We start from the raw sequence: 57,183 nt of genomic DNA on the forward strand, positions 1-57,183 counted from the left end.
GGTGCCGGTCCGTCGCCGAATGCGCACACGCAGCGACGGGGCGCCGCACATGCTTCCGGTGTGTGACCAATAACGGATCTCTAATTTCCGTTTCCACTCGCTCTCCTGGCGGTCGATCAGTAGCCTCTGGTCAACACTGACCATGAACATGGCCGGATCGCCGTGGCGACTTGTTGGAGACATCGATGGAGCGTCCCGCCTGGGCACCGCAAGGCATAGACATCTCGGTGCCGAGCGTGTCTCGCATGTACGACTTCTATCTGGGCGGTTCGCACAATTTCGAGGTGGACAGGGAAGCGGCCCGGAAGGCCATGGAGTTCATGCCGGGCCTGCCCAAGGTCATGCAGGCCAATCGTGCCTTTATGCGGCGGGCCGTGCACTACGCCACTGATTCAGGCGTCAACCAGTTTCTGGACATAGGGTCCGGTATACCGACCTTCGGTAATGTTCATGAAGTCGCCCAGGCCGCCGACCCCGAGGCCCGGATCGCCTATGTCGACCACGACTCGGTCGCGGTCGCACACAGCCAGGCGGTGCTCGAGGGCAACGAGCGGGCCGTCATCGCCGCCGCGGATCTGCGTAAACCCCAGGAGATCCTGGCGGACCCGCAGATCAACGGCCTCCTCGACCTGGACAAGCCGGTGGCGCTGCTCCTGGTGGCGGTGCTCCACTTCATCGAGGACTCCGACGAGCCCTATGCGGCGGTCGCGGAGCTGCGTGACGCGCTGGCCCCCGGCAGCCTGCTGGTCCTGACCCACGCGGCGTACGAGGGGATCCCGCTCACCGAGGAGGAGGCGGGCGGGACGGTCGGTGTCTACCGCACCATCCGCAATCCGCTGATCATGCGTTCGCGCGCGGAGATCAGCCGGTTCTTCGAGGGGTACGACATGGTCGAGCCCGGGCTCGTCTCCATGCCTGAGTGGCGTCCCGAGTCCGCGGAGACACTCGCGCACGAAGACCCGTTCGCCTTCTCGGGCTTCGGCGGAGTCGGGCGCAAGGCGTGAGCATTCCCGCCCAGTCGTCGGGCGTGCCCGACGCGGAACCCGACGGCCCCGAGGGCCGGCTCCGAAGATTCGCCACCATCTGGAGCCGGGCGATCTTCCCGTCCACGGCCACCTCCCTGTCCCGCCCCGAGTTCGAGGAACACCTGCTGCCGCTCGCCCGGCAGCTGAGCGAGATCCTGCACACCCGGGTCTTCGACGCGGCGCCCGCGCACGGCGTCGGAGCCTCCCTGGTCGCCGCGCACTGCACGGACCCGGACGCCCTGAGCTCCACCCTCGGCGTCGTCGACTCCTATTTGGTCCTGTACTGCGGGGGCAACGGACCGGTGGAGCTGTCGACCGAGGAGAGCCGGGCCCGGTGTGCGCGGATCCAGCACGCGCTGGCCGGCGGGTTCACCCAGGCGCTCCGCGAGCGGACACTCGCCGAGCAGGAGGCGATCGCCCGCTCGGCGCTCACCGCGCGCTCGGACGCCGAACAGGCGCTGCACGCCACCGAGGCGCGCTTCCGCGCCGTGTTCAAGGACGCCGCCATCGGGATCGGCATCGCCGACCTCGACGGGAACATCCTGGAGATCAACGACACCCTCACCAAGATGTTCGGCGGCCTGGAGAACCACGTGCGCAGCCACAAGGTGAACGAGTGGGTGCACCCCGAGGACTCGCCGTACGTCTGGAAGTACTACGACGAGCTGGTGCGGGGCGAGCGCGAGCACTACAGCGTCGAGAAGCCGTACTACCGCAACGACGGCACCGTCCTGTGGACCAACCTCACCGTGTCGCTGCTGCGGGACTCGGAGGGCCGGCCGGAGTACCAGCTGGCGCTCATGGAGGACACCACCGAGCGGCGGCTGCTCAATCTGCGGCTGCGCTACGAAGCCACCCACGACGCGCTCACCGGTCTGCCGAACCGGACGCTGTTCTTCGAGCGCCTGGAGAAGGCCCTCGCGCCCAGGGAAGGCATGCGCTTCGGGCTCTGCTATCTGGACCTGGACGGCTTCAAGGCGATCAACGACAGCCTGGGACACGCGGCGGGGGACCGGCTCCTCGTCGAGGTCGCCGACCGGCTGCAGAGCTGTGCGACCGCCCCCGGCGAGATGGTCGCGCGGCTCGGCGGTGACGAGTTCGTGGCCCTCACGACCGGGCCGCGGACCCAGGACGAGGTCCACGAACTGGCCGGACGCATCCTCTCCGCGCTCGCCACACCCATCCGTCTCGACGGCCGGGAGCTGACCGTACGGGGATCCATCGGCATCGTCGAAGGGCCGTCGGGCGAACGCACCGCCGCCGAGGTGCTCCGCAGCGCCGACATCACCATGTACCGGGCCAAGGCTGCGGGCGGGAACCGCTTCGCGCTCGCCGACGCCGACGCCGACGCCCGCGCCATCACCCGTCACGGGCTGACCACGGCACTGCCCGCGGCACTGGACCGGGGCGAGTTCTTCATCGAGTACCAGCCGCTGGTGCACCTCGGCGACGGCAGCGTGCACGGAGCCGAGGCGCTGGTGCGCTGGTGTCATCCGCAGCACGGGGTACTCGGCCCGGACCGGTTCATCCCGCTCGCGGAGCACACCGGACTGATCGTGCCGCTCGGCCGCTGGGTCCTGGAGGAGTCCGTCCGGCAGGCGAACTTCTGGCAGGAGCGTCACACCGACGGCGGGCCCCTGCGGATCAACGTCAACCTCTCGCCGGCCCAGCTGCACCACCCGGGGCTGGTCGCCGAGACCGTCGACGTGCTGGAGCGCTCCGGTCTGGAGCCCGGCGCCCTCTGTCTGGAGGTCACCGAGTCCGCGCTGATCGGCGCGGAGGACGATCTGCTCAAGCCGCTCCGCCAGCTGGCGGAGATGGGCGTCGACATCGCGCTGGACGACTTCGGCACCGGCTACTCGAACCTGGCGAACCTGCGCCGGCTGCCGGTGAGCATCCTGAAGCTGGATCGTTCCTTCACCCAGGGCATGCAGCACCATCCGGCCGACCCGGTCGACCTGAAGATCGTCGAGGGCATCGTCTCGCTCGCCCACAGTCTGGACCTCGCGGTCACCGTCGAGGGTGTCGAGACCGGCGCCCAGGCCGAGCAGCTGCGACAGCTCGGCTGCGACACCGCCCAGGGCTGGTACTACGCGCGCCCCGGCGCCCCGGACCGGATCCACGCGCTGCTGCTGGCGGACGCGGTCTGACGACTCCGTCCTCAGCCGCCGCCCGGGCCCGGTCCACCGGCGGCTGAGGACGCGGCGGGCGGCCCCGCCCCCAGGAGCATCCGCTGGAGCTCCCGTGCCGCTCGCGGCGGTTCGACGTCGCTGCGGTGCGCCAGCGCGATAGTGCGCCGCAGTCCGGGCGAGGCCAGCGGTGTCGTCCGGAGGTCCTGGCCGGCCCGCACGGCGACCATGCGGGGCACCACGGCGATCCCGAGCCCCGCCCGTACGAAGCCGAGTACGGCGTCCATCTCGCCGCCCTCCACCGTGAACGAGGGCTCGAAGCCCTCCGCCCGGCACGCCGCGACGGTCAGCTCCCGGAGGTCGTAGCCGTGCCGGAACATCACCAGCGGCTCGTTCTCGAGATCGGCGATGTGCACGGACCCCTTCCGCCCGGGTGCGGGCCGGGACGCCGGTGACACCACCACCAGGTCCTCGTGCAGCAGCTCCACCGTGGTGAGCGCGGGCGAGCCCGCCGGCAGGGGCAGCACGAGCAGCGCGAGGTCCAGGGCGCCCCGGGCCAACTGCCGCACGAGGTCGTGGGAGCCGCCCTCCTCGATCAGGAGCCGGATCCCCGGGTGCGCACCGTGGAAGGCGCGCAGCACGTCGGGCAGCAGGCCCGTGCAGACGCTCGGGGTGGCGCCGAGCCTGATCCGCCCCCGGCGCAGCTGTACGAGCTCCTGCACCTCGTGCCGCGCGGTGTCCGCGTCCGCCAGGATCCTCCGGGCGAGCGGCAGCAGCGCCTCGCCCGCGTCGGTCAGCGCGATGTTGCCGCGAGCGCGGCTGAAGAGCTCGGCGCCCAGCTCGTTCTCCAGGGCCTTGATCTGCTGCGAGAGGGAGGGCTGTGACACGTGCACCTCCTCGGCGGCCCGGGTGAAGTGTCTGGCCTCGGCCACGGCCACGAAGTAGGCGAGCTGCTGGAAGTGCATGGGGCCGACGATAGCGAACTCCATAGCCTATGCCTATGGAGATGAGTCATTTCATGTCTTGGACTGATGATGGCCTTCGGCTCTAGCGTCGTGTCCATGGCACTGGCAACGCGGACGGACCGACGGCCGTCCATGACGCGTACGCTCTGGGACTCGTCCGTCGGCAAGAAAACGATCATGGCTGTGAGCGGCCTGATCATGCTCGGTTATCTGGTGGTCCACATGCTGGGCAACCTGAAGATCTTCTTCGGATCCGGCGAGTTCAATCACTACGCGCACTGGCTCCGGACCCTCGGCGAGCCCTTCCTGCACTACGAGTGGGCGCTGTGGATCATCCGCGTGGTGCTCGTCGCGGCCGTCGTGCTGCACGCCGTCTGCGCCTACCAGCTGAGCCGCCGTGATCTCAGGGCGCGCCCGACGGCCTACGTCCACAGGAAGGCGCGTGCGAGCTATGCCACGCGCACCATGCGCTACGGCGGCGTCATCCTCGCGCTGTTCATCGTCTGGCACATCCTGGACCTCACGACCGGCACCGTGCACACCGGCGGATTCCAGGCCGGACACCCCTACCAGAACGTGCTCGACACCTTCTCGACCTGGTACGGCAACGTCATCTACATCGTCGCCGTGCTCGCGCTGGGCCTGCACGTCCAGCACGGTTTCTGGAGTGCGGCGCAGACCCTCGGCGTGGGCAGCGCGACCCGGGACCGCGTCTGCAAGACCCTCGCCAATGTCCTCGCAGTGGTGCTGACGGCCGGCTTCGTCTCCGTGCCCGTCGCCGTGATGACCGGAGTGGTGAGCTGACATGAGCGACTACACGAACTACCGCACAGGCGACCCCGTCGTCGACGCCAAGGCGCCCCAGGGCCCCGTCACCGAGCGCTGGGACACCCGACGCTTCGAGGCGAAGCTCGTCAACCCGGCCAACCGCCGCAAGCACACCGTCATCGTCGTCGGCACCGGCCTGGCAGGCGGATCGGCCGGTGCCACGCTCGCCGAACAGGGCTACCACGTCGTCCAGTTCTGCTTCCAGGACTCGCCCCGGCGCGCCCACTCCGTCGCCGCCCAGGGCGGCATCAACGCGGCCAAGAACTACCGCAACGACGGCGACTCGGTGCACCGGCTGTTCTACGACACCGTCAAGGGCGGCGACTTCCGCGCCCGCGAGTCCAACGTCCACCGCCTGGCCGAGATCTCGGTCGAGATCATCGACCAGTGCGTCGCCCAGGGCGTCCCCTTCGCCCGCGAGTACGGCGGCCTCCTCGATAACCGCTCCTTCGGCGGGGTCCAGGTCTCCCGCACCTTCTACGCCCGCGGACAGACGGGGCAGCAACTCCTCCTCGGCGCGTACCAGGCGCTCTCCCGGCAGATCGCCGCGGGCAACGTCGAGCTGCACTCCCGCACCGAGATGCTCGACCTGATCGTCGTCGACGGCAAGGCCCGCGGCATCGTGGCGCGCGACCTCGTCACGGGGCGGATCGACACGTACTTCGCCGACGCGGTGGTCCTGGCGAGCGGTGGCTACGGCAACGTCTTCTACCTGTCCACCAACGCCATGAACAGCAACGCCACCGCGATCTGGCGTGCCCACCGGCGCGGCGCCTACTTCGCGAACCCCTGCTTCACCCAGATCCACCCCACCTGCATCCCCCGCACCGGCGACCACCAGTCGAAGCTGACGCTGATGAGTGAGTCGCTGCGCAACGACGGACGCATCTGGGTCCCGAAGGCCAAGGGCGACGACCGTCCCGCGAACCGGATCCCCGAGGACGAGCGGGACTACTACCTGGAGCGGATCTACCCCGCCTTCGGCAACCTCGTGCCCCGCGACATCGCCTCCCGTGCCGCGAAGAACGTCTGCGACGAGGGCCGCGGGGTCGGACCCGGCGGCCAGGGTGTCTACCTCGACTTCGCCGACGCGATCGCCCGCATGGGCCGTAAGAAGGTCGAGGAGAAGTACGGCAACCTCTTCGACATGTACGCGCGGATCACCGCGGAGAATCCGTACGAGACGCCGATGCGCATCTACCCCGCCGTCCACTACACGATGGGCGGCCTCTGGGTCGACTACGACCTCCAGACCACGATCCCCGGCCTCTTCGCCATCGGTGAGGCCAACTTCTCCGACCACGGTGCCAACCGCCTCGGCGCCTCCGCGCTGATGCAGGGCCTCGCCGACGGCTACTTCGTGCTGCCGTCGACCATCAACGACTACCTGGCCCGCAACCCGCACACCGAGGAGATCGACGCCGGCCACCCGGCCGTCACCGAGGCCGTCGCCGAGACCGAGGACCGGCTCAACCTCCTCCTCGCCGTCGACGGGGACCGCACCCCGGACTCCTTCCACCGCGAGATCGGCGAACTCATGTGGGAGTTCTGCGGGATGGCCCGCACCGAGGAAGGGCTGCGCAAGGCCCTCGACCGGATCCCGCAGATCCGAGAGGAGTTCTGGCGCCGCATCAAGGTGCCCGGCACCGGCGAACAGTTCAACCAGTCGCTGGAGAAGGCCAACCGCGTCGTCGACTACCTGGAGCTCGCCGAGCTCATGTGCCTCGACGCCCTGCACCGCGCCGAATCCTGCGGCGGCCACTTCCGCGAGGAGTCGCAGACCCCGGACGGCGAAGCCGCCCGCCGGGATGACGAGTTCTCCTACGCCGCGGCCTGGGAGTTCAGCGCCACCGGCGACGCGCCCGTCCTGCACAAGGAAGACCTCGTCTTCGAGTACGTCCACCCCACCCAGCGGAGCTACGCATGAAGCTCACCCTGCGCGTCTGGCGCCAGCAGAACGCCGAGGCGCCCGGCGCCATGGCCACCTACGAAATCGACGGCATCTCGCGGGACATGTCGTTCCTGGAGATGCTCGACACCCTCAACGAGGAGCTCATCCTCGGCGGGGACGAGCCCGTCGCCTTTGACCACGACTGCCGCGAAGGCATCTGCGGCGCGTGCAGCCTCGTCATCAACGGCGACGCCCACGGCCCCGAGCGGACCACCACCTGCCAGCTCCACATGCGGTCCTTCGACGACGGCGACACCATCGACATCGAACCGTGGCGGGCCTCTGCCTTCCCGGTCGTCAAGGACCTCGTCGTCGACCGCTCGTCCTTCGACCGGATCATCCAGGCCGGCGGATACATCTCCGCGCCCACCGGCACGGCGCCCGACGCACACGCCACCCCCGTCCCCAAGCCGGACGCCGACTCGGCCTTCGAACACGCCGAGTGCATCGGCTGCGGCGCCTGCGTCGCGGCCTGCCCGAACGGCTCGGCGATGCTCTTCACCTCCGCCAAGGTCAACCACCTCAACGTGCTCCCGCAGGGCGCGCCCGAGCGGGAGACCCGGGTGCTCGACATGGTCGCCACCATGGACGACGAGGGCTTCGGCGGATGCACCCTGACCGGCGAGTGCGCGACGGCCTGCCCCAAGGGCATCCCGCTGCCGTCGATCACCGCGATGAACAAGGAGTGGCTGCGAGCCAACCGCAAGGTGCGCCGCTGACCCTCTCCCCGCCGCGGGGAGTCAGTCCGTCCGCAGTGCCTTCGCGAGGTAGGCGGCCGTACGGCTCCCCGCCGCCCGGGCGACCTCCCGCGGCGTCCCGGTGGCGACGATCCGGCCGCCCCGGTCCCCGCCGCCGGGCCCCAGATCGACCACCCGGTCCGCACCGGCCACCACCGCCATGTCGTGCTCCACGACCACCACGGTGTTCCCCGCGTCCACCAGCCCGTGCAACTGCCGCATCAGCACCTCCACATCGGCCGGATGCAGCCCTGTCGTCGGCTCGTCCAGCAGATAGAGCGTGTGACCCCGCCGGGCACGCTGGAGCTCCGTGGCGAGCTTGATCCGCTGCGCCTCACCGCCCGACAGCTCCGTCGCGGGCTGCCCCAGCCGCAGATAGCCGAGCCCCACGTCGAGCAGAGCCCGCAGGCTGCGCCCGGCCGCCGGAGTCCCGGCGAGGAACTCCGCCGCCGCTTCCACCGTCAGGTCCAGCACCTCGGCGATCGTGAGCCCACGCAGCGTCACCTCCAGCGTCCGCGGGTTGTAGCGCGCGCCGTGACAGTCCGGGCAGGGAGCGTACGTACTGGGCAGGAAGAGCAGCTCGACCGAGACGAATCCCTCGCCCTGGCAGGTCTCGCACCGCCCGCCCGCCACGTTGAACGAGAACCTGCCCGCCCGGTACTTCCGGTCCCGCGCGGTCTCCGTCTCCGTGAACAGCTTCCGCACGACGTCGAACAGCCCGGTGTACGTGGCCAGGTTGGACCGCGGCGTACGGCCGATGGGCCGTTGGTCCACCTGCACGAGCCGGTCCACCGCCTCCAGGCCCTCCGCCGACGCCCAGCCCCGTGCCTGCGGCGCCGCAGGATCCTCCGAGGCCTCCGCCGGCCGCCGGTCGGACAGCGCCCCGGCCAGGACCTGACCGACGAGGGTCGACTTGCCCGACCCCGACACCCCGGTGACCGCCGTCAGCACACCCAGCGGGAACGCGGCGTCGACGCCGCGCACGTTGTGCAGGTCGACCCCGCGCAGCGTGATCCACCCCGAGGGCGTCCGTGGTTCGCGCTCCGGCGCCGGGTCCTCGTCGAAGAGGAACCGCCGGGTCGCCGACCCGGTCACCCCCGCGAGGTCCGCCGGAGGTCCGCTGTGCAGGACCCGGCCCCCGTGCTCACCCGCCAGCGGGCCCACGTCCACCAGCCAGTCGGCCTGCCGCACCACGTCCATCTGGTGCTCCACCACGAACACCGAGTTGCCCGCCTCCTTGAGCCTGCCGAGCACGCCGAGCAGGGACTCCGTGTCGGCCGGGTGGAGGCCCGCCGACGGCTCGTCCAGCACATAGACGACTCCGAAGAGCCCTGAGCGCAGCTGGGTGGCCAGCCTCAGCCGCTGCAGTTCGCCCGACGACAGGGTCGGGGCCGTACGGTCGAGGCTGAGATAGCCGAGCCCCAGTTCGGTGACCGGTCCGATCCCGGCCAGCAGATCGGCCGTCAGCACCCGTGCCGTGTCACTCGCGCCGCCCGCCTCGAGCAGCACCTCGGTGAGGGCGGTCAGGGGGAGCGCGACGAGGTCGGCGATCGAGCGGCCGGCGAACGTGACCGCCATGGCCTCCGGCCGCAGCCGGCCGCCCCCGCACACCGGACACGGCGCGCTCGTCAGGAAGCGCTCCGCCTTGGCCCGCAACGTCCGGCTCCTGGAATCCGCGAACGTGTGCATCACATAGCGGCGCGCGCTCATGTACGTGCCTTGGTACGGACGCTGGATGCGGCCCGCTTCGCGGACCGGATGGACCGTCACCACCGGCTGCTCGTCGGTGAACAGGATCCACTCGCGGTCAGCGGGGTCCAGCTCACGCCACGGGCGATCGACGTCGTAGCCCAGGGCGTCCAGCACATCACGCAGGTTCTTGCCCTGCCAGGCCCCCGGCCAGGCCGCGATCGCTCCGTCGCGGATCGACAACGCGGTATCCGGGACGAGCAGATCCTCCGTGGTGCGGTGGACACGCCCCAGGCCGTGGCACTCGGGGCACGCCCCGGCCGCAGTGTTGGGGGAGAAGGAGTCCGAGTCGAGCCGTTCGGCACCGGGCGGATAGTCACCGGCGCGTGAGAAGAGCATGCGCAGGGAGTTGGAGAGCGTGGTGACCGTGCCCACCGAGGAACGTGACCCGGGCGCGGACCGGCGTTGTTCCAGGGACACGGCGGGCGGCAGACCGGTGATCTCACCGACGTCGGGCGCCCCGACCTGGTGGATCAGCCGGCGGGCGTACGGGGCGACGGACTCGAAGTACCGGCGCTGGGCCTCCGCGTAGACCGTCCCGAACGCCAGGGACGACTTCCCCGAGCCCGAGACACCGGTGAAGACCACGAGGGTATCGCGCGGGATGTCGACATCCACGTCACGGAGGTTGTGTTCACGCGCGCCGCGTACCCGGACGTACGGATCATGGGGGGTGGACATCGGTGGTGCGGCTCCGTGGGGGATCGGCGGGGCGGACATGCTTCTGCCGGTGATCCTCCCGCACGCGGACGGACCACCGGCAGCGCGGGGTGTCCGCTCTACACCATGGGGTCCATGCCACGGTCCGTCATGGAGCTCTCCTGCTCGCTCTGCTCCCGCAGGCGGCGGGCCTTGTCCTGGAGCCGCTGCCGCTGCTCCGGGTCGGTGGCGCGTTCCGCGGCCTCGTTCAGTTCCTGGGCCTTGGCACGCAGCTGCTTGGCACGGCCGCCGGACTCACCTGCAACGCTCATGATCACTCCTGGATCTGTGGGGGAGCGGACATCACCAGGGAAGCAGCGCCCGGCCCCCCCTGCATCTCGAGCGGCACGCTCCGCCGGACACCGCGGCAGGCGCGGCAATACCGGCCGGCGGCCGGCCTGTCGTGCCGGGTTCACGGCCGTCCGTGCCCGGTCCGCCGTACCGGGTCAGGCGTTCTCGTCGAGACGGAAACCGACCTTGAGCCCCACCTGGTAGTGGGCGATGCGGCCGTCCTCGATATGGCCGCGGACCTGCGTCATCTCGAACCAGTCGAGATTGTGCAACGTTTCGGAGGCTCTTGCGACGCCGTTCCTGATCGCCGCGTCGAGACCCTCCTCGGAGGTTCCTACGATCTCGGTGACCCGGTAGGTGTGATTAGTCATCTAATGTCTCCTTTCGTGGTTCCACGGTGCCTCACTCCGGGTCCGAGCGCGAGGCATCGCGCGAGGCGCCCGCCCTGTGATCCACGACGGGGCGGGGCTTGACCTGCCCATTGGTCCATACCAAACTCCGGTCCATACGCCCGTGCGAGCGCCGCCCGCAGTCCCCCCATCCGGGTCCTGTCATTCGTCGTGCCGTTTCGCAGAAGGTGACCCCCGTGAAGATCCGCATACTGGCCGGAGCCGTCGCGCTCGTTTCCACCGTCACCCTGAGCGGTTGCGGCTACCTTCCCGGTGCGGGCGCCGACAGCAGCACCGTCACGGTGTGGCTGATGAAGGGCAGCGCCTCCCAGGGCTTCCTGGACAGCTTCAAGGAGTCGTACGAGGCCGAGCATCCCTCGGTCGAACTGGAGTTCGTCCTCCAGGAGTGGGGCGGCATCGGCCCCAAAGTCCTGAAGGCGCTCAAGGGTGACGACGCACCGGACGTCATCGAGGTCGGCAACACGCAGGTCGCCCAGTACGCGGAGAGCGGCGAACTGCGCGATCTCACCCTGGAGTCGATGCGCGACCTGGGCGGCGAGGACTGGCTGCCGGGACTCGCGGAACCGGGCAAGGTCAACGGCGGGCAGTACGGAATCCCCTGGTACGCGGCCAATCGCGTCGTGATCTACAACAAGGACCTTTTCGAGCAGGCGGGAATCACCGAACTCCCCAGGACCCGCGAGGAGTGGGTGGAGACCACCGAGCGGCTGAACACGGACGGCAAGCAGGGCATCTACCTCGCCGGACAGAACTGGTACGTACTCGCCGGCTTCATCTGGGACGAGGGCGGCGAACTGGCGGACGACCGCGGCGGCGACTGGGAGGGCACCCTCGACTCACCCGCCGCCCTGCGGGGCATGGACTTCTACAAGACGCTTCAGGCGCTCGGCGACGGCCCCAAGGACGCCGACGAGCAGACGCCTCCGGAGACCGATGTGTTCGCCGAGGGCGACGTCGCCCAGATCATCTCCGTGCCCGGGAGCGCCGCACTCATCGAGCAGCGGAACCCCGAACTCAAGGGCAAGCTGGGCTACTTCCCCATCCCCGGGAAGAGCGCGAAGAAGCCGGGCGCCGTCTTCACCGGAGGCTCCGACCTGATCGTGCCCGAAGACGCCGACCAGCGCAGCGAGGGCATCGAGGTCGTCAAGGCCCTCGCGGGGGAGCAGTGGCAGACGGAACTCGCCCGGGCCATGAGCTACGTGCCGAACAAGCCCGCCCTGGCGAGGGTCGTCGAAGGCCAGGAAGGGACCTCCGCGATGGCGGAGGGCGCCACCGAGGGCCGCGCCACCCCCAATTCGCCGTACTGGCCGGCCGTCGAGGCGGACAACCCCATCAAGCCGTACATGACGGCCGTGCTGGAGGGCGGCGACCCGGCGGAAGAGGCGAAGAAGGCGTCCGAGAGCATCACCTCCAAGCTGATCACCGGCTGACGGGTACCACGAGGGACCGGGCCGCCCAGGAGGACGGCGGCCCGGCCGCGAGCCGGGGATTCAGCCGTCGCACATCCCCTCGCTTCGCAGCGGTCACGTCGAATCCAGCCGGTCACGGAAGAAGTAGGGAGCCGGGCCGTCGCACTCCCGCGACAGCCGCAGTCCGCCCCGCCGATCCGTCCCCGGAGACCGCCATGACCGTGCTGCCGCTCACCTCCCCCGCCTCCTCGCCCCTCACCTCCGTCGCCCCCGTCGGCGTACCCGCACCGCGCCCGGCCGCCGCCGGTGCTCCCTCGGCGTACCGCGTCTCCCTGGCCACCGGAGCGGAGGACGTACGGGCCGCTCAGCGCCTGCGCCACCTCGTGTTCGCCGGAGAGCTGGGCGCCAGGCTCGACAGCGCCGAACCCGGCCTGGACAGCGACGCCTTCGACGCCCATTGCGACCATCTGCTCGTGCGCGAGGTGACCACCGGAGAGGTCGTCGCCACCTACCGGCTGCTGCCGCCCGAGGGGGCCCGGCTCGCGGGCGGCCTCTACGCGGAGGGCGAGTTCGACCTCGCGCGCCTCTGCCCGATCCGCGACGACCTCGTCGAGGTGGGGAGGTCCTGCGTCCACCCGGCCCACCGGGACGGTGCCGTCATCGCCCTCATCTGGGCCGGCCTCGCCCGCTACATGGAGCGCACCGGCTACACCTGGCTGGCCGGCTGCTGCTCCGTGCCCCTCGCCGACGGAGGGGCACTGGCCGCCAGGAGCTGGGACACCGTACGGGCCCACCACCTGGCTCCCGAGGAGTACTGGGTCACCCCTCACCGCCTCTGGGACACCACGGGCCACCCCGGCGGGGGCGCGGGCGGCCGTTCCGGACTGCCTCCGCTGCTGCGCGGCTACCTGCGCCTCGGCGCCTGGGTCTGCGGAGCCCCGGCCCACGACCCGGACTTCGGAGTCGCGGACCTCTACGTCCTGCTTTCGATGCGTCGCACCGACCCGCGCTACCTGCGGCACTTCCTCTCGCTGGCCCCGCTGCGATGAGCGCCTGGCTGCCCGTCGCGCCCTGCACCCCGCGCGACTGCGCGCACCACGAGGGCGCCAGGCGCCCGCCACCGCGCGCCGTCGCCCTGTTGCTCGCCGGGTGCGCCCTCACCCTGCTGGGAGTGCTCTGCGTGCCCGCGGTGCTGCTCCTGGGGCCGTCGTACCGTGACCGGCTGACCCGCCGGTGGGCCCACGCGGTGGTGCGGTCCTTCGGCGTCCGCGTACGGATCACCGGCCACCCGGTGGGCGGGGCCCGGCCACCGGCGGGCGAGCTCGTGGTCGCCAATCACGTCTCGTGGCTGGACATCCCGCTCGTGGCCGCCGCGTTCCCCGCCCGGATGGTCGCCAAGAGCGAGATACGGCACTGGCCGCTGCTCGGACCGCTCGCCGCGCTCGGCGGCACCCTGTTCATCGAGCGGGACCGGCTGCGGGCCCTCCCGCACGCCGTGCGGGCCGTCGCCGGGGCGCTGGCCTCCGGCTCACGGGTCGCGGTGTTCCCGCAGGGCAGCACCTGGTGCGGCCGGAGCGGCGGCGGCCGTTTCCGGCCCGCCGCCTTCCAGGCCGCGATCGACGCAGGCTCCGCCGTCCGCCCGGTCCGCATCAGTTACCGGACGGCGAAGACGGACACGGCGGGAGCCGCCGCGTTCGTCGGGGACGACCCGCTCGCCGCATCGCTGTGGCGTGTGGTGACGGCCGCGGGGCTCACCGCCGAGATCCGGATCCTGCCGCCGCTCCGCGCGGACGGCGAAACCGGCCGGCGGGCACTGGCGCGGGCGGCTCAGTCCGCCGTGGCCAGCGACAGCGCGAACCTGCCCGCGGTGTCCGTCCACCACTGATCCAGCCGCAGGCCCGCCGCGGCCAGCTCGTCCCGCACCTTCTCCTCACGGAACTTCGCCGAGATCTCCGTGCGCAGTTCCTCGCCCTCCTCGAACTGCACCACGAGATCAAGCTCCCGGATCTTGACCGTCAGCGCCCGGCGGGCGCGCAGCCGCATCTCGATCCACTCGTGGTCCGGGTCCCAGAGGGCCACATGGGTGAAGTCGTCAGGCGGGAAGTCCGCCTCCAGCTCACGGTTCACCACGGCCAGCACGTTCTTGTTGAACGCGGCCGTCACCCCGGCCGCGTCGTCGTACGCCGCGACGAGGGTCGCCTCGTCCTTCACCAGGTCCGTGCCGAGCAGCAGCCCGTCCCCGGGAGCGAGCCGCGCCCGTACGGAGCTGAGGAACTCCGCGCGCTCCTCCGGGAGCAGATTGCCGAGCGTCCCGCCGAGGAACACGACCAGCCGGGGGCCGGGGCTCTCCGGCAGCTCCAGGTCGTGCGTGAAGTCGGCGACGAGCGCGTGCACGGACAGCCCGGGCCGTTCGGCCAGCAGCGCCTCGGCCGCCCCCGCGAGAGCGCTCTCGCTGACATCGACCGGCACGTACGTGTGCAGTGCCGGCAGCGCGTCCAGCAGGTGCCGCGTCTTCTCCGACGAGCCGGACCCCAGCTCGATCAGGGTCCGCGCCCCGGACGCCGCGGCGATCTCCCCGGCGCGGGCGATCAGGATCTCCCGCTCCGCACGCGTCGGGTAGTACTCGTCCAGCCGGGTGATCTCCTCGAACAGGTCGCTGCCGCGCGCGTCGTAGAACCACTTGGGCGGCAGCGTCTTCGGCTGCCGCGTCAGACCGCTCAGCACATCGGCGCGCAGCGCCGCGTCCGTCGCGTCCGCGGGCAGGGTGCGGGTCAGCAGGAAGGGACTCACGCGGTGGGCTCCTTGAGCGGGGTGAGAAGGACATCGGTGCGCGTCGCGGCCAGCAGGGTGCGGTCCGGGACCTCGCGCCAGTACGGATCGTCGTCGTACGGTTCGGAGGCCACCACCGTGCGGCGGCCCGGTTCGTGGAGATACCAGAGGGAGTCGCCCCAGGTGGTCGCCACGATGACGGAACCGTCGGTGAGCAGCAGATTGAGGCGTGAACCGGGGGCGGCCGCGCCGACATCGCGGACCGTGTCGGCGACCGCCTGGGCTATCTCGTCCCCCTGCGCCACCCGGTGCAGCACCAGGGCCCAGATCAGCGCCGAGTCGCTCCGCGCCGCCAGGGAGAGCAGCCGCTCGGGGGGCAGACCCGCGGCCAGCGGTGCCAGGGAGCCGGGCCAGCCCCGTACCGCACCGTTGTGGCTGAACAGCAGGCGTCCCTCGGCGAAGGGAGCCGCGGCGGCCTCCCCGTCCGCCCCGGCGAACGTCGCGTCACGGACCGCGGCGAGCAGCGCCGTGCTGCGCACCACGCGGGCCAGATCGGCGAAGGTCTCGTCACCCCAGACGGGCCCGGTACGGCGGTAGCGGCCGGGCGCGGGGTCCCCCTCCGCGTACCAGCCGACCCCGAACCCGTCGGCGTTGACCGTGCCGTACCGCTGACGGCGCGGCTCCCAGGACTGGCGCACGAGCCCGTGAACGGGGGAGTCGAGCACTTCCCCCAGCGGCACAGCAGGCCCCAAGTAGGCGATATGACGGCACATCAGGCATCCCTCGCAGTGCGGAAGCCGGAGAAGATCTGGCGCCGGACGGGGAGGTCCCAATTACGGAACGTGCCCCGGCACGCCACCGGGTCCACGGCGAACGAGCCGCCGCGCAGCACCTTGTGCCCGGGGCCGAAGAACACCTCCGAGTACTCGCGGTACGGGAACGCGACGAAGCCGGGATAGGGCAGGAAGTCGCTCGACGTCCACTCCCACACGTCCCCGATCAGCTGGCCCGCGCCCGACGGGGACCGGCCGGCCGCGTAGGCGCCGGCTGCGGCGGGCCGCAGATGGCGCTGGCCCAGATTGGCCCGCTCGGGGGTCGGGTCCTCGTCGCCCCAGGGATAGCGCAGCGAACGCCCCGAGACGGGGTCGTGGCGGGCGGCCTTCTCCCACTCCGGCTCGGTCGGCAGGCGACGGCCCGCCCAGCGGGCGTACGCGTCCGCCTCGTACCAGCTGACGTGGAGCACCGGCTCGTCCGCCCGTACGAGCTCGGTCACACCGAAGCGCCGGCGCAGCCACCGGCCCGCGTCCCGCTGCCAGAAGAGCGGTGCGCCGAGATCGTGTTCGCGGACCATCGCCCAGCCCTCGGGGGCCCACCAGCGCGCGTCGGTGTAGCCGCCGTCCTCGATGAAGCGCTCGTACGCACCGCAGGTGACCGGCGCGGTGTCGATGTGGAACGCGGCCACCTCGCGCCGGTGCGCCGGGCGTTCGTTGTCCAGCGCCCAGGGCTCGGTGGAGGTCCCCATGGTGAAGGGGCCACCGGGGACCAGGACCTCGGACGGCAGCGCGACGGCACCGGTGGGCTCCGGAGGACCGGGCGCGTCGAGTACCGCAGGTCCCGAGCGGAGCTGATGGGTGATCAGCATCGTCTCGTCGTGCTGCTGTTCGTGCTGGGCGACCATGCCGAAGGCGAAGCCCGCCTGCTCCAGCGGGCGTCCCCCGCCGTCCAGCGGAGCGCCGCCGAGGATGTCCAGGGCCCTGCCCCGTACGTCCGCGGCGTACGTCCGTGCCTCCGCCGGTGCCAGCAGCGGCAGGGAGGGCCGGCTGGCCCTGGAGTGCTCGAAGGCGTCGTACAGTCCGTCGATCTCGGGGCGCATCGCCTCACGGCCGCCGACGGCCCGAAGCAGCCACAGCTCCTCCTGGTTCCCGATGTGCGCCAGGTCCCAGACCAGCGGCGACATCAGGGGGGAGTGCTGCGCGGTGAGCTCGTGGTCGTCGACGCTGTCGGTGAGGAGAGCGGTGCGCTCGCGGGCGGTGAGGAGCGCCGCCAGGGCACGCTCGCGCAGCACCTCCGCGTCGAACTCCTGGCCGGTGTGCGGAGCAGAGGTGTCAGTCATCGGACCAAGTCCTTTCCGTGCGGCGCCTGTGACGGGTCGGGAAAATCGTCGGCCGGACATCGGCCCCGGGCCACATAGCGGTCATGGAAGGCGGCGACCGTCCCGAGGACGTGGTCACTCGCCCCGATCCTGGGCAGCGCCTCCAGTGCCGCCGTGAAGCAGGCCGCGGCCGCCACCGCCAGCTCCGGATCCCTCAGCCCGTCGCGGGCGGCGGCGGTCCAGAGAGGGTTGCGGGGCGCGGCCGGCAGGCCCGCGGTCTCGGCCAGGGGCTTCACGGTGCGGTACACGGTCTCGGCTGCCTCCGGGTCGTCGAAGAGAGCGGTGGTGACGGCCAGGGGCACGAGCCAGCCATCGGTGCCGGACTGGGCGTCGATCATGCGCAGTTCCAGGTGTCCGCGCGGGCGCACCGGCGGGAACAGTGTGGTGAGGTGATAGTCGAGATCAGCCCGCACCGGCGGCCTCGGCCCACCGCCGCGGATCCAGTCACGGAACGTCAGTCCCTGCGGTACGGCCCAGGGCCCGTCATCGCTCCGGACACACATCACCGGTGTGGCGAGCACATGCTCGGCCCACGCCTCCCGGGGCGCGAGACGGCTCTGCGGCGCGAGCGCCCTGGCCGGATCGAGGCCGGCCCACAGCGCCTGCCGGGTCGACTGCCAGCCGGTGCGCCGGCCCTGCCGGAACGGCGAATTGGCGAACGCGGCCACCAGGACCGCGCCCAGCAGGTTCCCGAGCTGCCAGCGCCGTCCGTAACCCAGTGGGCCCGGCTCCTCCTCACCGGCGTCCAGACAGACCTGCACGGATGCCGAGGTGCACATCATCGCGCGGCCGTCGGAGCCCGACCGGTCCAGCGCGGCTTCCATGGCGTCGTAACGTGGCTCCCGCAGCAGACGGCGCGGCGGATGCCACGGGTCCACACCCATGCCGGCCAGGGACAGCCCCGCCCGGCCGAGGGTGTCGCGTACGGAGACGAGATCGGCGGCCGTGGCGTCGACACAGGCCATCAGGGAGCCCGCCGGCTGGGAGCTGAGCTCCAGCTGACCGCCGGGTTCGAAGGTCAGCGCGGCGTCCAGCGGGGTGGCGCGTACGGCGTCGGCCGCGGCGCGGAGGCGGTCGTGGGACACGGCGACCTCGGGATGTTCACGGTCGTGAATGAGCCATTCCAGCTCCACACCGACCGTCCGGGGCGGCCCCGTCTTGAAACATATGCCGCGGAGCAGTTCCGCCGCTTCTTCCTCGCCGAGCGGCGCCGCGCCGAGGGGCGGGCCGTGCTGGCCGAGAGTGTCCGGGGGCATGCTGGGCCTCCTCTTCGGGTGCTTGCTTCCCACCCAAACCCTTACCGGGAGTTCGCACAAGGGTGCCCCTGGGCGACGGAAAACCGGTTGCGTCCATGCCGCCACGGCGCCCAGCATGCCCCGTATGCACCACACGGGGGCGCGCCCATGAGCGCACGACTGCGCGGCATCGCGCGAGAGACCGAGTCCATCGTCCTGGCCGGCCGGTACCGCACGCCCGAGGGGCGCGAGGTGTCGATCGAGCGTGCCCTGGCCGCCGCGCTCTCAGGAACCCGGCTGTACGGTCCCGAGCCCGTCCACGTGGCCGTCCTGGACACCGACCGCAGCCCGGTCGTCGAGGTGACGGGCGAGACGAGCCTGCGGGCGGCACGCCGGATGGCGGACGAGTCGGCGGCCAAGGTGGTGGTGCTGAACTACGCCTCCGCCCGCAATCCCGGCGGCGGCTACCTGAACGGCGCGCAGGCCCAGGAGGAGTCCCTGTGCCGCGGCTCCGCGCTCCACGCGACGCTGCTGCGGGCCCCTGATTTCTACGCGCACCACCGCGCCGAACGCAGCGCCTTCTACACCGACAGGGTCATCCACTCACCCGGTGTGCCGGTCTTCCGCGACGACCGGGGAAGGCTCCTGGAAACCCCGTACTCCGCCGGATTCCTCACCTCTCCCGCGCCCAACGCCGGAGTGATCCGCAGCAGGGACCCCGGCCTGGCCCCCCGCATCCCCGCCGCGCTGGCGAGCCGCGCCGAACGTGTGCTCGAGGTCGCCGCGGTCCGTGGGTACCGACGGCTGGTCCTCGGCGCGTGGGGCTGCGGCGTCTTCATGAACGACCCGGCCGAGGTGGCCGGCGCGTTCCGTGCCCTGCTCACCGGCGGCGGGCGGTTCGCCGGTCACTTCGAGCAGATCGTGTTCGGCGTCCCGGACCGCGATCCCGACTCCGCCGTCCGGGCGGCCTTCACCCGCGCGTTCGGCGGTCAGCTCCAGCCGTAGCGCTCCCGAAGCCGCCCCACGACCAGGTCGTACCTTCCCCGGTCCAGCTCACACGCCTCGCGCCGCATCCCGTCCTCGTGCACCCGCAGGACCCGGTCCAGATCCGCCCAGGACGGCCGCCCCGAGCTGTCCCAGGGCCCCGCCCCCAGGGAGACCCACTCGTGGTCACCGTCGTGCTGCTTGCTGGACAGCTGCACGGCGAGAAGCGTCCCCCGCTCCTCCCGGGCCACGACGAGAACCGGCCTGTCCTTGCCGCGCCCGTCGTTCTCCTCGAACGGCACCCAGGTCCAGACGATCTCGCCGGGATCAGGGTCACCGTCGCGATCGGGGGCGTACGAGGTGCGGACGGGTCCCGCGTCGCGTGGCTCGGCCTCCGTGGTCGCGGCCGGCCCGCTGCGGCCGGGGAAGTCGGTCGTACTGTCGCTGCTGTGGTTGGTCTGCTGGAACGTCATCGCAACACCGTAGAACCTGTACGGCCCGGTCCGGGGAGGGGGTCGGCGAAACGGGCCGCGGACTCGACCCCATGATCACCCCCGCACGCGGGCGGCCGACGAGCCGCTACGGAGCCCCGGCCCACCGGCGGGCCCGAGCGGTCTGGAAGACGTCCCGCACGCGGCGGCACGCAGCCTCCGGGCCTGGCACACCGGCATGGTGCTGCTGCCCGCCGCGCAGGCGTGGCGGGCCCCCTTCACCCTCCTCACCGGGCGCGAGGCCGGTCTGCGACATGCGCGGGTGGCCGGGGATGTCTAGCGTCGACGGCATGAGCCATCCGCAGAGCTACGAGATCCTGCTGTTCCCGGAACCGGAGGAGCCCGTCACCGGGGCACCCGCGTCCGGCACCGCCATCCGTTCCGCGGTCGTGGCGGCCACCGGCGACACCGGGGCGTCCGGCTATCCGCGATATGCGGGAGGCGGCATGGAGGCGGACATCGACCCGGCCTCGCACACGGTGGAGGCCCTCCTGGTGGACGGCGCGGAACTGGACTACGGGCTCACGGCCAGGATCGCGGAACGCATCCTCGGCACGGAGGCGGCGGAGCCGGAGCAGGCCGGCACGGAGGAAGCCGGGGCGGGGCAGGGCGGCACGGAGCAGACCCGGACGGACAGCTGAACCGTCACCGGTACCCGTGACGAAGGCCCGGCCGCCAGGCCGGGCCTTCATCACGTCTGCCGCACGTCGCCAGGGACTACTGCTGCTCCTGCTGTGCCTGCTTCTGCTCCTCGACGGACTTGCGTACCTCGTCCATGTCCAGGTTGCGCGCCTGGCCGATGACGTCCTCCAGCGCCGACTCCGGGAGCGCCCCGGGCTGTGAGAAGACCGCCACGTTGTCACGGACGATCATCAGCGTCGGAATGGACTGGATCTCGAAGGCGGCCGCCAGCTCCTGCTGCGCCTCCGTGTCGACCTTGGCGAAGACCAGGTCGGGGTGGCGCTCGGACGCCGAGTCGTAGACCGGGGCGAACTGCCGGCACGGACCGCACCAGGAAGCCCAGAAGTCGATCAGCAGGAATTCGTTGTCGCTCACGACCTGATCGAAGTTTTCCTTGGTGAGCTCTACGGTGCTCATACTCTGTTACCTCTTCCTGGGACCGTTCGGACGTGTCCGGCACAACGGTGACGTCACTTGCGCTATTCCGCCTGCCCATGTGGCCGCCGCGCACACCCACGAGGAGACTGTTCGCATGACTGTTGATGAGGGTGCGAGGAACAGCGAATACGACGTCGTGGTCATCGGGGCCGGCCCGGTGGGGGAGAACGTCGCGGACCGGGCCAGAGCGGCCGGACTGAGCACCGCGGTGATCGAGTCCGAGCTGATCGGAGGTGAGTGCTCGTACTGGGCGTGCATGCCCAGCAAGGCACTGCTGCGCCCGGTCGTCGCGCGGGCCGACGCGCGCCGTGTTCCCGGGCTGAGCGGCGCGGTGCGGGGGCCGCTCGACGTGGACGCCGTCCTCGCCCACCGTGACGAGGAGGCCTCGCACTGGAAGGACGACGGGCAGGTCGCCTGGCTGGAGAGCGTCGGTGCCGACATCTACCGGGGCGTGGGACGGCTGACGGGGGTACGGCAGGTCTCCGTCACGGCCGCCGACGGGTCCGAGCAGCACCTGACCGCGCGGCACGCCGTCGCCGTGTGCACCGGAAGCCGGGCCGTCGTCCCCGCTCTCCCCGGCATCGCGGACGTCCGGCCGTGGACCAGCCGCGAGGCGACCAGTGCCAAGGAGGTCCCGGGCCGGCTCGTCGTGGTGGGCGGGGGAGTGGTCGGAGTGGAGATGGCCACCGTCTGGCAGGGGCTCGGTGCCGAGGTGACCATACTGATCCGCGGCAAGCGCCTGCTCCCCAAGATGGAGCCCTTCGCGGGCGAACTGATCGCCGAGGCCCTGACCGACGCCGGCGCCCGGATCCTGACGGGAGTCTCCGCGAAGGAGGTACGCAGGGCGGGCCACGACGGTCCGGTCACCGTCGAGCTCGACAACGGGGAACGGCTGGACACCGACGAGATCCTCTTCGCGACCGGCCGCGCCCCGCGCACCGATGACCTCGGCCTCGACACCGTGGGCCTCCGGCCGGGGTCCTGGCTCTCCGTCGACGACAGCTGTCTCGTGGAGGGCAGCGACTGGCTGTACGCCGTCGGAGACGTCAACCACCGCGCGCTCCTCACCCACCAGGGCAAGTACCAGGCCCGCATCGCGGGAGCCGCGATCGCGGCCCGCGCGCGGCAGTCACCTCAGCTGGAGACGGACCGCTGGGGTGCACACGCGGCCACCGCCGATCACGCGGCCGTGCCCCAGGTCGTGTTCACGGACCCGGAGGCGGCGTCGGTCGGCCTCACGCTCGCCGAGGCGGAGGAGGCGGGCCACCGGGTCCGCGCCGTCGACTACGACCTGGCCTCGGTCGCCGGTTCCGGCCTGTACGCGCAGGGGTACAAGGGGCGGGCCAGGATGGTCGTCGACCTGGACCGCGAGATCCTGCTCGGCGTCACCTTCGTCGGACCGGGCATCGGAGAACTCCTGCACTCGGCGACCGTCGCCGTCGTCGGCGAGGTGCCGATCGAGCGGCTGTGGCACGCGGTCCCCGCCTACCCGACGATCAGCGAGGTGTGGCTGCGGCTGCTGGAGTCGTTCAGGGGCTAGGAGGCGCGGCAGGAGGGCGGAGACGGCGATCGAGCCTTGTCCTGACGAGAACGGCGGCAGGGCGCTTCGGCGTCACGCCCCGCCGCCGTCACCGGCCCGGTGGTGCGGCCGGCCCCGGTGTCACCGCCTCCCGCGGTGACACCGGAGTCAAGGTGTCGTTCAGCCGGGCAGGACCCATCTCTGGTTGGCGCCGGTGTTGCACGTCCAGAGCTGGAGCTTGGTGCCGTCGGCCGAGGAATTGCCCGAGGCGTCGAGACACTTGCCCGACTGAGGGTTTCTCAGCGTGCCGTTGGCCTGCTGGCCCCACTTCTGGGCGCCGGAGTTGTTGCACGTCCAGAGCTGGACCTTCGTGCCGTCGGCCGATCCGCCACCGCTGACATCCAGACACTTGCCCAGGGCCCGCAGCGTGTCGTCCGTACCGACCGTCCACCTCTGGGCGGCCGTTCCGTTGCAGCGGTACAGCTGGGTCTGCGTGCCGTCGGCGCTCGAGCCGTTCGCGACGTCCATGCACTTGTCGCCGATGCCCGTGACGGCGCCCTCCCGGGGACCGGTCGTCCCTCCCAGTTCCTTGATGCGGACATTGCGGAAGGAGACGTCATCGCCGTCGCCGTGGTTCTGCAGGCCGATGTGGCCCTGCCGCAGGCTGCGGAGGGGGTCGGTGTTGGTGAAGTCGTTGATCCCGCGCCCGTTGAGGAAGAGTTGCAGACGTTCGCCCTCGACCCGGATCTCGTAGGTGTTCCACTCTCCCGGCGGGTTGAGCGCCGCGTCGCGGGCGGCCAGGTCGGCCGATGCGGAGCCGTACACGGAACCGGTGGTCCTCTCCGGTGTGTCCGTCGCGTCGATCTGGATCTCGTAGCCTCTGGCGATGGCCGACTGTGGGTCGTCGGAGGCCGGGAAGCCCACGAAGACGCCGGAGTTGTCGTCGCCGGCCTGCCGCCAGTCGAGCTTGAGGGAGTACGACGTGTACTCCTTGGCCTGGTACCAGAGCAGACCGAGACCACCCTGGGAGGTGAGTGTGGAGCCGGCTTCGGTGAAGGACCCCGGACCGGCCTGCTTCCACCCGCTGGTGCCCGAGGTGCCGTAAAGGGCCGTGTAGCCCGTCTCGGGACGGCAGTCGGCCTCCGTGAGCCGCGCGGCCCAGCGGATGCCGCCGAGCAGGTGACGGCGGAAGGCGGGATCGGTGTAGGAATCCTCGGTGTGGCCCCCGCCCGTGTAGAACGCCCGACCGCCCCGGTAGTCCTTGCACCAGGCGATCGGGTGGTCCTCACCCATGGCACCGCCGCTGTACGTGGATTCGTCGAGTGAGGCCAGGACGTGTGCCGTCGTGCGCGGGTTGGTGCGGTAGTCGTACCACTCGTCGGTCCGCTGCCAGGTCGGGCCGAGGTGAGCTGTGGCGTCGTGAGCGCGGTCCTCCACCTCCACGGTGGCCGGCTGGATCGCCGGGTGGGACCGGAACAGGGCGCCGGCGAGGCCGCCGTACCAGGACCAGTCGTACTCGGTGTCGGCCGCCGCGTGGATGCCGACGTAGCCGCCGCCGCCCTCGATGTACCCCTCGAAGGCTGTCTGCTGGGAGGCGTCGAGGACGTCGCCGGTGGTGGAGAGGAAGACCACGGCCTCGTAACCGGCCAGACCGGCGGAGTTGAAGGCAGCCGCGTCCTCGGTGGCGGTGACGGTGAAGTTGTTGACGGTGCCCAGCTCCCGTAACGCGGCCACGCCTTCGTCGATCGAGGAGTGGCGGAACCCGGCGGTCTTGGAGAACACGAGCACGTCGTACGCCGGGTCGGCCGCGGCCGCTGTGGGGGAAGCGGTGCGGGCGGGTGTGCCGGGCTCGGAGCCGACTGCGGTGGAATCCGCGGTGGGCAGGGCGGCGGTGCTCAGGAGAGCGCCCGCGGCCCAGGCGGCCAGGCGTCCGTGTCGTCGGCTCATGGCAGGATCCACTTCTGGTTGGTACCGGAGGTGCAGGTCCACAGGTGGAGCTTGGTGCCATCGGCGGAAGCCGCTCCGGACGCGTCCAGGCACTTGCCCGTCACCGGATTCCTCAGCGTGCCGTCGGACTGCGGAGCCCACTTCTGGGCTCCGGTGTTGTTGCAGCCGTACAGCTGGATCTTCGTCCCGTCGGCTGCGGAGCCGCCGCTGATGTCCATGCACTTGCCGAGCGCGCGCAGGGTGCCATCCGTGCCGACCGTCCACCTCTGGGCGGCCGTCCCGTTGCAGCCGTACAGCTGGATCTGAGTTCCGTCCGCGCTGGAGGCGCCCGTGACGTCGACGCATTTGCCTCCGATGCCCGTGATCCGACCGGTCCGTGCGGTGGCCGTGCCGGTGGTGAAGGCGAAGTCGTCGATGTCGAAGAGGGATCCGCCGCCCCCCTTGAAGACGAGGTGCAGGGTCGTGGTCCCGGCCGGACGGTTGGAGAGATCCGCGGAGACGTTCTGGAAGGATTCCCAACCCCCGGTGACGGGGACCGCCGCCGAGCCGAGCAACGTTCCGGTGGGCGAGCCTGCTCGTACCTCCAGGGTCCCTCCGGCGCCGCCGGAGGCGACGCGGGCGCTCAGCTCGGTCGCGTCGGCAAGGAGGTACGGCTTGAACGATATCCAGTCGCCGTTCTCGATGTGGCCGACCGCCTTGCCTCCGTGTGCGGCCGTCTTGTCGACGAGACTGACACCGGCGGAGTCGCCGAAGTGTTCGGCCTGGCGCCGGCTGCCCTGGCTGATGTTCTCGTCGTGAGTGGTCAGAGCGGGCTGCCCGTTCGCGCCCTTGTCGGTGTACTCGGCGTCCCAGACACCGAAGATGTTGGCGTTGGGGTCGTGCTCACCGTCGGCGATGGTCTGCAGGGTGCCGGAGCAGCCGTTGGCGGATGTCTGCGGGTGGCCGTGGCTGTCGTGTCCGATGATGAAGGTGACCTTGACCTTGGAGCAGTCGATCGTGCCGTCCTCCGGGTCCGTCACGGTGACCTTGAAGGGCACGGCGGCACCCGCGTCGATGATGGCCCCGTCGGTGGGCAGTTCGAGGGTGACGCTGGGCGCGGTGTTGCCGACGGTGACACCCACCGACGCCGTCGCGCTGCGGCCGGTGCCGTCGGAGACCGTCAGCTCGGCGGTGTAGCTGCCGTTGGCGGTGTAGGTGTGGGAGGGATCCGCCGCAGTGGACGTGGAGCCGTCACCGAATTTCCAGGCGTAGGTGAGCCGGTCGCCATCGGGGTCGGAGGTGCCGGCGGAGGAGAACTTCACCGCGAGGGGAGCTGTGCCGGAGGTACGGTCGGCGGTGGCCTCGGCGAGCGGTGCCCGCCCTCCGGTGACGTACTCGATGCGGTAGACCGCGCTGTTCGCGTCCCCGTTGAAGTAGCCCGTGCCGTAGTCGAGCACGTACAGCGCGCCGTCCGGACCGAAGGCGGAATCCATGACCTGGGTGCCCTGCCAGGGGAAGGCGTTGATCGACTGAACGGTCCCGTCGGGGCCCTGTTCGATACGCTTGATCCACTTGCGGCCGAACTCGCCGGCGAAGAAGTCACCGTCGAAGCTCTGGGGAAACCTGACGGCCGAGGTCGAGTCCGCGTCGTAGCGGTAGACCGGTCCGCCCATGGGTGACTCGGAACCGCTGCCGAAGTCGGGGACCGAACCGCCGTCGTACGGGATCCAGGCGGGCTGCGCCGCAGGGAGCTCGGTCAGTCCGGTGTTGTTCGGCGAGGTGTTCCTCGGCGCGGAGCAGGAGAAGGCGGCCCCGGACGTCGAGGTGGCGAAGTTGTAGTCGACGTAGGCGTTGTTCTTGCCGGTGCAGTAGGGCCAGCCGAAGTTGCCCGCCTCGGTGATCCGGTTGAACTCGACCTGACCGGCAGGCCCACGGCTCGCGCTCGCGGTACCCGCGTCGGGGCCGTAGTCACCGAGATACACGATGCCGGTCGCCTTGTCGACGGACATCCGGAAGGGGTTGCGGAAGCCCATGGCGTAGATCTCGGGCCTGGTCTTCGCGGTTCCCGGCGCGAACAGGTTCCCCGACGGGATGGTGTAGCCGCCGTCCGCGTTCACCTTGATGCGCAGTACCTTGCCGCGCAGGTCGTTGGTGTTGCCCGAGGAACGCTGGGCGTCGTAGGCGGGGTTGCGGTCGGACCGCTCGTCGAGGGGGGAGTATCCGTCGGAGGCGAAGGGGTTGGTGTCGTCCCCGGTGGAGAGGTAAAGGTTGCCCTGCGCGTCGAAGTCGATGTCGCCGCCGACATGGCAGCACAGGCCGCGGCCGGCGGGGACGTCGAGGACCTTCTTCTCGCTGGCGGTGTCCAGCGTGCCGTCGGTCCTGAGGACGAACCGTGAGAGCCGGTTGACACCGTCGAACGGTGTGAAGTCGGCCGTCGAGCCGTTCGCGGGGGCGTCTCCGGAGGGAGTCGACAGCTTCGGGGCGTAGTAGAGGTAGATGAAGCGGTTGGTGGTGAAGCCCGGGTCGACGCCGACGCCCTGGAGTCCTTCCTCGTCGTGCGAGTAGACGTCCAGCTTGCCGGTGACCTTGGTGGTGCCGACGGCGTCGGTGAGACGCAGCGTGCCGTCCCGTGAGGTGTGCAGGACGGACCTGTCGGGCAGGACGGCGAGCGTCATCGGCTCACCGGTCTCGGCCACCCCCTTGGCGAGGGTGACCTGCTGGAACTCGTCGGCCGCCGGGGCTGCTTCAGCCGGGGTCTGCTGGGCGGTGAGGGCACCCGAAGCGGCCAGCAAGGTGCAGGCGAGCGCCGCGAGAGGCCGGGTCAATCTCCTGTGCACGCGAATCCTCCGTGTGGTGACGGGGTCGGGGTGGAGCACAGGCGCGCGCCGTCGCGCCGGGGAGCCCGGTGCCCCCGGGGGGAGGGGAGGGCACTCGGTCCTTGTTGTCCGGTTCAGGTCAGGAAGGTAATGGCTTTTCCACCCGTCAGAAACCTTTTTGACGTACGAGGTCGCAACTTTTTCCCGTAGGGAGACAAAGCGGCGGGTGGAAGCGTGGGTTGTTCGAGGGGCGCACCCCCGGCATTCACCGGGGCGCGCGCCTTCCGCGAGGTCTCGCGCGGGGCGCGAACGGGACGGGGGTGTCGTCAGTTCGAGGCGAGAGGTTACGCCTCCCGACCCCTCCGCGCACCGTTGCTGTTCGCGCGGGTGGGGGCGAGGACGGCCCCTTGCATGGAGCCGCTGGTTCCTGCTGGCCAGTCGGCCCGGGACCAGGACCGGCGAGCGCGGTGACTGGCTGTGCTGGAGGGGCGGGGGCTTGTCCTGTGCGGTGGCTTGTCCTATTCCCTTGCGCGGTTCGAGGTGTCAGCGCTGGTCGCATAGGCGGCATCGAGGATGTGGCGCAGCCGGAGGCCGTCCGGGGCGAGGGCGGTGATGAGCGCCGCGGGCCCGGCGAGTGGGGTGAGAACGGCTTGACCGTGCTCCGGGAACTCGGTGAGGGCCTGGGGCTCAAGCGGGCTCTTCTCGAAGTCAGGGTCGACGAGAAGGACCTGGCCGGTCGCTCGATGGTGGCCGAGAACAGCAGGGGAGTCCCATCCGGGTGCCCCCGGCCCGTAGTCCGCTTCCTGGTCGAGGAGCACGTGGCCGCCGCGACGGACGGTGAGACGGGTTGCCACACGGCCGGGTGGTTCGCCCATGCGTCCGAGTACCTGTTCTTCGCGCAGGACGAGCCTCGCGGTGGGGGCGAGGTCGATGGTCCACGTCTGCCGCAGATTGCTGCCGGCCGCGCTGATCAACGGTTTGGGCAGCCAGCGGAGTACCGCATGGTCCCCGACGGTCAGGTGCACGTCGTAGGTGGCGTGCGCGCTGGTGGGGCCTCTCAGGGCGAGAGTCGCAGCCGCGGAGGTGATATGCAGGGAGGCGCCCTGTCGGGCTGTGGCTTCGATGCGCAGACGGTCGCCGCCGAGGGGGGCGCTCATGGCCCCGACGACGCACACCCGCGCCTCGGTGCCCCGTGAACGTAGACGCCGGAATTCGAAAGGGCCGTCGCCGTCCAGGACGGGCAGGACGGTGACGCCGGCCCTGGCGGCGGCGGTGACACGGGCGGTGGCCCGTACGCCCGTGGCGGCCGTGCTGCAGCCGGTCGGCGGGGCAGGCGCGATGGTGGGGGTCATGCGGGGCCCGCGGACCAGTCGGTGAGGCGCTCGCGGACCCAGTCGGCGACCGGTTTGACACCGCCCTCCTCCTTGAGGGAGGTGAAGGCGACCGGGAGGTCACCGCGCTGGGTCCTGGCGTCGTGGGCCATGGCGTCCACGTCGGAACCGACGTAGGGGGCGAGGTCGGTCTTGTTGACGACGAGGAGGTCCGCAGTGGTGACGCCGGGGCCGCCCTTGCGAGGGATGTCGTCGCCGCCGGCCACATCGATGATGAAGATCTGGCTGTCCACCAGTCCCTTGGAGAAGGTGGCGGTGAGGTTGTCGCCGCCGGACTCCACCAGGATCAGGTCGAGGGAGCCGATCGTCTCCTCCAGGTCCTCGACGGCTTCGAGATTGGCGGAGATGTCGTCGCGGATGGCGGTGTGCGGGCAGGCCCCCGTTTCGACGGCCTTGATCCGCTCGGGCGGCAGGACCGCTTCCCGGAGCAGGAAGTCGGCATCCTCGCGGGTGTAGATGTCGTTGGTGACCACGGCGATGGACACTTCGGTGCGCAGTGTCCGGCACAGGGCTGCGACGGTGGCGGTCTTTCCCGATCCCACAGGTCCGCCGAGCCCGATGCGCAGGGCGCGGCGGGTTCCGTCGGGGCGCTCGGTGGCAGGGGCGCTGTAGGTGTGCCGGTGGGGGAACTTCTCGTCGAGTTCGTGGCCGAGGTGCATGCGTTTCCTCGCGTGTTTCTCGTGGTGGGTGATCAGGAGGCGAAAAGGCGGGCCGACCGGGTGGCGTGCTGCTGCGCGCTGATGTCCAGCAGCGGCGCCGAGGCTGCGGGCAGTACGTCGATCCCCTCTTCGGTGACCCGACGCGCTGTGGCCGTGGCGGTCGCAGCGACGCGGTCGAGCTCCGGGACGAGGCGGGCGAGCACCGTGGTGGCGTCGAACGGGTCGAGGCTGAGCAGCCGCACCGTCGCCGTGGCCGGCCCGCTGACGGTCTCGTACACCGCCGCATAGGCGGCGTCCAGCGGTTCGAGCCCGGCCGACCTGGCGGCCACACCCAGCACCACCGGCTGGTGAGCTCCTCGAGGCCGGGCCGCGGCGAGCGCGTCGAGCTCGGCCGAGGGCCATGTGGCACGCGCCGCCCGCATCAACTGCCGGCCCAGCTTCCGGGCGGTGTCCCGCAGGGCCGCCACCGGGGTGCGGGCGTCGGCGGCCCTGTCCAGGGCCAGTGGGTCGTGCCCGGCCGCGGCTGCGGCGGCCAGCGCCGCCGCGGCCAGCCCGGCCGTGTGCAGCCGGCCCCGGCAGAAATCCTCCAGGGACTCGGCATCCCTGATCCGGCCGGCCGCGACCGCCGGTTCGGCCCCGCCCGAATGGGCGTGACCTCCGGCGGGGAACCTCCCGTCAGCCAGCACGAGCAGCGCGGCACGGTTCATTCTCACTCCTCTGCCTGTGGCGGTTCGGCTTGCGTGGTTCAGGCGGACTCAGAAGAGGAAGTAGCGTTGGGCCATGGGGAGTTCGGAGACGTAGGCGCGGTCGACGATGTGACCGTCGACGAACGTCGTCACGTCGGTCACCTTCGCCCCTCCGACGACGACCTCGTAGGTGTCGGGGTCGATCCGGACGGCGGGAGTGGCGCTGTTCTCCTTCATGTCGGCCTTTCTGACCGGGCGCGTGTCCGTGATGGCCCTGAACCGTTTGTTCAGCTTGCGGCCCTTGGCCACCCCGTTCTTGACGGCCCGCTCGGTGACGAAGTTGTAGGAGAGGGAGCCAGGCGCCAGACCGGTGGCTCCCCACATCGGGCGGGGCAGTACCGGCTGCGGGGTGGGGATCGACGCGTTGGCGTCCCCTACCTGCGCGTACGCGATCTGCCCGCCCTTGATGACCATGTGAGGCTTGACGCCGAAGAACTTCGGCTCCCACAGCACCAGGTCGGCCAGCTTCCCGGTCTCGACCGACCCGACGACGGCGCCGATGCCCTGGGCGAGGGCCGGGTTGATGGTGTACTTCGCGACGTACCGCCGGGCGCGCCGGTTGTCGGCCAAGGGCGGCTCTGCCTGCGGGGTCGTGTCTGCCGGTGTCCCGGCCTTACCGTTCCTCGGCCCGGCATCCGGCTTGTCCCGGGTCTGGTCCTCCTCCAGGAAGCCGCGGCGGACCTTCATGACGTGTGCGGTCTGCCAGGTACGCATGATCATTTCGCCGATGCGGCCCATGGCCTGGGCGTCCGAGGACATGATCGAGATGGCGCCGAGGTCGTGGAGGATGTCCTCGGCGGCCATGGTGGAGGGCCGGATCCGCGAGTCCGCGAAGGCCAGGTCCTCCTCGACCTTCGGGTTGAGGTGATGACAGACCATCACCATGTCGAAGTGCTCCTTGACCGTGTTGACGGTCAGCGGCCGGGTGGGGTTGGTGGACGCGGGCAGCACGTTCGGCTCGCTCACCATCTTGATCATGTCCGGGGCGTGGCCGCCGCCGGCACCCTCGACATGAAAGATGTGGATGGACCGGCCGTCGATCGCGTCGATGGTGTCCTGGACGAAGCCCGCCTCGTTCAACGAGTCGGCGTGCAGGGCGAGCTGTACCCCGGTCTCCTTGCAGACCTCCAGGCAGTTCTTGATGACGGCGGGGGTCGCGCCCCAGTCCTCGTGGATCTTCAGTCCGATGACACCGGCGTCCACCTGGTCCAGCATGGACTCCTTCGACATGGTCGCGCCCTTGCCGAGCAGTCCGATGTTCACCGGGAATCCGTCCAGCGCCTCAAACATGCGGTCGATGTGCCACGAGCCCGGAGTGACAGTGGTGGCCGTGCTCCCCTCCGCCGGACCCGTCCCGCCGCCGATGAGCGTGGTGACACCGGAGGCGAGCGCCTCGTCGATCTGGTCGGGGCAGATGAAGTGGACATGGGTGTCGATGCCGCCCGCGGTGAGGATCCGGCCCTTGCCCGCGATGACCTCGGTGTCCGGACCGATGACGAAGTCGACGGGCCTGGGACCGATGCCGTTGTGACTGGTCCCCTCTTCGTGCAGAGGGTCCATCGTCTCCGGGTTGTACGCCTTGCCGAGCGCGACGATGTTCCCGTCCCGGATGGCGACGTCCGCCTTGACGACGCCCCAGTGGTCCAGGACCACCACGCCGGTGATGACCGTGTCCGGGGGCACCGTACCGACGGTGGCCGAGGACTTGCCGGGCCGGGCCTTACCCGGGTCACGCGGGACGACGGACTGGCCCATCGACTCGCGGATCACCTTTCCGCCCCCGAAGACCATCTCGTTGCCGCTGCGTCCGGGACCTCCCGACCAGTCGTCCTCGATCTTGATCCGTAGCGCGGTGTCGGCGAGGCGGATGCAGTCACGCGTCGTCGGGCCGAACCGGTCCGCGTAGGCGGCGCGGGTCAACGGGTCGGAAGGCTTCGGCTCGTCCTGGCAGCACGAACAGTCCGGGCACTGTGCCATGGGATTCACACCTCTTCCTTGTCGAACGAACCCTTGACGTTGTCGAGCGATCCCTTGACCTTCTCGGGCAGGCCCCGGACCTTGTCACGCAGGCCGTGCACCACGCGGTGACCCTCGATGGGTACGAGCTCGACCTCTTCGGTGATGCCGGGTTCGAAACGCACGGAGCTGCCGGCGGGAACGTTCAGACGCAGGCCCCACGCCTTCCTGCGGGGGAACGAGAGCCCGTCGTTGGCTTCGGCGAAGTGGTAATGGGAGCCGACCTGGATGGGGCGGTCGGTCGGGTTCTCGACGGTCAGCCTCGTGACCTGGTCGAGCTGCCTGTGGCGTTCGTTGAAGATGACCACCTCGTCCCCCTTGCGGGAGGAGAAGTCCACCCGCCCCGGCGAGACGGCCGACTCTTCGTCCTCGCCTGCTTCAGGAAACGGACCGTGGATCGTGACCAGCTTCGTCCCGTCGGGAAACGTCGCCTCCACCTGCACGTTCTCGATCATCTCCGGGACGCCCTCCATGACGTCCTCCCGTGACAGGACCTTGCGTCCGGACGACATCAGCTCGGCGACGGTCCTGCCGTCCCTGGCCCCTTCGAGCACGTGAACGATCAACAGCGCCATCGCTTCCGGGTAGTTCAGCCGCACGCCGCGGTCTCGCCGTCTCCCGGCGACGTCCGCCGCCACGTGGATCATCAGGCGTTCCTGCTCGTGTGGGGTCAGGTGCACAGTCAATTCCCTGCGTTCGCTCCCGCCCAGGACTCCTGTGCTGGGCTGTGAGTCGGGGTGTGGCCACGCACATCCACCGTCCGGGAAGACACCATGACGCTGCACCCGGTGCTCCTGGCGCAGCACGGATGTAGTCCTCGGCCGTGAAACCCCGACTCGACGTGGAACCAACATGATCACGTCGGGCGGGGTCACAACCCTGTCACCGATCACATGGAACCCGGATGAGTGATCATGAGGCTGGGGAGCTGACGGCCGGCAACTCCGGGCTCCGGCAGGCCCGTCGCGTCCGCCGTGAGCCCGACAGGGGCCCGCGAACCGTTCCTGCGGTGAACGTCTGCGTCTGTGAGGGTGAAAGGCGGTCGTCGGGCATGATCCGGCGACTTGATGGCTGGTACAACACGGGAGGATGCCGCCGTGCCGCCGCGTTCCGTGCCCGGGGGCCGTGAGATCTCTCAGTAGTCCTGACCGCTGTTCCAAGACGTTGGTGAAGGGGGCTCGTCGATGAGCCGAGGTTTGATCGTCGTAGACGTGCAGAACGACTTCTGTGAAGGAGGCAGCGTTCCCGTCGCGGGCGGAGCGCAGATCGCGACGAAGATCGCCGACTTGGTGGAACGGAGCGCGGGACGGGACTACCAGTACGTCGTGGCCACCCGTGACCACCACATCGACCCGGGAAGTCACTTCTCCGAGAACCCGGACTTCAAGGACAGCTTTCCCGTGCACTGTGTGGCAGGTGACGAGGGCGGGGAGTTCCATCCGCACTTCGCTCCCGCCGCCTCCGGCGGCAAGGTCGACGCCGTCTTCTTCAAGGGCGCCCACAGCTCCTCCAAGAGCGGCTTCGAAGGCGCCGACGAGCAGGGCACGTCCCTGGCGGACTGGCTGCGCGCCCGCGGAGTGGAGGAGGTCGATGTGGTGGGCATCGCAACTGACCACTGCGTGCGCGCCACCGCGCTGGACGCGGTGAAGGCCGGCCTGCGCGCGCACGTACGCCTGGACTACTCCGTCGGCGTCGCCCCCGACACGGTCGCCTCGACCCTGGACGACTTCCGTGAGGCGGGCATCGTCGTATCCGGAGAAGCCCCCGTACCGCAGTAGCGCTTCACGGCAGACCCGCCGGCAGCGGGCCGAATCGACGGGTGCGTCGTGTTGCCGAAAGCCGGCGGCGGGACGCACGTCGGGCGCAGCGGCATCGTCCGCAGAGCAGTCGCCGATGGCTCCGGCTGCGCCCCCGTCGAGCAGCTCACGAGCAGCATCGCGCATACCCACCGCCTCATATCCGGCGGCACCGTCTATTCGTATTGCCCATGAAGAGGCTTTTCGGCAGGTGGACCACGCCCGACGGCAGGGGGCTCCCCGGTCGGGACCGAACCGCGACGGGCTCCGGTCGTCCCACATCCTGGACAATGGTCAACCGCTCCGTGAGATGCGTGAGAGCGTTGTCGCGCCCGCACCGGTAACGCGGCCTTGCCACGAGGGGGACCTGCGCCGCCGTGCGGGACCGTCGGCCCTCTACGTCGACGGCCGCACTACGCCCTCGTGGGAAAGTCCCAGAGATGTACGCTCCCACCACCGGGCCCGCCCAGGCCCCGTCGCAGTCGCAGGAACCGCCCGTCAACTCGCGGTCACGTGTCCTGATTGCCAGCCTCATCGGCACGACGATCGAGTTCTACGACTTCTACGTCTACGCGACCGCCGCGGTTCTGATCTTCCCGAAACTCTTCTTCCCGAGCAGCGACCCGACCACAGCCCTGCTCTCCTCCTTCGCGGTCTTCGGCGCGGCGATGGTCGCCCGGCCGGTCGGGGCGATCGTCTTCGGCCACCTCGGCGACCGTCTCGGCCGCAAGGGCACCCTGGTGGCCTCCCTGCTCACGATGGGCATCGCCACCTTCCTGATCGGGGTTCTGCCGACGTACGCGCAAGTCGGCTGGGTCGCCACGGCGCTGCTGGTGCTGATGCGGCTCGCCCAGGGCTTCGCACTCGGTGGCGAGTGGAGTGGCGCGGCCCTGGTCGCCACCGAGAACGCACCCGCCGGGAAGCGCGCTCTGTGGGGCACGTTCCCGCAGCTGGGCGCCCCGCTCGGATTCATCATCGGCAACGGCCTCTTCCTGATCATCGGCGCGCTGCTTCCCTCCGCCGCGGGCGCCGACCCCTCGCAGCCCTCCGACGCCTTCCAGAGCTGGGGCTGGCGGATCCCGTTCCTGTTCTCGGCTGTCATGGTCGCGATCGGTCTGTGGGTACGCATGCGCCTGGTCGAGTCGCAGGTCTTCGCGAAGACGCAGGAGACCGGCAAGGTCCGCAAGCTGCCACTGGCCACCGTCTTCCGCCACCACTGGAAGCAGTTGATCCTCGGCAGCTTCGCGATGCTGGCGACGTACGTCCTCTTCTATCTGATGACGACGTTCTCGCTGAGCTACGGCCGGGCGGCCGAGGACGCGGACGTCCCCGGCCTCGGTTACAGCTACACCACGTTCGTCCTGATGATGATCTTCGGTGTGCTGTTCTTCGCGGCGTTCACCCTGATCTCGGGGCCGCTCGCGGACAGGTACGGACGCCGTAAGACCCTTGCCTGGGTCACCGCCGGCATCATCGTCTTCGGCCTGGTCTGGGTGCCGCTGATCAACCTGGGCACGCTCGGCGTGGTCCTCTGGCTGGTCCTCGGCTTCACCCTGATGGGCACGACGTTCGGCCCGATGGGCGCGATGCTCCCCGAGCTCTTCCCGACCAGCGTCCGCTACACCGGCTCCGGCATCGCCTACAACGTCAGTTCCATTCTCGGCGCGGCCGTCGCCCCGTTCGTCGCGGTCGCCCTCTGGGAGGCCGGCGACGGCTCCCCGTGGCTGGTCGGCGTGTACCTCTCCGTGATGGCGGTCCTCACCCTGATCGCCCTCCTCATCGGCAAGGAGACGAAGGACGTCGCCCTGGACGAGGGCGAGGTCCCCGCGACGCTTGCCAGGACCGAGGCCCCGTCCGCCTGAAACGGACCCCGGCCTGCCACGGCACCCGGCCGGACCCGGCAGGTCACCGGCGGGGCGGTCGCGCCGCCCCGCCGGCTTCAAGCACTTGCCGTCGTACGTACCGGCGAAAGCCGCTGTGGCCTCGAGACAGCCGCTCCCGTCGGGAGTCGCGATCTCCTGGTCCGGGTTTTCGACGAGAGGCGCCAGGTGTACTGACCCGAGAGGTCAGGCACGCGGCTGACGGGTGGCAGCCCGTTCAGGGCGGTGTGTCTCCGGAAAACGTGGGTGGGCTCGCGCGCCGGCGGGTGCGTGGCGCGCCCACTGCCGGCTCGGCGCTCTCGAGCGCGCAGAGTCACCAGGCGACGGCTCCCTCGTCGTCGAAGAAGCCGCCTCGGGGGCCGTCGTCGGGCAGGGTGGCGAGGCGAAGGGCGATCGCGGCGCCCTGCTCGGGTGTTCGTTCCCCGGCGAATCCGGTGAAGTCGGTTGCGACATACCCGGGGCACGCCAGGTTCACGATGATGTCCGTGTCAGCGAATTGGCGGGCGTACTGGGCTGTGACGCTGTTGAGCATCGACTTGGAGGGTGCGTAGGCGGCCATGACCGGGCCGGTCCGCAGCGTCAACGAGCCCATGTTGCTCGACATGTTGACGATCCGGGGCGAGGCGGCACGGCTGAGCAGCGGGAGCATCGTGTTCGTCACCCGTACAACCCCGAACACGTTCGTGTCCAGGACTGTGCGCAGGACGTCGAGGTCGAGGGTCGTGGGGTCCTGCGCCCCGTCCGCGAACCGGCCGGAGATGCCTGCGTTGTTGACGAGGACGTCGAGTCGCCCGGCTTCCTTCTCGATGCTCGCCGCCGCTGCGGCGACACTGGCGTCGGAGGTGACATCGAGGGCGACTCCGAACGCGTCCATGCCTGCGGCGTGCAACCGCTGCACGGCCTCCTTGCGTCGGGCGTCGTCACGCGCACCCACGGCGACGGTGAAGCCAAGGGCTCCGAGCCCCTGGGCGATGGCGAAGCCGATTCCCTTGTTCGCGCCGGTGATCAGCGCTGTCTTGGTGTTGTTCACGCTGCCCATGCTCAGCGTGCGGCATCCGTTCCGTCCAATATCGATCAAGTACGCTGTGATACCTGGCGGGTATCAAAAGGTGGATAGGGCATGCGCATGGACGACCTGGAGACTCGTGAGCTGCGGTACTTCGTCGCGGTTGCCGAGGAGCTGCACTTCGGGCGCGCGGCCCAGCGGCTCGGGATCGCGCAGCCGCCGCTGTCGCGCGCCATCCGGCAGCTGGAACGTCGGCTCGGCGTCCAGCTCCTGGACCGGGACCGACGAGGGGTGGCCCTCACCAGCGCTGGCGGAGTCCTGCTGCGCGAAGCCCGGGTGGCCCTCGATGCGGTCGCGGCTGCCGCGCGCCGGACCCGGCGGGCAGAAAATCTTCAGCGGCCACTGGTACTGGTGACGAAAGCCGGCGCATCACACGAACTGCTGGAACGACTCCTCGCCTCGTCGGCAGCCGACACCGATACGGCACCGGTCGACGTGGTCCTGTGCGAGGTCGGTGAGCAGGCACGGTTTCTGCGCAGCGGGCGCGCGGACGTGGCCCTCATGCACCGGCCGGTCGACGACCTCGCCGGGTTCGATACCGAAGACCTCTGCACCGAAGGCCAAGTCGCCCTTCTCCCGTCGGGACACCCGCTCGCCGCGCGTGCCCAGCTCACCCTCGCGGACGTCGGAAACGTGCCGGACCTGCCCATCGCCCGATGGCCCCGGCTCGACGGCTCCTACCCCGACGGCCCCGGGCCGGAGGTACACACCCAGTCGCAGCTCGCTCAGCTCGTCGCGCTCGGCAGGACCCTGCTCGTCATCCCTGCCTCCAGCCGCGCCTGGCAGTGGCCCGACCATGTGGCGGTGCCCGTCGTCGACGCCCCGGACATCACGACGGTGCTCGCATGGCCGGCAGGCCACCACTCACCGGCCCTCGCCGCGCTGGCCCGAGCCGCAGCCGGGCTACGCGGTACCCCACCGGCCGCACCCGCGCGTTGAACGCCGGCCCGCTCGTCCGACGCGACTGCTCGCCATGCCACCGGACTCCGCGAAGCCAACGGGAGACCGACCAGAGCTGCATCGTCACCAACCTCTGGGGACAGAACGGCGCCAGGTCACCTGAGGAGCAGGTGCCGCGCTCCCAGGCGGCATGTAGTGGTTCAAGTAATCCTGCAGCCCCGGCTCGAGCCGGGGCAGTTCGGCGCCGTTGACCGCATGCCAGAGGCGGTTCTCGATCCAGAACCGATGGGCGAACTCCTCGAAGGACGGCGCACACCACAGGATCGCGGCCCTCTGCTTCTCCGCGTCCTCGAGATCGGTCTGTGTCTCTTCCCCGTCCCGCCGCGCCTCGTACTCCGACTCGTAATCGACGGGGGAGTACACCACGAACGCCTCGCTCATAGGGCGGAGGTAGAGGTACCAGATGACGCAGTCCTGCTGGTCCCGGAGGAACCGCACCAGGTAGGCACCGGGCTCCACCGGACTGGGCAGCGGGTCCGAAAGATTCGTCCAGCACCCGGTCACCGAGACCTCGTCCAGCGAGCCGTACAAATTCTCGGTCGTCTGGTACGTGACGAAATCCTGGGGCAGGGTGAGGCCCCTGGCAGCCAGGTCCCTTGCCAGGCCGGTGAGCTTCACGACCTGCCGGGGGATGGGGGCGCCGACATCTCCGAGCCATCCGAAGGCACCCGTTGACCGGCTGGTATCCAACGGCGGCAGACTCGCGAGGGAGTAGTGCTCGTAGGTGTGCCGGCAGGCACGGTACGCGCCGAGGTCAGTGGCGCACCAAGCGGTGTCGAAGCCGACCGGAGACAGGTCGGGCCCTGACTGTCCAGTCATCGGAACCTCTCAATGATCACTGCGAGCGGAGTCGTCGGCGACAGCATCGCACCGGCCACCGACAACTCCTGCCGAGGAGCGGACGTGGACAGGTCCTCAGGCCCGGTCGGAGGCGCGTGTACTCCTGGACCCTCGACCGGCGTCACGGAACGCGCCCTCCGCGGTGACCTGACCTCGGCCCTCGACTCGTCGGACCGATGGGCGCACGCGGTGGCCGGCGACCCGGGCGGCTCCGGTCCTGCGGTCAGGACGGCCTGATACGGCCCTCCGGCGCTCTCGCCACCCGCGTGGAAGGAGCCCGGCGGCGCCGGCCCTCCACGGAACGGGGCCGGCGCGCCGCGGCGGGTCAGCCCGGCCAGACGCCGGTCAGGCGACGCGTGGCCACGGCGCCCGAGCGGTCGACGGCCGCCTTGACCACGGCGAAGATGGCACCCTGCAGCGCGGCGGCGAGCAGGATCTGCCGCCAGGACCGGTCTTCGTCCGTCGCATCGGGTGCGTCGCCCTCGCCCTCGATGATCTTCCACGTCTGCTTGAACGCGGCACCCGCGATCATGCCGCTCGCCGCGCCGAGGGCCATCCCGACCGGCTTGTAGGCGATCTTGGACACGTTCATCGGCGTCCCCGGCGGCGCCGCACCAGCAGGACGGCGGCGAGCAGCGCACCACCGGCGAGAAGCGGGTTGCGGTGGGCGCGTGCGAACGACGTGGCACGGCCCGCCTTGTCGAGCAGCGGGTCGGGTGCCTTGTCCGCCGCGTACTGTCCTGCCCGGGTCGCGGTCTCCCGTACGTGGGACGCGGCCTCGGCCGCCTTCTCCAGGACGGGTTCAGGTGTCTTGTCCTTGACGAGCCGCGTGGCCTGCTCCGCCTTCCCGCGGACCTGATCGGCCACCAGGGCGGCCTTCTCCGCAGCCTGTTCCTTCGCGGCGCCCGCCTTCTCCCTCGCCTGTGCCTTGACGTCGGCCTTGGCCGCCAGTGCCTCGACGGTCTGCCCGAGTTCGTCCCGGGTGCGCTCGACCTGTTCGCGCAGCTCCTCGGGGTTCGAGGCATCGGGGACGGGAGTTCCTATGTTCGTCCGGGATTCCTTGCTCATCGATGTGCCTTTCCCTTGATCTCGGCCAGATCGGCCTTGACGCTGCCGACGGTCTGCTCCGGGGCGGGGGAGCCGGCCTCGGCGATCTGCTTCTTCCCTGCCAGTGCGGCCGCACCCGCGGCCACGGCCAGCACCGCCGTGACGACGAGAGCCGACGCCCACAGCGGCAGCACCAGTGCGAGAGCCACGATGCACGTCGCCACCAGCGCCTGGGCCGCCAGGAAGCCGACGAGGCTCGCGGCGCCGAAGAGGCCGCCGCCCTTCCCGAAACGCTTGCCCTTCTGGGTCATCTCCGCCCGGGCCAGCCGCATTTCCTCGCGGACCAGCTCCGATATCTGCTGCGAGGCGCGCGAGACCAGGACACCCAACGAGTCGTCGGTGGGGTCGGTCTGCCGCTCTGCCGTGCTCATGGCCAGGTCACCTTGCCTTCCTCGGTCTGTCGGAAACATCGGCCGCCCAGGGCGCCGTCCGTCCGGTGAGGCGGGACCGGTGGGCCGCGTAGAGCCGCCATGCGGAACCTCCTCGTCGAGCCGTGTGTGCGGACGTCTCGGCTCGACTACCCCACAACCGCTCCAGCACCCGTCCCACCGGCAAGGGCGTCCGGACCGCGCCGCACGCGTTAGTCCAACACCCGCCCCTCCTTTGTCCATGGGCGCGTCAACCCCGGGCAGCGCATCTTGGCGTGCACAGATGCCGTCCAGCGCCAGGAGAACGAGCATGCACGCACAAGATCCCGGACCGAGCCGCAGGACCGTGGTGGCCACCACCGCACTGGCGGGGGCCGGACTGGCCCTCGCCGGCCCGGGCGCCGCGTTCGCGGCACAGCGGGAGACCGTGCTGCGCTCCCGCGAACTGGAGGTGCGCGTCGATCCGGACTTCCCGCGCATCGTCTCGTACACCGACCGTGCCGCGGGCGCCGTACTGCACGGTCAGGAGGACCCCGTCACCTCCGTGCTGATCGACGGCACCGCCCGTACCCCGCGGGTCACCTCACGCTCCGGCCGGGACACGGCGTCGTACACCCTCGCCTTCGACGGCGGCACCGAGATCCGGGCCGAGATCCGCGTCACCGGCCGCCGGGTCGAGTGGCGGGTCACCAGGATCACCGACACACCGGACCTGCGCGTCGGTACGCTCCAGATCCCGTCGCTGGCGTTCCTGTCCGTACGCAGCGACCAGCCGGGCGCCGCGCTCCTCGCCGCCCGGATCCAGCTCGACAAGGCCACGAGCGGCGACACCCTGGTCGCGCTCACACCGGACACCGCACCCGACGCCGCGCCGACCGGCTGCGCGTACGCGGTCGTCGCCCACGACCGGCTCGGTGGGGCCCTGGAGACCAACACGACGTACGACAAGCCCGACAGCGCGCCCGGCGCCAACTGGGAGAACGGCCGGCTGTGGCGCCGGACCGTCAGGAAGGACGGCTACGTCAAGGCCGAACTCGCCTGCGGGCAGTGGACGCACAGGGCCGCGACCGCGCCGCCGGACGCCACCGAGCCGCTCCCGTACGCCACGGTGATCATCACCGGTGACCGCAACGGCGACGGCGTCGTGGACTGGCAGGACGCCGCCATCGCCTTCCGCGACATCATGGTCGACCCGCTGGGCGCCGACGAGCAGCATCTGCGCGTCGTCCCGCACATTCCGTTCAACTTCGCCAGCCAGGCCACCAACCCGTTCCTCGTGACACTCGACAACGTCAAGCGGATCTCCCTCGCCACCGACGGCCTGCGCCAGTACACGCTCCTCAAGGGGTACCAGTCGGAGGGCCACGACTCGGCCCACCCCGACTATGCGGGCAACCACAACGAACGCGCGGGCGGCCTGAAGGACCTCAACACGCTCGTGAAAGAGGGGCGCGGTTGGGGGAGCGACTTCGGCGTCCATGTGAACGCCACCGAGTCCTACCCCGTCGCGAACGCGTTCTCCGAGACACTCGTGGACAAGAGCGACGAACAGTGGGACTGGCTCGACCAGAGCTACCGCATCGACCAGCGGCGAGATCTCGTGTCCGGCGACATCATCAAGCGCTTCCAGGACCTCAGGGACGAGACCGACCCCGCCCTGAACATGCTCTACATCGACGTGTTCCGCGAGTCCGGCTGGACCTCCGACCGGCTCCAGAGGGCCTTGCGTGAGCAGGGCTGGCAGGTGACCACCGAGTGGGGCCACGGCCTCGAACGCTCCGCCCTGTGGTCCCACTGGGCCACCGAGACCGACTACGGCGCGGACACGTCCCGGGGCATCAACTCCCAGCTGATCCGCTTCATCCGCAACCACCAGAAGGACGTCTTCGCCGACAAGTGGCCGACGCTCCTGGGGATACCGCGCACCGGTAACTTCGAGGGCTGGGTCAACAAGACCGACTGGAACACCTTCTACCGGCAGATCTGGACCGACAGCCTGCCCGCCAAGTACCTCCAGGCCTACCCGGTCAGAACCTGGGGCGCCCACGAGATCACCTTCTTCGGCCCGACGAAGACATCCGTGGACGACACCGACGGCACCCGCCGCATCATCACGGACAGCAGGGTCGTGTACGAGGGGGGACGCTATCTGCTGCCCTGGGAGCCGCGCGAAGCCACCGACCCGGACCGCCTCTACCACTACAACCCGGCGGGCGGCAGCAGCACCTGGCGGCTGCCGCGCGGCTGGGCCGGACGGTCGAAGGTCTACGTCCACCGGCTCACCGACCAGGGACGGACGTCCGTCCGCGAGGTGCCCGTCCGCTCGGGCCGCGTCACCATCGAGGCCGAGGCGGAGCAGCCGTACGTCGTCCACCGCACCCGGATGCCCGCGAACCGTGACCCGCGATGGGGGCAGGCGACACCCCTCCACGACCCCGGCTTCAACTCGGGCTCCCTGGAGGGCTGGCACGTCGACGGTCCGGCGTCGGTCGAGCTCAGCGACCTCGGCGACTACGAACTGGTCGTCGGCGCCGGCCCCGCTGCGGCCGTCGGCCAGCGGATCGCCCGCCTCGCACCGGGCACCTACGCCGCCTCCGTCCAGGTGGAGGTGGGGGAGAAGGCGGGGGAGCGGCGACGTGCCGCGCTCACCGTGCGCACCGCCGACGGCACCACGGCCGGGAACTGGACGGACTCCTCCACCGCCGTCAACCTCGTCGCGGCGGACCGCAAACACGACACCCGCTTCCAGCGCATGTTCACGTACTTCACCGTGCCGGACGGCGGCGGGCCCGTGGACCTCACCCTGCGCGTCGACGCCGGGGACGCCAGGGTCCGCTTCGACAACGTGCGGATCGTCGCGGCGCGGCGCACCACCAAGGCCGGAGCCGTGGCCTTCGAGGACTTCCAGCACGTGCCCCAGGGCTGGGGGCCGTTCGTCAAGGGCGACGCGGGCGGCTCGACGGATCCGCGCACCCACATCGCCCAGCGGCACGCCCCCTTCACCCAGCGCGGCTGGAACGGCAAGGCCATCGACGACGTCGTCGACGGAACCCGGTCGCTGAAGTCGCGCGGCGAGAACGACGGCCTCGTCTACCGGACCGTCCAGCACACCGTCCGCTTCGAGGCGGGCAGGCGCTACCGGGTCACCTTCCGGTACGAGAACGAGAAGGCCGGCCAGTACGCGTGGATCACCGGGGCCGACGCACCGGCCTCCCGCGAGCTCGACCGCAAGGACCTTCCCGTGGCCACCTCACCGGCCGTGCTGAGTTACGAGTTCACGGCGCCGTCCGAGGGGGAGACCTGGGTCGGTCTGCGCAGGACCGGTGACGACGGGACGGCGGAGTTCGTCCTCGACTCCTTCGAGGTGCGGGAGGTGTGACGGGCCGCCGCCCCGCGCCCGGCGCCCACGAGGGTGCGGGGCGGCCGGACCCCGACGACCGCGGCCGCGCAGCCGGCGGGCCGGGCCTCGTGCACGGAAATCATCCGCGTCCGCAGCCCGTGCCCAGGCCCGCGCCGGTCAGAGCAGAGCTCACGTCCCACAACCGCGCCGCGACCGAGCGGTCGGCGAGATGAGCCCACACCGCCTCACGCCGGGGCTCACCGCGCAGCCCGAAGACGCGCGGCCCCCACAGCTCGCCCCCGCACACCGCGGGATCGAGCACCGCGCGGACCGCGGGCCACGCACCGGCGTCCTTGCCCTGAAGGAGAAGGGCGGCGGGCGCCGCGCCCAGCCGCGCGCCGGTGGCCCGCACATGGACAGGGGGCCGTGAGGGGGTGAGGGAGTCGAGCGCCCCGCCGGGATGGGCCAGCACGCTCGACACCGTGCTGCCGGCGGCACGCAGACGGCGGTCGAGTTCGAGGCCGAAGTACATCTGTGCCAGCTTGGAGCGGCCGTAGGTCCGCCTGGGCCGGTAGTCCTTCCGGGACTGCAGGTCGTCGAGGTCGAGCCGTTCGGACTTCGCCGCGAAACTGCCCATGGTCACGACCCGGGCCGCCGGGGCGGCGGCCAGCAGCGGCATCAGCGCATGGGCCAGGGCGAAGTGCCCGAGGTGATTCGTGCCGAACATGAGCTCGTGACCGTCCACGGTCTCCTCGCGTGGCGGGTCGTCGAGCGCGACGCCGGCGTTGAGGACCACCGCGTCGAGGCACTCCACCCCCAGTGACTCCACCGCCGTTCCGAGCGACGACAGGTCGGCCAGGTCCAGTCGCACAGCCCGTACCCGCGCGCCGGGGACACGCATGCGGATCGTGGCCATGGCGGCCTCGGCCCTGGCCGGACTCCGGCTCCCGAGGACGACGGTGGCACCGGTCGCCGACAACTGCTCACCGACGAAGTACCCGATCCCGGCGTTGCCGCCGGTGACCAGGAAGACGCGGCCGTCGGCGCCGGGCGGCCGCCGGACGTCCCAGGGCGGGACGGAGGATGTGAACGACACGGCGACGGGCTCCCTTGTTCGCGAAGGAGACTGCGGCTGCTCCCTCGGGCAGTTCCCACCGTCCCAGGGGCCGCCGACACATCGCCTACGGATCGCCGACAGCCCCGCCTGGCGGCCTGCACTCCCCGGACGCGGTGCGGGCCCCCGTCGCACCGTTCCGCGGGCACGGCCTCAGCCGATAGTCAGCCGGCGGTCACCCGAGCGCTCCAGCTCCAGGACCCACACCTCGTTCAGCCCCTCCCGCAGCAAGGGCCCGGGAACGTACAGCGACACCTGGGGCCCCGCGCTCCAGTAGCGCCCCAGGCAGAAGCCGTTCACCCAGACGAAGCCGCGCTCCCACCCCGGCAGGGCCAGCCCCGCGTCACCCGGACCGCGCACGTCGAACGATCCCCGGAACAGGCCCGCGGCGCCCTCCTGCGGAGTCCTGAAGGGCACCTCTCCCAGTGCGTCCGCGCCCTCGAACGCGTCCAGGGCGAGCCCCCGCGCCCGCACACCGTGCAGGTACTGCCGCTCGTGCAGCACACCCCCCGTGATCCCCTTCGGCTCGGCGAGACGCGGCCCGTAGTTGACCCGCCCCAGCGACTCCACCCACAGCTCCACCTCCGCCGGACCCGCCACCGGCCCCTCCAGCGCCGTGTACGAGCCGGCCTCGGCCGCTCCGCCGCCCAGCACTCCCGCCCGCACCCCGTCGACGTACACCACCGCCCGGTCCCGGAGCCCGGTCACGCCCAGCGGGTACGGCGGACGCGGCCCGGGCACCTCCACCCGGTAGCGGACCACCCCCCGGTCCACTCCCAGCTCCTCGAACGTCGGCGGCACCGCCCATCCGGCCTCCGGACCACCGAGGGTGTCCATGACGTCCCCCAGGGGTGCCCACTCCACGAGTTCGGCGCTCACAGGGCCGGCCGGTGCGGCGGGCGGAGCGGGCACGTCGGGCAGCTGGGCACCCTCCTCGCGGTAGCGCGCGAGGATCTCCCGGAACAGCCAGAACTTCTCCGTGGGCCGGCCGTACTCGTCGACGGGGGCGCCGTAGTCGTACGACGTGACGATCGGCTGGAGCTCCCCACCGTGCATCTCGCCGGCACGGTTCGCCCCCGACCAGCCGCCGAAGTTCGTACCGCCGTGCGCCATGTAGATGTTGACGGACGCGCCGCACCCGAGGATCTCCTCCAGCGCCGAAGCCGCGTCGGCCGGCTCCCGTACCACCGGCTCCCCGCCCCAGTGCCCGAACCAGCCGCACCAGAACTCCATGCACATCAGCGGTCCGTCCGGGCGGTGCCGCCGCAGCGTCTCGAACCCCTCCCGGGCCCCCGAGCCGAAGTTCGCCGTCGCCAGCACCCCGGGCACCGAACCGCCCGTCAGCATGTGGTCCTCCGGGCCGTCGGAGGTGAACAGCGGAACCGTCACACCGAGCTCGCGCAGCAACTCCGTCAGACGGCCCAGATACACCTGGTCGGAGCCGTAACTGCCGTACTCGTTCTCGACCTGCACCATGATCACCGGGCCGCCCCGGCCGATCTCCCGCCGCACCACCTGCGGCAGCAGCCGCCGGAACCACCGCTCCACGTGCCCGAGGTACTCCGCGTCGCGGGTCCGCACCCTGCTGCCCAGCGCCCCCGTCAGCCAGTGCGGCAGACCGCCGTTCTCCCACTCCGCGCAGATGTACGGCCCCGGCCGCACGATCGCCCAGAGCCCCGCCGCGTCCGCCGCGTCCAGGAACCGGCCCAGCGCCTCCACGTCACGGTGGCGCCCCTGCTCCGGCTCGTGCAGATTCCACGGGACGTACGTCTCCACACAGTTGAGACCCATGGCACGCAGCATCGTCAGGCGGTGCTCCCACTGGCCCTCGTGCACCCGGAAATAGTGCAGAGCACCCGACAACAGCCGTACGGGCCGCCCGTCCAGCTCGAAATCCCGCTCGCCCACCGTGAACTCAGCCATGGTCCCCGCCTCTCGTTCCACCGCTTCCCACCTCACCCTCTGGCGGCGGAGCGGTCCATGGACAAAGATCAGCTCTGTTTGGACACAACGGAAGGCCGGACCGACCGGACGGGGAGGAGACGGAACCGGATGTACCACACCTGGATGCGCTATTTCACGCCGAGCCCCACCCACCACAAGCTGGGGCTGGTCTGCCTCGGAGTAGGCCTCCAACACGGCACACTGCCCGCCGTCGGGCCCCGCACCCTCGACCACCACGTCGCCGTCGTCATCAGCGCCGGCAGTGGCTGGTACCGCCGCCCGGACGGCGGACGGACCGCCGTGACGGCGCCCGCGCTGATCTGGCTCGTACCGGGCATCCCGCATCACTACGGTCCCGATCCCGCCACCGGCTGGGACGAGAGCTTCGTCGACTTCACCGGGCCGGCCACCGTCCCGTATACCGAACTCGGCTACATCGAGACCGACCGCCCGGTCGTCCCCCTCGCGGACACCGCGTCCGCCCGCGCCGCCGTGAGCCGGATCGCCCGCGCCGCCCGCCTCGGCAACCCCCTCCTGGAAGTCGAGACCGGCGCCGCCGTCCATGAACTGCTCGTCGCCCTGCGGCGCGCCCGCGCCGATGTCGGAGCCGACGGGGACCCCGTGCTCAACGCCCTCGCCCGCGACGCCTTCCAGCCCCTGTCCGTCGCCGAACACGCCTCCCGCCACGGGATGACCCCCGCCGAGCTGCGCACCGCCGTACGCCGGGGCGCCGGATGCAGCCCCAAGGACTACCTCCTCGGCATCCGGCTCGGCCGGGCCAAGGAACTCCTCGCCACCACCGAACTCCCCGTGGCCGCTGTCGCCCGCCGCGTCGGCTACGACGACCCCGCCTACTTCTCCCGCCTCTTCACCCGCCGCGTCGGCATGGCCCCCGTCCGTTTCCGCGGCCGGCAGGGCCGGGCGGTCCCCGGCGGCTGGAGCGACCGGATCCCGGATCCCGCGCACCCCCCGACCATCACCGCCCAGCACGCACCCGCCGACGGCCCGGCCGTGCTCCCTCCGTCCCGTGTGGCGGACGCAAGGGGCACGGCGCAGACTGGCGAGTGAGGACAGCAGCCCGAAGGGGCCTGGGACAATGGGTGACTACGCGGACCTTCCTGGTGTCAGGACGTGGTACGAGACCGAGGGGACCGGCAGCCCGCTGGTCCTGCTGCACGGCGGCTTCTGCACCAACGAGACCTGGGGCGAGCTCCGCACCGCCCTCGCCGGCGCCCATCGTGTCCTCCTGCCCGAGCGGCGCGCGCACGGGCACACCCCGGATGTCGAGGGGCCGCTCACCTACCAGGACATGGCCGACGACACGGTGGCATTCCTGGAGACGGTCGTGGGGGAGCCGGCGCATCTCGTGGGCTGGAGCGACGGGGGAGTCGTCGCGCTGCTCGTCGCGGCCGCCCGCCCGGACCTGGTGCGCAAGGCCGTGGTGATCGGGGCGAACTTCCGGCCCGGCCCCGAGTGCTTCGTCGAGCCGGCGATGCTCGACGCGATGACTCCGGACGGGCAGGACCTGGCGTTCTTCCGGGAGCTGTACGAGGCCGTCACACCCGACGGCGCGGGCCACTGGCCGGTGGTGGCGGCGAAGATGACCGACATGTGGCGCACCCAGCCGACGCTCACCACCGGGGACCTGGCCCGCATCGAGGCGCCCGTCCTCACCATGGTGGGAGACGACGACCTGATGACGCTGGAGCACACGGCGGCCCTGTACCGCGCGATCCCGGGGGCGCAGCTGGCTGTCCTCCCCGGCGCCTCCCACCTGGTGCCGCTGGAGAAGCCGGCCCTGGTCGGCCGGCTGGTCCTCGACCATCTCGCCCAGGACGAGGTGGCGACGATGATGCCCGTCCTGCGCGCGCCGACACCGCCGTCCCCCTGAAGAACCCGCCTGCGCGCGACCGTTGACACCCGTCACCACCCGTCACTACCGTCACGGCAGGATTTCGGACGCCCGACGAGATTTCGAACGTGACGAAGAGGCAACTTCCCCCGCAAGGAGCCGCATCGACATGACGATCAGCAGTGCCACGCGCGACGGCGGACTCGACCGCGCCGGCGAAGGCGGCCACCGGAGCAGGTCCGGACCCTGAGGTCCCGTTCGGTACGCCGACGACATCGAACGGAACTCGACACGCCTACGCGCTGTGTGCCGCACCGGCGCACAGCGGTACGGCCATTCCTAGGGGCCCACTGCATGCAGCAATCGTCTTCCCCCCACCAGCCGGCCGGCCTGCCCCGGAGCGTGAGCCGCCGCCGGCTTCTGGAGGGCGGTGCCGCCGGGTTCGGCGCGCTCGCCCTCTCCGCTCTCCCCGCGGTCCTCCCCACAGGCGCGGCCGCACGCGCCGACTCCGGTCCGCCCGCCGTGAACCCGCCGGCCAACGGCTACCCGGAGTGGAACAACAACATCGCGGTGTTCGACGTCGGTTCGGAACCGCCCCACACCACCCTCATGCCGTACGCGGACGTCTCACAGGCCTTGGCCTGCGACCGGACACGCTCCCCGTGGCGCCTCGACCTCGACGGCACGTGGAAGTTCGCCTACGCCGACCGCCCCGACGACCGCGACCCGGACTTCCACCGGACCGACCTCGACGACCGCACCTGGGACACCATCCCCGTGCCGTCCTGCTGGCAGCTGCACGGCTACGACTTCCCGATCTACTCCAACATCACCTATCCCTGGTCGGGCCCCAACGGCCTGGGGGAGGACGCCCAGCCGCCCTTCGCACCCACCCGCTACAACCCCGTCGGACAGTACCGCCGCACCTTCACCGTCCCCCGGGAGTGGGCGAAGCGGCAGGTCTTCCTGCAGTTCGAGGGGGTGAAGTCCGCACACTACGTATGGATCAACGGCAAGCCGGTGGGCTACCGCGAGGACTCCTACACCTCCGCCGAGTACGACATCACCCCGCACCTGGTGCGAGGCCGCAACCAGATCGCGGTGGAGGTCTACCGCTACTCCGACGGCGACTGGATGGAGGACCAGGACATGATCCGGCTGAGCGGGATCTTCCGCTCGGTGCACCTCTTCTCCACGCCCGCCGTCCACCTGCGGGACTTCAAGCTCGACACCCCGCTCAGCGACGGCTGCACGGCAGCCGAACTGTCCGTCACCGCCTCCGTACGCGCCTACGGCGACGCCCCCGGGAAGGGCGAGTACACCGTGGAGACCCAGCTCTACGACGCCGACGGGCACCCCGTCTGGTCCCGCCCGCTGAGGCAGCCCGCCGACCTCGGCTCCGCCCCGCCCGGACAGGACGTGACCGTGCGGTCGGCCAAGGCCGTGCCGAAGCCGGAGCTCTGGTCCGCCGAGCACCCGAACCTCTACACCGCCGTGCTGCGTTTGCGTGACCCGGCGGGCAGGGTGACCGAGACGCTGTCGCACCGGGTGGGTTTCCGGGAGTTCGCGATCGCGGACGGGCTGATGCGCGTCAACGGCAAGCCCGTCTCCCTGCGCGGCACGAACCGGCACGAGATGCACCCCGAGCGGGGCATGGCGCTGACCCGCGCGGACATGGTCACGGACATCGAGATCATCAAACGGCTGAACATGAACAGCGTCCGCACCTCCCACTACCCGAACAACCCGCTGTGGCTGGAGCTGGCCGACGAGTACGGGCTGTACCTGGTGGGCGAGACCAACCTGGAGACCCACGGCATCCGCGACACCTACCCCGGAGACCACAAGGACTGGACCGAGGCGTGTGTGGCCCGCGCCAGGAACATGGTCCACCGCGACAAGAACCACGCCTGCGCCGTCATCTGGTCCCTCGGCAACGAGGCCGGCACCGGATCGGCCTTCGTCGCGATGCACGACTGGATCCGCTCCTACGACCCCACCCGTGTCATCCAGTACGAGGGTGACGACCGGCCCGGGATCAGCGACATCCGCTCGGAGATGTACACCCGACCCGCCCAGGTCGAGCAGCGCGCCCGGGACACCACCGACACCCGGCCCTTCGTCCTGATCGAGTACTCCCACGGAATGGGCAACTCGAACGGCAACTTCAAGAAGTACTGGGACATCATCCGCAGTCACGACGTCCTGCAGGGCGGCTGGATCTGGGACTTCGCCGATCAGGCACTCACCTGGCCCACACCGGCCCGCAAACTGTTCACCGAATCCGGGCCCGGCGCCGTGCGCGGGGAGATACTCGCCGCCGGCGGCACCTTCGACCGGGACAAGGGCGTGTCCGGGGGCACGGTCTTCGCCCGGGACGCAGGCCTCGACATCACCGGCTCGCTGACCCTGGAGGCCTGGGTCACTCCGAAGGTGACCGGCTCCCATCAACCCGTCCTCGCCAAGGGCGACACCCAGTACGCGCTGAAGCAGACGGACGGCGACCTGGAGTTCTTCATCCACTCCGGCGGCCGGTGGACCACCGCGAGCTGGACGCTGCCGAAGGACTGGACAGGCACCGAACACCACATCGCGGGTGTCTACGACGCAGGGAAGTCCACGCTGACCCTCTACGTCGACGGCGAGACCAAGGCCACCGAGGCCGCGCCCCAGCCGCCCGGCAGCAACAACGCACCACTGGCGCTCGCCACCGACGCGGAGAACCCGACCCGCGAGTTCAGCGGCACGATCGGACGGGCACGCGTCTACGCCCGTGCCCTGAGCGCTGCCGAGATCGTCTCGGGCTCCCGGCGCGCCGACGACGACGGAGTGCGCTTCTGGTTCGACGCGGCCACCGTCGCCTTCGAGCAACGCAGGCCCACCGAGCGTACGTTCCTCGCCTACGGCGGTGACTGGGGCGACAACCCCAACGACGGCAACTTCTCCGGCGACGGGATCGTCACCGCCGACCGCCGGCACACCGGCAAGGCCACGGAGATCAAGCGGATCCACCAGGCGATCCACGTGACGGCGGACGACGCTCCCGGCGGGCGTTTCACCGTGAGCAACGAGTACCTCTTCACCAACCTGCGGGAATTCGACGCCGCCTGGGCCCTGATGGCCGACGGCAAGACCGTGCAGCGCGGAAGGCTCACCCGCGCCCAGCTGGACATCGCCCCCTCGGCCGGCAAGACCGTCACGGTCCCCTTCACCCTGCCCCGCGACCCGGTCCCGGGCACGGAGTACTTCCTCCAGCTGTCCTTCACCACCAAGGAGTCCACGAAGTGGGCGAAGGCCGGATTCGAGGTGGCCGCCCAGCAGATCGCCGTCGACGCCGGCAGCCCGGCCGTGACGCCCAGGCCACTGGATTCCGTACGCCCGCTGAGCCACCGGGACGGCGACGGCTCGGTGACGGTGACCGGTGAGGGCTTCTCCGTCACTGTCGACAAGAGCAGCGGTGTCATCACCACCTACGAGGCGGGCGGCGACCGGCTGATCGCCTCGGGGCCGGCCCCGAACTTCTGGCGTGCCCCGACCGACAACGACGTCGGCAACGGCCAGCCCGCCCGGAACGGCACCTGGCGCTACGCGGGCAGTGGCCGGAAGGTGACGGACGTCCAGGTGCGCGAGGTGGACGACCGGGCCGTCGAGATCACCGTCCGCGGCACCCTGCCCACCTCGACGGAGTCCACCTGCACCACGACGTACACGGTCTTCGGCAACGGCGAGATCAAGGTCGACAACACCCTGCACCCGGGCGCGGCCGGCCTCCCGTACATCCCCGAGGTGGGCACCCTGCTCCTCCTGCCCGGCAGGCTCAAGCACGTGCGCTACTACGGCCGCGGCCCGGACGAGAACTACTGGGACCGCGACAACGGCACCGACGTGGGGTTCCACGCCTTCACCGTCCCGGCGAAGCGGACCCCCTACCTCCGCCCGCAGGAGAACGGCAACAGGACGGACGTGCGGTGGGTGGCGCTGACCGACGGCAGCGGCAAGGGGCTGCTCGCGTCCGGCGAGCCGCTGATCGAGTTCAACGCCTCGCACTTCACCCCGGAGGACCTGTCTGCCGGTATCCGCCACGACTACCAGCTGACGGCCCGGGAGGAGGTCGTCCTGCGCCTGAACCACCGGCAGATGGGGGTCGGCGGCGACGACAGCTGGGGCGCGCACACGCACGACGAGTTCAAGCTGTTCGCCGACCGGGACTACGCGTACACCTACCGGCTGCGCCCGCTCAGTGACCCGGACGACGCCATGGCGGCTTCGCGCCGGCCCACGGCGACGGAGCCCGGCGCGTAGCCCGGTGACGATCCGGACGCGTCGTCACCGCGAACGGGACGGCTGAACCGTACCCGGCACGACGGCCCGCCAGGTCTGCCTGGCGGGCCGTCGGCCATGTGCCGTCCCGGACCGGTCTCAGACCCGCCCCAGCTGCCAGATCTGCGGCGCCAGGCCGTTGCAGGTCCACTGCCGGACGTCGGCGCCCGGTGCCCGGGAGCCCCCGGCCACGTCGAGACACTGGCCGCTGGACCGGGAGACGAGCCGGTAGTACCCGCGGCCGACGCTCTCCGGACGCCAGTCCTGGGCCGCCTGGGCGTTGCAGTACCACTGCCGGACATTCGCGCCGGGCGTCGCGGAACCGTTCTCCACATCCAGGCAGTGCCCGCTGTTGCGGCCGGTCAGGGTGAAGTGGCCACCGTCATGTGCGCGGAGCGTCCAGTTCTGCGGCCCCAGTCCGTTGCAGGTCCACTGCTGGACGTTGCCGCCAGGCGCCCGGGAGTCCGCCGCCACGTCGAGGCAGTGGCCGCTGTTGACGTTCCTCAGACGGTAGAGCGCGCCGTCCGCCACACCGGCCTGGTCGCCGCCGCCGGTGAGGGAGCCGGTCGCGAAGTACGGCCGGCACACCGATCCGTCCCAGTCGGTGGCGAGCTGCAGCAGCCGGGTGCCGTCGGCCGAAGGAAGCAGCGGGGAGCTGTAGTTCTGGCAGTAGTTCACCTCGGGTGCGGCCACCCGCACGGGCGAGTCGATCTCGTACCAGGGGCCGCTGCCGTTCTCCGTGTTGACGAGTACCGTACGGCCGCTGTCCGCCGAAGGGGTGCCGTCCCGGTTGAGCAGCCGTTGGCCCACCAGCAGGATCCGGCCGTTCGGCCCGCCGTCGGGTGACGGAGCCCATGCGATGGTCGGCGCCGCCCTGAAGTACTTGCCGTCGACCGTCTCCGGACGGCTGCCCAGGGCCGTCGGGTCACCCCAGTTCCAGCCGTCGGCCGACGTCCGCAAGTGCACCACGCACTGGTACTGGCCGCCGGGGTTGCAGATCTCGAAGCTCATGAAATAGGTGCCGTTCGGCAGCTTGCGCACCACGGGCATGCCCGGCCGGTCGGGAGTCCAGCCGCTGGCCACGGTGTCGTGGTGCCCCTGCCAGGTGACGCCGTCGTAACTGCGTGACGCCACCAGCTTCTGACTGTGGGCGGGGTCCGTCTCGTCGGCGTAATGGCAGACGAGCGCGCCGTCGGCGGCGACGGAGAACTCCGGTTCCCACAGGCCGCCCGTGCCGTTCGCGGTGGCACAGGCGGAGAGGTAGGACCAGCTGCGTCCCACGTCGTCGCTGCGCCAGATGCGCAGCGCCATCCGCCGGTCCTGTTCGTCCTGGCCCGCGGACGAGGCCCAGAGCAGCGTGCCGGGCGCCAGGGCGCCCACCTGGCGCGGCAGTTCGAACAGGGTCGCGCAGCACAGCCCCTGACCTGCCGCGGACTCGGGGTCGGCGACCCGGCCGACCTCGCGGAAGGTGGTGCCCCCGTCGGTGCTCTCGTGGATGGCGCCGATGCCGTTGTCGCCGTCGAAGGTGACGACGCTCGCGAGCACACGCCCGTCAGCCGCTCCGCTGTGGGCCAGCCGGATCGCACGGGGGTACAGGCCCGTACCGTCGCGCAGGGGTGTGCCCGTGGCGGTGGGCGAGGCGGTGGCCGCGGGCGGGGCGCCGGATGAGGCGCTGTCGGCCGCGGCCGGCACCGCGAGGGCCAGCAGGCTCAGCACCGAGGTCACGCAGAGCAGGAGCCGCCGTGCCCCGGTGGGCCGGCGGGAAGCGGTCGCACCGGAGGGCCGGCTGCTCCCCGGCCCGGTGCGGGGGTGAGGTGGTGGTCGGCGCTTACGCATCAGGGATTCCTCTTCTCGGTGACGGGCCGCGGCGGACCGGGGAGGCGGCCGCGGCGAGGTGTCGGGCGAGTCGGGCGACGCGGGGCGGCTGGGCATGCCCCTGACATTCCTGCACGGCGATGCCGGAGTGCCGGTGGGAAATGTACATCGATGTAAATGCGGGCCGGAAGAGTGCGGACGGGCCGAGTCCGCGGCACACGCCCGCTGAGGCCGGAAGAGGCCGGGCCCTCCTCTACCGCGGGCGGTGCGCTCCCGCCCGGTTCACCAGATCGAAGAACGTGTCCCCGCGGACGACTTCGAAGGGCTCGCCGAGCAGGTCGCGAAGTTCGGCGATGTCACTCGGTGTCCAGCTCCAGGCGTTGACGGCGCCGGCGACGAACAGGGGCGCGGTGCGGTCCCAGCCCTCGATGTGCCGAAGCAGCGCGTCCCGGTACTCCCCGGCCTTCCCCTGCGGAAAGAAGTTGCCTAGCACGGGGATCCCGGCGGGGCGGCTCTGCAGGTCTCCCGTCTCCCAGGACTGGATGATGCCGCGCACCGGGGTGTTCTCCCGGTAGGAACGGACGACGCGTTCGTCGAACGGGATCCAGCCGTCGCCTGACGCGTTCCGCGGGTTGTACGCGTAGACCAGGTCCATGCCGGTCCGGCGCAGGAAGCGGCCGGTGAGCTCGGTGTACGCGTCCAGGGCGCTCTCGGGCCACGAGTCGGGGTAGGTGTATCCGGCGCCGGAGGGGCCCGCGATCAGCAGATCGTTGCCGGTGGCGGTGCCCTGGTAATACGCCAGCAGTGCGGGCCCGATGTCCGCGAGCAGCGGGCTGACGGTCCAGTTGACGGGCACACGGCCCCTCATCGGATCCTCCCAGATGGTGCGCATCCGGCGCTGGCAGTACTGGATGTTGTCGCCCTCGCCGACGGTGAGGGTGAGGTAGACGCGGTTGCGGAGGGTGGCCGTCGGCCTCGGCGGGACCCTGCCGGAGACCTTGGCGGGGACGCCGGCGTGCACGGTGGCGTTCATGTAGTAGTCGGCGGGCACCACTTCGATGCCGTGCCGGGACGCACGGTCGACGCCGCCCCACTCTCCCGCGACGTCGTCGGAGAACCAGCCGGCGTAGGGGGTGGTGGGCGCGACCCGGCTGAAGATCTCGTCGAGGAGCGCGCCCGTCTCGCCGGAAGGGGGCAGCCAGAGGACCATCGCCCGGCTCGCGACGGCGTAGTCCCGGAAGTAGGGGAACGGCTCGACCCTGGTGGGCGCGGTCGTGGTGGCGGAGACGAGGTACTGGTTCCACAGCTCGACCTCGACCAGGAGCCGCTGTGTGCCGGCAGGCGGCGTGAAGTGGTAGATGAAGTACCCGTCACCGTCGCAGAACCGGTTGGCGTCCCCGCCGACGGAGGAGTGGGAGCCGTCGAAGAGGTGCGGCACCTCGGCGGCCGTGCCCGGGGTGAACGGGGCGACCAGCTCGTTGCCGTCGGCCGTCACTCCGACCGACCCCACCGAAGCGCCCCAGCCGTCGTCGCCGTACGCGTCCTGGAAGCGCAGGTAGACGCCGTCCCCGCCTGCGGTCTCCGCGCTCAGATCGAAGGTGCGGACCTGCCGGTTCGACGAGTCGCGCACGCGCTCGGTCTCCCGTGCGATCTCACGCCACCGCACACCGTCCGGCCGTACCGTCCGGGTGGGGGGCAGCCCGGCCAGCAGGGTGTGGGTGCAGCGCGGGAACAGATGGTCCAGCTGCCAGCGGTAGGTGGCGAGCACGTCGTCCGTGTCGAAGCGGCCCCGCAGATCCACGACGGTCTTCAGGCGGTACTCACGGGCCTGTTCGGCCGTGGCGACGACGGCGTTCTCCAGGCCGGCCAGTGTGGTCGCCACGTTCACCGAGTCAGGGACCTGGGGGTCATACAGGACGGCGCCGCGTGTCTCGCCGCGGTAGCGGGCGACGAGGTCCGACGCCCGGTCGTGACGGGTGACCGAGGCGCCGGTGCCGGGCAGCCAGCGGAGGTCGACACCGCTCGCGTCGAAGTTGAAGTAGAGGCGTGGACGGCTTCGGTTGACCACACCCTGAAGGGTCGTCAGCAGCAGCTGATCGTCTCCGCCGAGGGAACTGACGTCGGCGACGTCGAGCCGGGCGGGGCGGCCGAAGGACGGCAGCAGAGGGGCCGTGGTGCGGGCCTCGGCCGCGTCGGCCGGGCCGGTCCGGGAGATCCCGAGCCCCCCGGCCGTGATGACTGCTCCGCCTGCCTGCAGAAGGGTTCTTCGGGACACCATCGGCGATCACTGCTCCCTGGGAGAGGCGGCGTGACATCGTTGTCAAATACTCGGCGAAGGTAGCCGCAGAGACGGGGCGTTGTCCATGGTGCACGCAGGAACCGGTCGGCGGCGCACCGCGCGCCGGCCGCCGTCGCGGAGGCCGGACCGCCACAGGCGCCGCCGGCACGGCCCGAGGAGCAGGGAAGGCCGTGCCGGCGGGAGCATCAGGTCACCAGTCGTGGACCGTCCCGTCGTGCAGCCGGTTGACCGGGAGGTACGCCGCCTCGTACGGGTGCGCGGCCGCCAGTTCCTCGTTCATTTCCACGCCGATGCCCGGCGCCTCGCCGGGGTGCAGATGGCCGTTCACGAAGGTGTACGCGTGGGGGAACACCTCCTCGGTGAGCGCCGTGTGGCCCGAGTACTCCTGGATACCGAAGTTGTGTACGGCGAGGTCGAGGTGGACGGCGGCGGCCATGCCCACCGGGGAGATGTCCTCCGGGCCGTG

Annotated in this window: 45 protein-coding genes (1 of these 45 running past the window's edge); 18 read left to right on the forward strand and 27 right to left on the reverse strand. The window is 70.8% G+C overall.

What is annotated here, in order from left to right; genetic code table 11:
- Positions 1-185: 185 nt before the first annotated feature.
- Together ACZ32T_RS21605 and ACZ32T_RS21610 are read left to right on the forward strand one after the other, a co-directional pair.
- Positions 186-1,004 carry an SAM-dependent methyltransferase gene (locus tag ACZ32T_RS21605; RefSeq protein WP_467269436.1) on the forward strand — a complete coding sequence of 273 codons (819 nt, stop codon included), beginning with the start codon at positions 186-188 and terminating at the stop codon, positions 1,002-1,004.
- The gene (locus ACZ32T_RS21610; protein WP_467368400.1) at positions 1,001-3,175 is read left to right on the forward strand and encodes a putative bifunctional diguanylate cyclase/phosphodiesterase; all 2,175 of its coding nucleotides are present in this window, start codon (positions 1,001-1,003) and stop codon (positions 3,173-3,175) included. Before ACZ32T_RS21605 ends, ACZ32T_RS21610 begins: the two co-directional genes overlap by 4 nt.
- Before the next feature lie 11 nt (positions 3,176-3,186).
- Here ACZ32T_RS21610 and ACZ32T_RS21615 read toward each other — a convergent pair whose 3' ends face one another.
- Complete coding sequence (locus ACZ32T_RS21615) at positions 3,187-4,119, reverse strand: LysR family transcriptional regulator (RefSeq protein WP_467269558.1); 933 nt, start codon at positions 4,117-4,119, stop codon at positions 3,187-3,189.
- A 96-nt stretch (positions 4,120-4,215) separates the two neighbouring features.
- On the opposite strand from ACZ32T_RS21615, the gene ACZ32T_RS21620 reads away from it, so the two are divergent.
- From ACZ32T_RS21620 to ACZ32T_RS21630, 3 genes are read left to right on the forward strand one after another with little or no spacing between them, the layout of a single operon-like run.
- Positions 4,216-4,923 (forward strand): succinate dehydrogenase, encoded by a 708-nt coding sequence (locus tag ACZ32T_RS21620; RefSeq protein WP_467368402.1) that lies wholly within the window; start codon positions 4,216-4,218, stop codon positions 4,921-4,923.
- Position 4,924: 1 nt separating this feature from the next.
- The gene (locus ACZ32T_RS21625) at positions 4,925-6,874 is read left to right on the forward strand and encodes a fumarate reductase/succinate dehydrogenase flavoprotein subunit (RefSeq protein ID WP_467368403.1); all 1,950 of its coding nucleotides are present in this window, start codon (positions 4,925-4,927) and stop codon (positions 6,872-6,874) included.
- Entirely contained in the window at positions 6,871-7,617 is a 747-nt protein-coding gene (locus ACZ32T_RS21630; protein ID WP_467269445.1) for a succinate dehydrogenase/fumarate reductase iron-sulfur subunit, read from the forward strand. Before ACZ32T_RS21625 ends, ACZ32T_RS21630 begins: the two co-directional genes overlap by 4 nt.
- 21 nt (positions 7,618-7,638) lie before the next feature.
- Here ACZ32T_RS21630 and ACZ32T_RS21635 read toward each other — a convergent pair whose 3' ends face one another.
- From ACZ32T_RS21635 to ACZ32T_RS21645, 3 genes are all read right to left on the reverse strand, one after another.
- Positions 7,639-10,065, reverse strand: coding sequence for an excinuclease ABC subunit UvrA (locus ACZ32T_RS21635; RefSeq protein WP_467368405.1), 2,427 nt, complete (start codon positions 10,063-10,065; stop codon positions 7,639-7,641).
- Between the two features lie 98 nt (positions 10,066-10,163).
- Positions 10,164-10,355, reverse strand: coding sequence for a DUF6381 family protein (locus ACZ32T_RS21640; protein ID WP_104782993.1), 192 nt, complete (start codon positions 10,353-10,355; stop codon positions 10,164-10,166).
- Positions 10,356-10,529: 174 nt separating this feature from the next.
- A complete protein-coding gene (locus tag ACZ32T_RS21645) occupies positions 10,530-10,745 on the reverse strand; it encodes a dodecin (RefSeq protein ID WP_403997307.1) in 216 nt (71 codons plus the stop codon).
- A 215-nt stretch (positions 10,746-10,960) separates the two neighbouring features.
- Here ACZ32T_RS21645 and ACZ32T_RS21650 point away from each other — a divergent pair, with 215 nt between their 5' ends.
- From ACZ32T_RS21650 to ACZ32T_RS21660, 3 genes are all read left to right on the forward strand, one after another.
- Positions 10,961-12,214: an extracellular solute-binding protein gene (locus ACZ32T_RS21650; protein ID WP_467368407.1), complete on the forward strand. Its 1,254-nt coding sequence runs from the start codon at positions 10,961-10,963 to the stop codon at positions 12,212-12,214.
- Between the two features lie 194 nt (positions 12,215-12,408).
- Positions 12,409-13,242 (forward strand): GNAT family N-acetyltransferase, encoded by an 834-nt coding sequence (locus ACZ32T_RS21655; RefSeq protein ID WP_467368409.1) that lies wholly within the window; start codon positions 12,409-12,411, stop codon positions 13,240-13,242.
- A complete protein-coding gene (locus tag ACZ32T_RS21660) occupies positions 13,239-14,078 on the forward strand; it encodes a lysophospholipid acyltransferase family protein (RefSeq protein WP_467269455.1) in 840 nt (279 codons plus the stop codon). The genes ACZ32T_RS21655 and ACZ32T_RS21660 overlap by 4 nt, the downstream gene beginning before the upstream one ends.
- Here ACZ32T_RS21660 and egtD read toward each other — a convergent pair.
- The 4 genes from egtD to egtA are packed head-to-tail and all read right to left on the reverse strand — an operon-like array spanning position 14,021 to position 18,370.
- Positions 14,021-14,983 (reverse strand): L-histidine N(alpha)-methyltransferase, encoded by a 963-nt coding sequence (egtD, locus tag ACZ32T_RS21665; RefSeq protein ID WP_467368411.1) that lies wholly within the window; start codon positions 14,981-14,983, stop codon positions 14,021-14,023. The two genes, ACZ32T_RS21660 and egtD, sit on opposite strands and share 58 nt — an antisense overlap.
- Positions 14,980-15,735: an ergothioneine biosynthesis protein EgtC gene (gene egtC, locus ACZ32T_RS21670; RefSeq protein WP_467368413.1), complete on the reverse strand. Its 756-nt coding sequence runs from the start codon at positions 15,733-15,735 to the stop codon at positions 14,980-14,982. The genes egtD and egtC overlap by 4 nt, the downstream gene beginning before the upstream one ends.
- Positions 15,735-17,075, reverse strand: a complete 1,341-nt coding sequence (gene egtB, locus ACZ32T_RS21675; RefSeq protein WP_467368415.1) for an ergothioneine biosynthesis protein EgtB — start codon at positions 17,073-17,075, stop codon at positions 15,735-15,737. The genes egtC and egtB overlap by 1 nt, the downstream gene beginning before the upstream one ends.
- Positions 17,072-18,370 (reverse strand): ergothioneine biosynthesis glutamate--cysteine ligase EgtA, encoded by a 1,299-nt coding sequence (gene egtA / locus ACZ32T_RS21680; RefSeq protein WP_467368417.1) that lies wholly within the window; start codon positions 18,368-18,370, stop codon positions 17,072-17,074. Before egtA ends, egtB begins: the two co-directional genes overlap by 4 nt.
- Positions 18,371-18,517: 147 nt before the next feature.
- On the opposite strand from egtA, the gene ACZ32T_RS21685 reads away from it, so the two are divergent.
- A complete protein-coding gene (locus ACZ32T_RS21685; protein ID WP_467269465.1) occupies positions 18,518-19,354 on the forward strand; it encodes a TIGR02452 family protein in 837 nt (278 codons plus the stop codon).
- Here the strand turns inward: ACZ32T_RS21685 and ACZ32T_RS21690 are convergent.
- Entirely contained in the window at positions 19,339-19,806 is a 468-nt protein-coding gene (locus ACZ32T_RS21690; RefSeq protein WP_467269467.1) for a type II toxin-antitoxin system PemK/MazF family toxin, read from the reverse strand. The two genes, ACZ32T_RS21685 and ACZ32T_RS21690, sit on opposite strands and share 16 nt — an antisense overlap.
- Positions 19,807-20,114: 308 nt before the next feature.
- Here ACZ32T_RS21690 and ACZ32T_RS21695 point away from each other — a divergent pair, with 308 nt between their 5' ends.
- Positions 20,115-20,465, forward strand: a complete 351-nt coding sequence (locus ACZ32T_RS21695; RefSeq protein ID WP_467269469.1) for a hypothetical protein — start codon at positions 20,115-20,117, stop codon at positions 20,463-20,465.
- A 76-nt stretch (positions 20,466-20,541) separates the two neighbouring features.
- Here the strand turns inward: ACZ32T_RS21695 and trxA are convergent, their stop codons facing one another.
- Positions 20,542-20,922 carry a thioredoxin gene (trxA, locus tag ACZ32T_RS21700; protein ID WP_356711182.1) on the reverse strand — a complete coding sequence of 127 codons (381 nt, stop codon included), beginning with the start codon at positions 20,920-20,922 and terminating at the stop codon, positions 20,542-20,544.
- A gap of 115 nt (positions 20,923-21,037) precedes the next feature.
- Between trxA and ACZ32T_RS21705 the strand changes: the two genes are divergently transcribed.
- Entirely contained in the window at positions 21,038-22,483 is a 1,446-nt protein-coding gene (locus ACZ32T_RS21705; RefSeq protein WP_467368420.1) for a dihydrolipoyl dehydrogenase family protein, read from the forward strand.
- A 159-nt stretch (positions 22,484-22,642) separates the two neighbouring features.
- Here ACZ32T_RS21705 and ACZ32T_RS21710 read toward each other — a convergent pair whose 3' ends face one another.
- From ACZ32T_RS21710 to ACZ32T_RS21740, 7 genes are all read right to left on the reverse strand, one after another.
- A complete protein-coding gene (locus tag ACZ32T_RS21710; RefSeq protein WP_467368422.1) occupies positions 22,643-24,409 on the reverse strand; it encodes a ThuA domain-containing protein in 1,767 nt (588 codons plus the stop codon).
- Positions 24,406-27,225, reverse strand: a complete 2,820-nt coding sequence (locus ACZ32T_RS21715; protein WP_467269477.1) for a PQQ-dependent sugar dehydrogenase — start codon at positions 27,223-27,225, stop codon at positions 24,406-24,408. Before ACZ32T_RS21715 ends, ACZ32T_RS21710 begins: the two co-directional genes overlap by 4 nt.
- Before the next feature lie 497 nt (positions 27,226-27,722).
- Complete coding sequence (locus tag ACZ32T_RS21720; RefSeq protein WP_467269479.1) at positions 27,723-28,556, reverse strand: urease accessory protein UreD; 834 nt, start codon at positions 28,554-28,556, stop codon at positions 27,723-27,725.
- On the reverse strand, positions 28,553-29,254 hold the full coding sequence (ureG, locus tag ACZ32T_RS21725) for an urease accessory protein UreG (RefSeq protein WP_467368424.1): 702 nt from the start codon (positions 29,252-29,254) through the stop codon (positions 28,553-28,555). The genes ACZ32T_RS21720 and ureG overlap by 4 nt, the downstream gene beginning before the upstream one ends.
- A gap of 32 nt (positions 29,255-29,286) precedes the next feature.
- The gene (locus ACZ32T_RS21730; protein WP_467269482.1) at positions 29,287-29,961 is read right to left on the reverse strand and encodes an urease accessory protein UreF; all 675 of its coding nucleotides are present in this window, start codon (positions 29,959-29,961) and stop codon (positions 29,287-29,289) included.
- A 48-nt stretch (positions 29,962-30,009) separates the two neighbouring features.
- Positions 30,010-31,977: an urease subunit alpha gene (locus ACZ32T_RS21735; RefSeq protein ID WP_467368426.1), complete on the reverse strand. Its 1,968-nt coding sequence runs from the start codon at positions 31,975-31,977 to the stop codon at positions 30,010-30,012.
- 5 nt (positions 31,978-31,982) lie between these two features.
- Entirely contained in the window at positions 31,983-32,696 is a 714-nt protein-coding gene (locus tag ACZ32T_RS21740) for an urease subunit gamma (RefSeq protein ID WP_467269486.1), read from the reverse strand.
- 504 nt (positions 32,697-33,200) lie between these two features.
- Here ACZ32T_RS21740 and ACZ32T_RS21745 point away from each other — a divergent pair.
- Both ACZ32T_RS21745 and ACZ32T_RS21750 read left to right on the forward strand, forming a co-directional pair.
- Entirely contained in the window at positions 33,201-33,794 is a 594-nt protein-coding gene (locus tag ACZ32T_RS21745) for an isochorismatase family protein (protein WP_467368429.1), read from the forward strand.
- A 458-nt stretch (positions 33,795-34,252) separates the two neighbouring features.
- Complete coding sequence (locus ACZ32T_RS21750) at positions 34,253-35,674, forward strand: MFS transporter (RefSeq protein ID WP_467269489.1); 1,422 nt, start codon at positions 34,253-34,255, stop codon at positions 35,672-35,674.
- Positions 35,675-36,005: 331 nt separating this feature from the next.
- Here ACZ32T_RS21750 and ACZ32T_RS21755 read toward each other — a convergent pair whose 3' ends face one another.
- On the reverse strand, positions 36,006-36,731 hold the full coding sequence (locus ACZ32T_RS21755; protein WP_467269491.1) for an SDR family oxidoreductase: 726 nt from the start codon (positions 36,729-36,731) through the stop codon (positions 36,006-36,008).
- 87 nt (positions 36,732-36,818) lie between these two features.
- Between ACZ32T_RS21755 and ACZ32T_RS21760 the strand changes: the two genes are divergently transcribed.
- The gene (locus ACZ32T_RS21760) at positions 36,819-37,697 is read left to right on the forward strand and encodes a LysR family transcriptional regulator (RefSeq protein ID WP_467269560.1); all 879 of its coding nucleotides are present in this window, start codon (positions 36,819-36,821) and stop codon (positions 37,695-37,697) included.
- A gap of 84 nt (positions 37,698-37,781) precedes the next feature.
- On the opposite strand, the gene ACZ32T_RS21765 is transcribed toward ACZ32T_RS21760, so the two are convergent.
- The 4 genes from ACZ32T_RS21765 to ACZ32T_RS21780 form a co-directional block, all read right to left on the reverse strand.
- Positions 37,782-38,537: a hypothetical protein gene (locus ACZ32T_RS21765; RefSeq protein WP_467269492.1), complete on the reverse strand. Its 756-nt coding sequence runs from the start codon at positions 38,535-38,537 to the stop codon at positions 37,782-37,784.
- A gap of 346 nt (positions 38,538-38,883) precedes the next feature.
- Entirely contained in the window at positions 38,884-39,150 is a 267-nt protein-coding gene (locus tag ACZ32T_RS21770) for a DUF4235 domain-containing protein (protein WP_356711177.1), read from the reverse strand.
- Positions 39,147-39,626 carry a DUF3618 domain-containing protein gene (locus ACZ32T_RS21775; protein ID WP_467368431.1) on the reverse strand — a complete coding sequence of 160 codons (480 nt, stop codon included), beginning with the start codon at positions 39,624-39,626 and terminating at the stop codon, positions 39,147-39,149. The genes ACZ32T_RS21770 and ACZ32T_RS21775 overlap by 4 nt, the downstream gene beginning before the upstream one ends.
- Complete coding sequence (locus tag ACZ32T_RS21780) at positions 39,623-40,036, reverse strand: phage holin family protein (RefSeq protein ID WP_467368433.1); 414 nt, start codon at positions 40,034-40,036, stop codon at positions 39,623-39,625. Before ACZ32T_RS21780 ends, ACZ32T_RS21775 begins: the two co-directional genes overlap by 4 nt.
- 307 nt (positions 40,037-40,343) lie before the next feature.
- Between ACZ32T_RS21780 and ACZ32T_RS21785 the strand changes: the two genes are divergently transcribed.
- The gene (locus tag ACZ32T_RS21785; RefSeq protein ID WP_467368435.1) at positions 40,344-43,412 is read left to right on the forward strand and encodes an endo-alpha-N-acetylgalactosaminidase family protein; all 3,069 of its coding nucleotides are present in this window, start codon (positions 40,344-40,346) and stop codon (positions 43,410-43,412) included.
- Between the two features lie 100 nt (positions 43,413-43,512).
- On the opposite strand, the gene ACZ32T_RS21790 is transcribed toward ACZ32T_RS21785, so the two are convergent.
- Together ACZ32T_RS21790 and ACZ32T_RS21795 are read right to left on the reverse strand one after the other, a co-directional pair.
- Complete coding sequence (locus ACZ32T_RS21790; protein ID WP_467368437.1) at positions 43,513-44,469, reverse strand: SDR family NAD(P)-dependent oxidoreductase; 957 nt, start codon at positions 44,467-44,469, stop codon at positions 43,513-43,515.
- 171 nt (positions 44,470-44,640) lie between these two features.
- On the reverse strand, positions 44,641-46,410 hold the full coding sequence (locus ACZ32T_RS21795) for a glycoside hydrolase family 35 protein (protein ID WP_467368439.1): 1,770 nt from the start codon (positions 46,408-46,410) through the stop codon (positions 44,641-44,643).
- A gap of 129 nt (positions 46,411-46,539) precedes the next feature.
- Between ACZ32T_RS21795 and ACZ32T_RS21800 the strand changes: the two genes are divergently transcribed.
- The 3 genes from ACZ32T_RS21800 (at position 46,540) to ACZ32T_RS21810 (ending at position 52,585) form a co-directional block, all read left to right on the forward strand.
- On the forward strand, positions 46,540-47,499 hold the full coding sequence (locus tag ACZ32T_RS21800; RefSeq protein ID WP_467368441.1) for a helix-turn-helix domain-containing protein: 960 nt from the start codon (positions 46,540-46,542) through the stop codon (positions 47,497-47,499).
- A 28-nt stretch (positions 47,500-47,527) separates the two neighbouring features.
- Entirely contained in the window at positions 47,528-48,322 is a 795-nt protein-coding gene (locus ACZ32T_RS21805) for an alpha/beta fold hydrolase (protein WP_467269507.1), read from the forward strand.
- A 315-nt stretch (positions 48,323-48,637) separates the two neighbouring features.
- The gene (locus ACZ32T_RS21810; protein ID WP_467368444.1) at positions 48,638-52,585 is read left to right on the forward strand and encodes a glycoside hydrolase family 2 TIM barrel-domain containing protein; all 3,948 of its coding nucleotides are present in this window, start codon (positions 48,638-48,640) and stop codon (positions 52,583-52,585) included.
- Between the two features lie 117 nt (positions 52,586-52,702).
- Here the strand turns inward: ACZ32T_RS21810 and ACZ32T_RS21815 are convergent, their stop codons facing one another.
- The 3 genes from ACZ32T_RS21815 to manD all read right to left on the reverse strand — a co-directional run.
- Entirely contained in the window at positions 52,703-54,439 is a 1,737-nt protein-coding gene (locus tag ACZ32T_RS21815) for an RICIN domain-containing protein (protein WP_467368446.1), read from the reverse strand.
- A gap of 232 nt (positions 54,440-54,671) precedes the next feature.
- Positions 54,672-56,696 (reverse strand): GxGYxYP domain-containing protein, encoded by a 2,025-nt coding sequence (locus tag ACZ32T_RS21820; protein ID WP_467368448.1) that lies wholly within the window; start codon positions 56,694-56,696, stop codon positions 54,672-54,674.
- A 211-nt stretch (positions 56,697-56,907) separates the two neighbouring features.
- Positions 56,908-57,183 carry the 3' portion of a D-mannonate dehydratase ManD gene (manD, locus tag ACZ32T_RS21825; RefSeq protein ID WP_467269514.1) on the reverse strand. It continues 939 nt past the right edge of the window, so 276 of the gene's 1,215 nt are visible here — the last part of the coding sequence; the start codon falls outside the window, past its right edge; the stop codon is at positions 56,908-56,910.

This window comes from Streptomyces sp. NPDC023573 (genome assembly GCF_055559735.1).

Excerpts from the sequence above, each read along its gene's own strand:
- ACZ32T_RS21605 (WP_467269436.1), top strand. The coding sequence starts at position 186 with ATGGAGCGTCCCGCCTGGGCACCGCAAGGCATAGACATCTCGGTGCCG.
- ACZ32T_RS21615 (WP_467269558.1), bottom strand. The coding sequence starts at position 4,119 with ATGCACTTCCAGCAGCTCGCCTACTTCGTGGCCGTGGCCGAGGCCAGA.
- ACZ32T_RS21620 (WP_467368402.1), top strand. The coding sequence starts at position 4,216 with ATGGCACTGGCAACGCGGACGGACCGACGGCCGTCCATGACGCGTACG.
- ACZ32T_RS21625 (WP_467368403.1), top strand. The coding sequence starts at position 4,925 with ATGAGCGACTACACGAACTACCGCACAGGCGACCCCGTCGTCGACGCC.
- ACZ32T_RS21630 (WP_467269445.1), top strand. The coding sequence starts at position 6,871 with ATGAAGCTCACCCTGCGCGTCTGGCGCCAGCAGAACGCCGAGGCGCCC.
- ACZ32T_RS21635 (WP_467368405.1), bottom strand. The coding sequence starts at position 10,065 with ATGTCCACCCCCCATGATCCGTACGTCCGGGTACGCGGCGCGCGTGAA.
- ACZ32T_RS21640 (WP_104782993.1), bottom strand. The coding sequence starts at position 10,355 with ATGAGCGTTGCAGGTGAGTCCGGCGGCCGTGCCAAGCAGCTGCGTGCC.
- ACZ32T_RS21645 (WP_403997307.1), bottom strand. The coding sequence starts at position 10,745 with ATGACTAATCACACCTACCGGGTCACCGAGATCGTAGGAACCTCCGAG.
- ACZ32T_RS21655 (WP_467368409.1), top strand. The coding sequence starts at position 12,409 with ATGACCGTGCTGCCGCTCACCTCCCCCGCCTCCTCGCCCCTCACCTCC.
- ACZ32T_RS21660 (WP_467269455.1), top strand. The coding sequence starts at position 13,239 with ATGAGCGCCTGGCTGCCCGTCGCGCCCTGCACCCCGCGCGACTGCGCG.
- egtC (WP_467368413.1), bottom strand. The coding sequence starts at position 15,735 with ATGTGCCGTCATATCGCCTACTTGGGGCCTGCTGTGCCGCTGGGGGAA.
- egtB (WP_467368415.1), bottom strand. The coding sequence starts at position 17,075 with ATGACTGACACCTCTGCTCCGCACACCGGCCAGGAGTTCGACGCGGAG.
- egtA (WP_467368417.1), bottom strand. The coding sequence starts at position 18,370 with ATGCCCCCGGACACTCTCGGCCAGCACGGCCCGCCCCTCGGCGCGGCG.
- ACZ32T_RS21685 (WP_467269465.1), top strand. The coding sequence starts at position 18,518 with ATGAGCGCACGACTGCGCGGCATCGCGCGAGAGACCGAGTCCATCGTC.
- ACZ32T_RS21690 (WP_467269467.1), bottom strand. The coding sequence starts at position 19,806 with ATGACGTTCCAGCAGACCAACCACAGCAGCGACAGTACGACCGACTTC.
- ACZ32T_RS21695 (WP_467269469.1), top strand. The coding sequence starts at position 20,115 with ATGAGCCATCCGCAGAGCTACGAGATCCTGCTGTTCCCGGAACCGGAG.
- trxA (WP_356711182.1), bottom strand. The coding sequence starts at position 20,922 with ATGAGCACCGTAGAGCTCACCAAGGAAAACTTCGATCAGGTCGTGAGC.
- ACZ32T_RS21705 (WP_467368420.1), top strand. The coding sequence starts at position 21,038 with ATGACTGTTGATGAGGGTGCGAGGAACAGCGAATACGACGTCGTGGTC.
- ACZ32T_RS21710 (WP_467368422.1), bottom strand. The coding sequence starts at position 24,409 with ATGAGCCGACGACACGGACGCCTGGCCGCCTGGGCCGCGGGCGCTCTC.
- ACZ32T_RS21720 (WP_467269479.1), bottom strand. The coding sequence starts at position 28,556 with ATGACCCCCACCATCGCGCCTGCCCCGCCGACCGGCTGCAGCACGGCC.
- ureG (WP_467368424.1), bottom strand. The coding sequence starts at position 29,254 with ATGCACCTCGGCCACGAACTCGACGAGAAGTTCCCCCACCGGCACACC.
- ACZ32T_RS21730 (WP_467269482.1), bottom strand. The coding sequence starts at position 29,961 with ATGAACCGTGCCGCGCTGCTCGTGCTGGCTGACGGGAGGTTCCCCGCC.
- ACZ32T_RS21735 (WP_467368426.1), bottom strand. The coding sequence starts at position 31,977 with ATGGCACAGTGCCCGGACTGTTCGTGCTGCCAGGACGAGCCGAAGCCT.
- ACZ32T_RS21745 (WP_467368429.1), top strand. The coding sequence starts at position 33,201 with ATGAGCCGAGGTTTGATCGTCGTAGACGTGCAGAACGACTTCTGTGAA.
- ACZ32T_RS21750 (WP_467269489.1), top strand. The coding sequence starts at position 34,253 with ATGTACGCTCCCACCACCGGGCCCGCCCAGGCCCCGTCGCAGTCGCAG.
- ACZ32T_RS21755 (WP_467269491.1), bottom strand. The coding sequence starts at position 36,731 with ATGGGCAGCGTGAACAACACCAAGACAGCGCTGATCACCGGCGCGAAC.
- ACZ32T_RS21760 (WP_467269560.1), top strand. The coding sequence starts at position 36,819 with ATGGACGACCTGGAGACTCGTGAGCTGCGGTACTTCGTCGCGGTTGCC.
- ACZ32T_RS21765 (WP_467269492.1), bottom strand. The coding sequence starts at position 38,537 with ATGACTGGACAGTCAGGGCCCGACCTGTCTCCGGTCGGCTTCGACACC.
- ACZ32T_RS21770 (WP_356711177.1), bottom strand. The coding sequence starts at position 39,150 with ATGAACGTGTCCAAGATCGCCTACAAGCCGGTCGGGATGGCCCTCGGC.
- ACZ32T_RS21775 (WP_467368431.1), bottom strand. The coding sequence starts at position 39,626 with ATGAGCAAGGAATCCCGGACGAACATAGGAACTCCCGTCCCCGATGCC.
- ACZ32T_RS21780 (WP_467368433.1), bottom strand. The coding sequence starts at position 40,036 with ATGAGCACGGCAGAGCGGCAGACCGACCCCACCGACGACTCGTTGGGT.
- ACZ32T_RS21785 (WP_467368435.1), top strand. The coding sequence starts at position 40,344 with ATGCACGCACAAGATCCCGGACCGAGCCGCAGGACCGTGGTGGCCACC.
- ACZ32T_RS21795 (WP_467368439.1), bottom strand. The coding sequence starts at position 46,410 with ATGGCTGAGTTCACGGTGGGCGAGCGGGATTTCGAGCTGGACGGGCGG.
- ACZ32T_RS21800 (WP_467368441.1), top strand. The coding sequence starts at position 46,540 with ATGTACCACACCTGGATGCGCTATTTCACGCCGAGCCCCACCCACCAC.
- ACZ32T_RS21805 (WP_467269507.1), top strand. The coding sequence starts at position 47,528 with ATGGGTGACTACGCGGACCTTCCTGGTGTCAGGACGTGGTACGAGACC.
- ACZ32T_RS21810 (WP_467368444.1), top strand. The coding sequence starts at position 48,638 with ATGCAGCAATCGTCTTCCCCCCACCAGCCGGCCGGCCTGCCCCGGAGC.
- ACZ32T_RS21815 (WP_467368446.1), bottom strand. The coding sequence starts at position 54,439 with ATGCGTAAGCGCCGACCACCACCTCACCCCCGCACCGGGCCGGGGAGC.
- ACZ32T_RS21820 (WP_467368448.1), bottom strand. The coding sequence starts at position 56,696 with ATGGTGTCCCGAAGAACCCTTCTGCAGGCAGGCGGAGCAGTCATCACG.